Origin of the sequence: Streptomyces sp. DH12 (assembly GCF_020873895.1) — a bacterium.
Taxonomy (GTDB): domain Bacteria; phylum Actinomycetota; class Actinomycetes; order Streptomycetales; family Streptomycetaceae; genus Streptomyces.
Genome location: NZ_JAHWGT010000023.1, coordinates 1 through 57,671, shown reverse-complemented (window position 1 = coordinate 57,671; position 57,671 = coordinate 1). Strand labels below are relative to the sequence as shown.

The following is a 57,671-nucleotide window of genomic DNA, read 5'->3' as shown; positions in this document are numbered from 1 at the left end:
GCGTGCCGGGACGCCGAGGCGGCCGCCATCGGTACGCCGTCGTCGCGCAGGGCGCGCAGCAGCCGCACCGTACCGGGGTAGGCGTCGACGGGGCGCCCGCGCAGGCGCGCGGTGAACCGGCGCTCCTTGTCGGCGGCGACGCGCTCCACGAGGGTCGGCCCGGCGGGCAGGCCGCGCGAGGCGAGGAAGGCGGCGGCGCCGTCGCGTCGCGAGCGGCCGTCCACGTACCGCGGGTAGTCGTCCGCGGTGCCGAACGGCCGCCGCGCCGCCGGGTCGGCGGCGTCCGGCGGCAGGGCGGCCAGGAACGCGTCGAAGGTCTCCTTCCACGCCGCGGCGTGGACGCGCGCCGAGTCGGTGAGGACCCCGTCCGTGTCGAACACGACGGCCCGCACGGCCCGCAGCGCGGGGACCACCGTGCCGCGGGCCGTGGGCGGGCTCATGGGCGGGTCTCCTTGCGTCGTCGGCCGCCCGGGCCCCCGCGGTGAGCCCCGGGGACCCGGCGCGGCGCGAGGAACGGGCTCCCGACCATCATGGCCCGCGCGGGGCGACCGGGCCGGGCCGGCGGAGCCGGGCGGGGTACCCGCCCGGGGAGCGGCGCCGCGCGGGGCCCGGCCGCGGTGACGCGACCGGGCAGGCGCGGGGATTGCGCCGGACGGGTGAGAGAAGACATCCCGCACCGGAAGACACCCGCACCGGAAGGCGGCCCGCACCGGAAGGCGGCCCGCACCGGAAGACACCCGCACCGGAAGACACCCGCACCGGAAGACACCCGCACCGGAAGACACCCGCACCGGAAGGCGGCCCGCACCGGAAGACACCCGCACCTGAAGGCGGCCCGCAGCGACGGCGCCGGTACCGGACCGCACCCCGCGCCGCATGCCGCCGGAACCGAACCTCACCCCGAGCGGGACCCCACCCCGTACCGGGCCTCGTCCCGAGGGCGAGTCCTCTCAGCCGAGGGCTTCGGCCAGCAGTCGTGCCGCCTCCGCGACGAGAGCGTCGTCGGCCTGGGCGTCGGGCTCGAAGCGGGTCGTGAGCACGGACAGGAGGACCGGGGGCCGCCCGGGCGGCCAGGCCACGCCCACGTTGTTGTTCCCGCCGTACATCCCGCCGCCCGTCTTGTCGGCCAGGACCCAGTCCGCCGGGAGGCCCTTGCGGAAGCGCTCCCCGCTCGTGGCGTTGGCGAGCATCCACGCCGTCAGCTGCTCGCGGTCGCGGGGCGCGAGCGCCGAGCCGAGGACGAGCCGCCCGTAGGTCCGCCCGATGGCGCGGGGGGTGGTGGTGTCGGTGACGCGCCACGGCTCGGCCGAGTTCAGCTCGGGCTCCCAGCGGTCCAGCCGGGTCGTGTGGTCGCCGACGGACTCGCAGAAGCGGGTGATCGCGGTCGGACCGCCGAGCTCGCGCAGCAGCAGGTTGCCGGCGGTGTTGTCGCTCTGGCAGATCGTCGCGGCCGACAGCTCGGCGATGGTCATCCCGGTCGCGACCTTCTGGCTGGTGACGGGGGAGTAGCCGGACTGCTCCACGTACGCGGCGGTGAAGTGGACCCGTCGGGCGAGGACCTCCCCGTCCTGGTCCAGGTCGCGCAGGACGGCCGCGACGGCGAGGGTCTTGAAGAGCGACGCCATGGGGAAGCGCTCGTCCGCCCGGTACAGCACGGTCCTGCCGGTCCCCGTGTCGTGGGCGAACGCGCCGAGTCGTGCGCCGTGGCGGCGCTCCAGGGCCCGCAGCCGCCCGCGGACGCCGTCGGCCGGACTGCCCTCGGCGGCGTGGGCGGGCGCCGTCCCGGCCACGGCGGCGGCCAGGAACGCCCCCGCGCCGGTGGCGAGTACGGTACGGCGGCTGGGACGGTCTTCGATGGGCTGCACCGAGTGCCCCCTTCTCTCATCGGTCACAAAAACGAATACTTGTCACGACGACCCCACAGGTCCCAGTGGTTTCGCGAGGACCCCGCACTGTCCGAAAACCACCGGTCGCCCACCGCCCGAGACGCCCGACCCGGGACGCACCCGCCCGCGACAGCCCCGCCCCGGATGTGCCCCGGACGCGGAAGTGCCCGCGTACCGGACGGGTACGCGGGCACTCCGGGGGAAGGGTCACGCGGCGGTCAGCCGAGCGGGCCGCTCCAGCGGGCCGCCGGGGCGCCGAAGGCGGTACCGGTGCTCAGCCACGAGTACAGGCCGTCGACCTTGCGGCCGTCGGGGGTGTTGCCGAGGTCGTAGTGGACCGCGACGTCGCCCTTGCGGTCGCCGTTGTAGTCGCCCGCGGTGAACTGGCTGCCGCTCCAGCGGAACCCGCCGGTGCTCGCCCACTTCAGCGTCGGCGCGTTGAACGCCGTGCCGGTGCTGATGAAGGTGTACAGGTTCGAACCCCACTTGCCGTCCGACAGGCCGCGGTCGTAGAAGACCGACACGTCGGCCTTGCCGTCGCCGTCGAAGTCACCGGACGCGACCTTGGAGGCCGACCAGGTGAAGCCGCTGCCCGCGAGCCAGGTGCGCTGCACGGGGGCGAAGTTCGCCCCGGTGCTGTACCAGGTGTAGAGCGCCGAGAGGTTCTTGCCTTCGGCCGAGGTGCCGGCGTCGTAGAAGACCGACACGTCGGCCTTGCCGTCGCCGTTGTAGTCGCCGGCCGTCAGCTGGGACTGGGACCAGCGGAAGTTGCCGGTGCTCTCCCACTCCTTCGTCGGGTTGGCGAAGGCGGCCCCGGTGCTGGCGAAGGTGAACAGTGCGGAGCGGGTGACGCCGTCCGTGCCCCTGCCGCGGTCGTAGAAGACGCCGATGTCGTCCTTGCGGTCGCCGTTGAAGTCGCCCGAGGTGACCTTGGACGCGCTCCAGGTGAAGCCGCCGGGCGTCGTCCAGGTGCGCTTGGGGGCCTGGAAGCCGGTGCCGGTGCTGTACCAGGTGTAGATCGAGGAGACGTTGCCCTCGGCGGACGTGCCGGCGTCGTAGAAGACCGAGACGTCGTCCTTGCCGTCACCGTTGTAGTCACCGGTGGTCAGCTTCGACGCGGCCCAGGTGAAGCCGCCCGGCGTGCTCCACACCTGCTGCGGGGCGGCGAAGCCGGTGCCGTTGCTCAGCCAGGTGTGCAGCGAGGAGCGGTTCCTGTTCGCGGTGGAGGTGCCGTTGTCGTAGAAGCCGGCGATGTCGGCCTTGCCGTCGCCGTTGAAGTCGCCGGAGGCGACCAGCGACTCCTGCGGCAGCGCGCGGACCTGCCGGATCCAGTCGCGCAGGTCGTCGACCCGCGTCTCGACGGCGTCGGTACGGGTCTCGGCCGGGTCGGTGCCGTGGCAACCGCCCTGCCAGGAGGCGCTGTTGAGGGCGACCAGCTCGACCTTGCCGTCCGTGGTCCGCAGGGCCGGGCCGCCCGCGTCGCCGCGGCAGATGGTGCCGCCCGCGCTGGCGACCTTCACCGTGGGGCCGGTGGCGGTCTCCTGGACGGTGAAGGCGCCGCTGTGCAGCCGGTCCGGCACCCACGTCGTCTTGGTGCGGCCGTAGCCGAGCACGCGCAGCGTCTCGCCCTGGGTGGGCGCGGTGGCGGCCGGCACCACGGGGTCCACGCCGGTCACGGGCTTGGCCAGGCGCGCCATGACCACGTCGCGGTCCGCGCGCGGGACGACCTCGGTGACCTCGGTCTGGGTGCCGGCCGTGCCGGTGAGGTCCGCGCGGCCCACGACCACGGTGGTCTTCAGCGCGGGGGCGCCGGCCGGGGCGGGGAAGGGCTGCGCGGGGTTGTCCGAGAAGCAGCTGGCGGCCGTCAGGATCCACTGGGGGTCGACCAGGACGCCGGTGCAGGCGCGCTCGCCCCCGACGTTCACGTAGGCGGCGAAGGTGTCGGCGCCGTCGGCGACGGTGTCGCCGACGAGGGCCTGCGCCGGACTCGTCGCGGTGAGCGCGCCGGCTGCCGCCACTGCGGCCACGAGCGCGATGCCCCGCACGGTGCGAGGCTTTCGATCGGTCACGAAGGATCTCCCCTGGTTCTGCCGCTGACCTGCGTCGGCGTCGCGTCGGGGGTCGCGGCCGCGCCGCGCGGACGCCGCGCGGCGCGGTGGTACACCGATTCCCCCCGGAAGCGTGCAGGTCAGCACGTCTTGATGTGGATCAAAACTAGCCGATCATGGGGTGGTGTCAATGTGAAGGAATGTGGTCGGCTTCGGGTAGGGCACGGAACGTGACCGATCACCGTGGAGGTGTGCCTTCCGGGGCGGACCCGTCAGGACTCGCCGGGTCGGCGCATCAGTTCCTGGAACATCGTCATGCACGACAGGCAGTGCCGGTCCGTCTCGGCGCCCTGGTCGCCGAGGGGCTGTCCGCAGAGCGCGGCGGACTGGTGCTGGGCGACGACGTGCCACACCAGGTCGGAGTCGGTGGCGGCCGTGCCGATGTGCATTTCGTACATGGCGGCTCTCCGTGCGGTGGACGACAGGTGCCCCCAGCCCATCACGGCCGGGTGGCGGGCGCCGTCGGCGCCGGTCCGTCCGGGTGAACCGCCGCCCGGCGGCGGGGAGACGGGGCGAGCCGCCGGGACCGCCGCCCGGCCGCCGGGACCGCCGGTCGCCGGCTCGGTCGGCTGCCGGGACCGCCGGCCGCCGGGACCGCCGGTCGCCGGACGCCGGGGGCGGTCACGTCGCCGGCACGGCCGTTCACCAGGGCAGGAAGACGTGTATGTCCTTGCCCTGGGTCCCGGTCACCACGCTGACCTGCGTGGCGAGCGCGTGCACGAGGTGCCAGCCGACGCCCCCGCTGTTCTCCCGGGGCGACCACCGGCGGGGGACCGGCGGCTCCGGGTTGGTGTCGTGCACCTCGATGTGGACGCCGTCGAACGTACGCCGCAGCCGCACGGTGAAGGGGCCGGGCGCGTACTGGACGGCGTTGCTCGCCAGCTCCGTCACGACCAGCAGGACGTCGTCGCGCCGGTCGGGCTCGTCGGGCACGTCGGAGCGCTCCAGGGTGTCCAGGTAGCGGGCGGCCGCGAGCCGGGCCGTCGTCACGTCCCCGAGCGCCCCCTCGAAGCGGGCCTCCAGGTCGCGGACGGCCCGCTGGTCGGCGCCGTCGTTCGTGGGCGGGCCGGTCGCCACGGTGTCCTCCCGATGCTCGGCTCCGGTTGCGGATCCCTGACGGGTGCCCCGGCCTCCGTGGGCGATGCCTCGAGACGGCCCCGTCGATGAGTCCGTGTCCGCCCTGCCGGCGCGCCGCCCCGCCGGTACCGCGAGCGGGCGACCCGATGTGCGGCACCACCGGGCGGCCCCTACGGTGACGGGGACGGCGCCGGGACGGCGCGCGTAGGGACCGGTGGGGCGGCGCCGCCACCCGCCGGGCCGCGCGCCGAGCGGCGGGGCACCGCCCCGCGGGCGGCCGGCGGACCGTGCGGCAAGAGGAGACAGCGATGCGGCAGGACGAGTTCCTCGCCCGGGTGTGCGAGCGGGGCGAGTACCGCGGCCCGGAGGAGGCGGCGCAGATCACCGCGGCGGTCCTGGAGGTGCTCGGCCACCGCGTCGCCCCCGAGGATGCGGCGGCCCTCGCGGCGCTGCTGCCCGGGGACCTCGGCGAGCCGCTCACCACCGGCCCCGCCCGCACCGGTGGCTCGGGCGGTCCGGCCGAGGGCTTCGACGTCGCGGAGTTCCACCGGCGCGTCGACGAGCGGACCGGCGTCCGGCCGCGCACCGCCGAGTGGGACGCCGCCGCCGTCCTCGGGACCCTCGCCGAGGTCGTGCCGGGCGACCGGCTGGACCGGATCGCCGGCCGGCTCCCCCGCGAGTTCGGGGCACTCCTCCGCGGAGCCACCCCGCCCGACTGACCGCCGCCACCATCCGACCGGCCGCCCCCGTCGGTCTCCGTCGCGTGACCCCGTCCGCTCGGGCCCCGGCCGCCGCCCCGCCCCCCTGACCGCCCCACCGCGCCCGGCGACCCGCCACCCCCGCCCGGCCCGCCGCCTGGGCAGGCCCGTACCGGCGGCGCCCCGCGGCTCTTGACTGCTGTGCGACCCGGGCCGATCCTCGTCACAACACTGCACGGGACATGACAATCCGGCCGACCCGAAGGCATGAGTGACGCCCATGACCCGACACCCCCACGGCAGGCGCGGCATCCTCGCGGTCCTGGCGCTCCTCCTCACCGCGACGGCCCTGGCGCTCGGCCCCAGCGCGACCGGAGCCGTACCGGAACCCGCCTGGTGGGAGCCGTCCGCCCGACCCGCCCCCGACAGCGCGATCGGCGTCACCGGCGAGCCCTTCCGCGGCACGGACGCCCAGGGCCGGGTGCGGGGCTTCGTCGACGCCCACAACCACATCATGTCCAACGAGGCCTTCGGCGGCCGGCTGATCTGCGGCAAGCCCTTCTCCGAGCAGGGCGTCGCCGACGCGCTGAAGGACTGCCCCGAGCACTACCCCGACGGCTCCCTCGCCGTCTTCGACTTCATCACCAAGGGCGGCGACGGCCGGCACGACCCGCACGGCTGGCCCACCTTCGCCGACTGGCCCGCGCACGACTCCCTCACCCACCAGCAGAACTACTACGCCTGGATCGAGCGGGCCTGGCGCGGCGGGCAGCGGATCCTCGTCAACGACCTGGTCACCAACGGCGTCATCTGCTCCGTCTACTTCTTCAAGGACCGCGGCTGCGACGAGATGACCTCCATCCGCCTCCAGGCGCGCAAGACGTACGAGATGCAGGCGTACGTCGACCGCGTGTACGGCGGCCCCGGCCGCGGCTGGTTCCGGATCGTCACCGACAGCGCGCAGGCCCGCGAGGTGATCCGGCAGGGCAAGCTCGCCGTCGTCCTCGGGGTGGAGACCTCCGAACCGTTCGGCTGCAAGCAGATCCTGGACGTCGCCCAGTGCGACCGCGGGGACATCGACCGCGGCCTCGACGAACTCCACGCGCTCGGCGTGCGCAGCATGTTCCTCTGCCACAAGTTCGACAACGCGCTGTGCGGGGTCCGCTTCGACTCGGGCGCCCTCGGCACGGCCATCAACGTCGGCCAGTTCCTGTCGACCGGCACCTTCTGGCAGACCGGCAGGTGCACCGGGCCGCAGCAGGACAACCCCATCGGCCTCGCCGCCGCCCCCGGCGCCGAGGCGAAGCTGCCGCCCGGCGTCAGCGTCCCCGCCTACGCCGCCGACGCCCGCTGCAACACGCGGGGCCTGACCGAGCTGGGCGAGTACGCCCTGCGCGGCATGATGCGTCGCGGCATGATGCTGGAGATCGACCACATGAGCGTCAAGGCCGCGGGCCGCGCCCTCGACGTCCTCGACGCGGCGTCGTACCCGGGGGTCCTCTCGTCGCACAGCTGGATGGACCTCGACTGGACCGAGCGCGTCTACCGCCTCGGCGGCTTCATCGCCCAGTACATGCACGGCGCCGAGGCCTTCGGCGCGGAGGCGCGGCGCACGGACGCGCTGCGCGAGCGGTACGGCGTCGGTTACGGGTACGGCACCGACATGAACGGCGTCGGCGGCTGGCCCGGCCCCCGCGGCGCCGACACCCCGAACCCGGTGCGCTACCCGTTCCGCAGCGCCGACGGCGCTTCCGTCCTCGACCGCCAGACGACGGGGCAGCGCACCTGGGACGTCAACACCGACGGCGCCGCCCACCACGGCCTGGTCCCCGACTGGCTGGAGGACGTGCGGATCGTGGCCGGGCAGGACGTGGTGGACGACCTGTTCCGGGGCGCCGAGTCGTACCTGCGGACCTGGGGCGCCTCCGAACGCCACACGGCGGCGGAGAACCTCGCCACCGGCGCCGCCGCCACCGCGAGCTCCTCCGAGTGGTGGAACCCCTTCACCCGGTACGCGCCCGGCAACGCCGTCGACGGCGACCCCGGCACGCGCTGGGCGAGCGAGTGGAGCGACGACCAGTGGCTGCGGATCGACCTCGGCCGGGTCCGGTCCGTCGCCCGGGTCACGCTCGACTGGCAGGCCGCGCACGCGGCGGCGTACCGGGTCGAGCTGTCGACCGACGGCGCCGGGTGGCGGACCGCGTGGTCCACCACGGCCGGGGACGGCGGCCTCGACACGGCGCGCTTCGCCGCCACGGAGGCCCGGTACGTCCGCGTCGTCGGGGTACGGCGCGCCACCTCGTGGGGGTACTCCCTCCGGGAGGTCGGCGTCCACGAGCGGTGACGTTCACCGGGGGCGCGCGGTGGGCAGGCAGGGGAGGGAGACGACGGAGCGCGGCGACGGCCGGACGGCGGAGGAGGGCGTGTGAGAGCGGGCGAGGTCGGAGGAGCGGGGCGCGCGGACGGCACCGGAGGCACGGGCGTACCGGGGGAACCGGCCGCACCGGGCGTGTCCGGTGACCCGGGCGGGACGGGCGGCGGGCGGTCGGGCGTCCGGCGGGGCGGTCGGCGGCTGCCGGGTGTGCTGCCGTGCGCGGCGACCGCGATGACGGCCACCGTCGCCGTCCACATGGCGCTGGTGGCGTTCGGCAACATCACCGACTTCGGCACCAACCAGCAGTTCGTGCGGCACGTCCTGGCCATGGACACCACCTTCCGCGACCCGGACCTGATGTGGCGGGCGATCGAGTCGCCGGCCCTGCAGAACGCCGCCTACGTCGCCGTCATCGCCTGGGAGACGCTGACGGCCGCCGTCCTGCTGTACGCCACGGGCGTGTGGCTGCGGGCCCTGCGCCGCGGCGCGGCCGACCGCGCCCGCGCGGCGAGCACCGCCGGGCTGGTGATGGTGCTGCTGCTCTTCGGGCTCGGCTTCCTCGCCATCGGCGGCGAGTGGTTCGCGATGTGGCAGTCGTCGGACTGGAACGGCCTCGACGCGGCGGCCCGCAACGTGCTCCTCGCCGTCGCCGCGCTCGTGGTCGTCCACCTGCCGGCCGGCCCCCGCGCCCCCGACGGCAGCCGCACCGGCGGCTGACGCCCTGCCGGACCCCGGATCCCGGGTGCCCCCGGCTCCCCGGATGCCCCGGCGCCGCCGGGAGCCCGGTGCCCGGGGCCCGGGGCACCGGGTCAGCCGGAGGCTTCCGTACGCGCGGTGAGGAGGCCGTTGTCGGTGACCGCGGCGAGCGACAGCGTCCGGTAGCCCATCGCGTCGAAGAGGACCGTGATCCGATCGCCCTCCTCGCTCATCACCGTGCCGTCGCCCCACTCGCCGTGCCGCACCGGCGTCCCCGCCGGGTACGCGGCGGCGGCCGGGTGGGCGGGAGGGTCGTCCGGCGCGTCCCCGGGCCCCACCCCGTCCGCCCCGGCGGTGACGCCCGCCGCCGGGCCGTCCGACGGGGCCGGCTCGCAGATGTCGCAGGCGCCGCACGGCGGCTCGTAGGGTTCGCCGAAGTAGCCCAGCAGGAAGCGGCGCCGGCAGCCCGTCGTCTCCGCGTAGGCGAGCGTCATCTCCAGCCGCGACCGCTCCAGCCTGCGGCGCGCCTCGGCCGCCTCCGCCGCGTCCGCGGCGGCGTCGCCGGGCGCCACGCCGGGCACGGCCCGTACCTCACCCGCCCCGTCCGTCCGGACGGCGCCTGCCTCCTCCAGCAGGTTGGCGGCGGCCGTCACCCGGCGGCGGGTGAGCCCGGCCCGCTCGCCGACCTCGTCCAGCCCTACGGGGCCGTCCGCGTCCCGGATGTGCGCGGCGACCTCCCCGATGGTCTCCTCGTCGGGCGCCCGGGCGGCGAAGAGGTGTTGGAGGCCGCTGTCCTCAGGCCGGTAGTGGAGGACCGCGACCGCGGGCCGCCCGTCGCGGCCCGCCCGGCCGATCTCCTGGTAGTACGCGTCGAGGGAGCCCGGCACGGAGGCGTGCAGGACGAACCGCACGTCCTCCTTGTCGATGCCCATGCCGAACGCGGACGTCGCGACGACCACGTCCGCCTCCCCGGCGAGGAACGCGTCGTGCACCCGGGACCGCTCGCCGACGCGCAGCCCGGCGTGGTAGGCGGCGGCCGACAGGCCGAGACCGGCCAGCTCCGCCGCGTACTCCTCGGCGTCCCGGCGCGTCGCCGTGTACACGATGCCGGGCTTGGGCTCGGCGGCGGCGCGCTCCACGACCGCACGGCGTTTGGCCGCGTCGTCCGGGAAGCGCCGCACCTCCAGCGTGATGTTCGGCCGGTCGAAGCCGGCGACGACGAGCGCGGGGTCCTCCATGCCGAGCCGCCGGACGATCTCCTCGCGGACCGGGGGAGCGGCAGTGGCCGTCAGGGCCAGGACCGGGGGCCTGCCGACCCGCTCGATCGCCCCGCCGAGGCGAAGGTAGTCGGGGCGGAAGTCATGGCCCCAGGCGGCGACGCACTGGGCCTCGTCGACGACGAACAGCGAGGGCGCCGCGCGGGCGACCCGCTCCACGACGTCGTCCTTCGTCAGCTGCTCGGGGGAGAGGAACAGGTACTCGGCGTCCCCGTGCCGCACCGCGTCCCAGGCGGCCGCGGTCTCCCCGGCGGGCTGGGCGGAGTTCACGGCGACGGCGTCCGGCCCGCCGCGCTCCAGGAGCCCGGCGATCTGGTCCCGCTGGAGGGCGATCAGCGGCGAGACGACGACCGTGGGGCCGGGCAGGCAGACCGCGGCCACCTGGTACACCGCGGACTTGCCCGCGCCCGTGGGCATGACCGCCAGGGTGTCGCGGCCCGCGACGACCGCCTCCATGGCGGTCAGCTGCCCCGGCCGCAGCTCCCGCCAACCGAACACCTCGGCGGCGGCCCGCTCCAGGCGGCCCGCCACGGAGCCGGACCCGCGCCCTCGCCCCTCCGGCGCCTTCGCCTCCTTCGAGCCCTCCCCGTCCTGTGAGCCCCGCACCCCCTTCGGGTCCTTCAGGCCCTCCGAGTCCTTCACGTCCTTCACGTCCTGCGGCTCCTCCGGCATGGCGCCTCCCGCCTCTCCTCGGTGGGGCGGCCGGGACCACCGAACCGCGCACGCGACCCGACTACCCCCTTTCGGGCAGTCCTCCCCGCGCACGCCCCGCACGGCGGCGCCCCGGCCGGGGCGCCGGCTCACAGGAACCGGCGGATCGGGGTGACGGCCAGCTCCCGCAGCCGCTGGACCACGGCGCGACGCCGCCAGCGGGTGAGGTCGACGGCCTCGCTGCGCGCGACGTCCTCGTCGTAGTGCCGGTCCAGGGTGGCGGTGAACTCCTCGTCGAGGACGGCGAGCATGACCTCCTCGTCGTGGTCCATGGACCGCCGGTTGAAGTTGGTGGAGCCGATGAGCGACGCCACCCGGTCCACCGTGATGATCTTCGCGTGCATCATGGTCGGCTGGAACTGGCGGATCACGACGCCCGCCGCCAGCAGCTCCGTGTAGTGGGACTGCCCCGCGATCCGGCAGGCCCGCTGGTCGGTGTGGGGACCGGGCAGCAGGATCTCCACCGTCACGCCGCGCCGGGCGGTGCGGCACAGCAGATCGACGAAGTAGGGGTCCGGGGCGAAGTAGGCCGTGGCGAGGCGGAAGCGCTCCTCAGCCGAGGTCAGCATCACCCGCACCAGGGTCTGCATGTCCTGCCAGCCGATGCTCGCCGAGCCCCGTACGACCTGCACGACCGACGTGCCGGGCTGCGGCTGCTCGGCGAAGCGGTCGCGGTGGTCGAACAGCTCGTCGTGGCACTCCGCCCAGTTCTGCGCGAACGCCGCGGCGATGCCGTCCACGGCCGGGCCCTCGATCCGCACGTGGGTGTCGCGCCACTCCCCGGGGCCGCGCGCGTCGCCGCACCACTCCTCGGCGATCCCGACGCCCCCGGTGAACGCGGTGCGCTCGTCCACCACCAGCGCCTTGCGGTGGCAGCGGTGGTTCTGCTTGAACGGCGACAGCCAGACCGGTTTGCGGAACCAGGCGATCTGCACGCCGGCGTCCTCCATGTCGTCCAGGAGGCTCCGCTCGATGAGCCGGGCGCCGAACCCGTCGAGGAGCAACCGCACGCGCACCCCGGCGCGGGCCCGGTCGGCCAGCGCGGCCGCGAAGTCGCGGGCTATCGCCCCCCGCCAGTAGACGAAGGTCATCATGTCGATGGTGTGCTCGGCCGACCGGATCGCGCCGAGCATCGCGGGGAAGATCTCGTCGCCGTTGCGCAGCGGCAGCAGCGAGTTCCCCTCGGTCGCGGCGATGCCGATCAGCCGTTCCAGTCGTCTTCGCAGCCGCTGCTCGCGCTCCTCCGTGACACTCTCCGTGGTGGGACCGTCACAGGTCTCGGAGCGGGTCACGTCGGCCTCCTGAAGCGGTACGGGGTACTGGCATCCCACCGTTTTCCCAGAGCCGCCGCCCCGAACCACCGCCGCCGCACCCCGGTGCGGGAGGTCCCGGCGGCGATTCGGCGACGGGCGGAAAAAAGATGAGCATGCTTCGTGTGGAACCGGGTATGCGCGGCCCACAGGCCCTCACAGACCGACGAGGGCGACCACCCAGGGAGGGATGCAGGCATGACCGCGGTTCTGGCCGGTACCAAGACGGAGCACATTGCCGAGCTGCGGAAGCCGGCTGACCCCAAGAACGTGGCGCCGAAGGACGCCCGGGCGATGACCCGGCTCTTCCTGGACCGGCTGGCCTCCCTGGAGGAGGGCACCCACGAGTACCAGGACGTCCGCAACACCCTCATCGAGATGAACATGTCCCTCGTCCGGTACGCGGCGGGCCGCTTCCGCAGCCGTGGCGCGGACGAGATGGAGGACATCGTCCAGGTCGGCATGATCGGCCTGATCAAGGCCATCGACCGGTTCGAGATCTCCCGCGAGGTGGAGTTCACCACCTTCGCCGTCCCGTACATCATGGGTGAGATCAAGCGGTTCTTCCGTGACACGTCGTGGGCCGTCCACGTACCGCGCCGCCTCCAGGAGGCGCGCGTCGAGCTGGCCCGCGCGACCGAGGAGCTGCGCAGCCGGCTCGGCCGCACCCCGACGGTCAAGGAGCTCGCGGAGCTCATGAGCCTCACGGAGGACGAGGTCGTCGAGGCGCGGCTCGCCTCCAACGCCTACAACTCCAGCTCCCTGGACGCGGCCGTCACCGGTGACGGCGAGGACGGCGAGGCGGCCCTGGCCGACTTCATCGGCGTCGAGGACCACGCGATGGAGCTGGTCGAGGACTTCCACAGCCTCGCCCCCCTGGTCGCCGACCTCGACGACCGCGAGCGGCGCATCCTGCACCTGCGCTTCGTCGAGGAGCTCACCCAGTCGCAGATCGGCGAGCAGCTGGGCTGCTCCCAGATGCACGTCTCGCGGCTGCTGTCGCGGACCCTGAAGAAGCTGCGCAAGGGCATGCTGACGACTGACTGAGCCGCCGGCCGGCACCGCCGACGCGTCCGACACGCGCGGCGCGCCGCGACGCCGACCGCTTGTGACCGCACGCACCGACGTGACCGCCCGATCCGCCCCCGCCCCCGGGCGGGGCGGTCGCCGGACGTCCGCCCGGCGCCCACCAGGGTGCCGGGCCCGGTCCGGGTCCGGTCACCAGGGTCGCGAAGGGCACCGGGCTCACCAGGGGAGGAAGACGTGCACCGTCTTCCCCTCCCGGCCGGGCACGGTGACGGTCTGCTCGGCGAGCGCACCGATCAGGTGCCAGCCGATGCCGCCGCGCCCCTCCAGGTCGAACGGCCGGGGCCGCGGCGCGGCCGGGTTGGTGTCGGTGACCGCCACGTGCACGCTGTCGGCGACGGCGCGCAGCTGGAGCGTGAACGGCCCGGGTGCGAAGGTGAAGGCGTTCAGGGCGAGTTCGGTGACCACCAGCAGTACGTCGTCCAGAGCGTCCGGGGCCCGCGGTGCCTGGATGCGTTCCAGGCCGTGGAGGAAGGCGGCCGCCCCTTGACGGGCCTCCGCCACGTCGCCGAGCGCCCCGTCGAAGTGCCAGGTCTGCTCGACGCTCAGGGTGTTCAGCATGCCGGCTTCCTCATCCGCGCCGTCGCGTTCGGCGGGCATTCCCCTCTCCCCTCTCTCCTGCGTGCGGAACTGAAGGTCCGTATCGACTTCCCCTTCCGTGCGCACGCATGTCCGCTGTGCGGGCGCGGATGGCGGAAGGCGGCCCCCGGAGCGCCGCGCACGGCGGTGGCCCCCGCCCTCCGGCCGTCGTTCGGCCCGCCGTGCCGCCCCCTCGGCGCGGCGGACGCCTCGAACGGTCCGGCGCCCGGACATCCCGCACACGTCGCCGTCTGAGCATCCCCCTCCGGTACCCGCCCGACTCCACGTCGGGACGTGCCCGACTCCGGTGGCCGTCCGCACGCCGGTGTGTCACCGGCGCGAGCCGGGGCATGCGGAGCAGGTCATCGCCGACTCGCTGCCCGGAAAGGACGTCGTGTGCGGGGCCGTGCCGTGCGTCGGATCACACCGCGTCAGGCCGACTACGCACGCGCCTTCCGCGCCGACCGGTCGCCCCTGGTGCTCCTCGACCCCGGGTTGACCGTCCTGGACGCCAACCCGGCGTACCTGCGGGCGGCCGGCCGCGAACGCGGCGAGGTGGTGGGCCGAGGCCTCCTCGACACCCTGCCCGGCGCCCCGACCGGCCCCGAGGCGGACCGCGCCCGTCACGGCGGCGAGGACTCCGACAGCGACCGGGAGCGACACCGCGACGGAGACCGCGACCGAGACCCAGACCGCGACGGAGACCCCGGCCCCGGCCCCGGCCCCGGCCGTTCCGGTGGCCGGTGGGGGAGCGGCGTACCGGCCGTGCTCGGCGCCTCCTTGCGACGCGTCCTGCGCCTGCGCCGCCCGGACGTGACGCCGCCCCAGCGGGTCCGCGTACCGTCCCCCGGCGATCCCGCCGGCGGCACCGAGCGGAGCTGGGCGTTCCACAGCACCCCCCTGCTCGACGCCGACGGGGCCGTGACCGGTCTGCTCGTCCGGGTCGAGGACGCCACCGGCTCCCCGGCCCACCGCGCGCAGGATGGCCCGGCCGCGAACGACGGGACGATCGCGGCGCTGGAGACGGAGAACGCGCAGCTGAGGACGGCACTGCGGTCCCGCGCCACGATCGACCGGGCGGTCGGCATCGTGATGGCCGAGCGGCGCGTCGGCCCGGACGCGGCCTTCCGGGTCCTGGTGTCCCTGTCGCAGAACACGAACGTCAAGCTCCGCGACGTGGCCGCCGCCCTGGTCCACCGCACGGCGGGCCGGGACGGCCCTCACATGGCGGACGGCGGGCCCGACGGGACGCCCGGGCCGGGTGCCAGGACGAGGAGGCGGCCACCCGCCGTATGACGCCGGACCGGACACCGACCCGCCTCGCCCACCATCACCGCGCCCCCGCCTCCCGACCGTCATCCCCCGCCCGGTCGCCCGCCTCCGCGCGACGGCACGCCCCCGTCCAGCAGTTCGCCGTCGTGCATCAGGTGCCGGCCGGGGAGCTCGTGCTCTCCCCGCCACGCCTGCACCGCGTGCGGCAGCACCCGGAGGTAGGCGAAGGCGCGCGGCTCCCGCCTCGGGTCCCACCCGTGCCGTGCGGCGTACGCGTCCGCCGCCGCGGCCGGCACCTCCCCGGCGGCGAAGACCTCCACCGTGCCGTCGAGGAGGACGACGTCGTACGTGTCGCCGAACGCCAACCGCGCACGGCCACCGTCGCGCAGGTTGCGGGTGGTCGGATTGGTGGCGCGCGTGGCCAGCCACACCGCCTCCCCGTCCCACAGGAACCACAGAGGTACCAGGTACGGGGCGCCGGGCCCGCCGGCGGACGCGACCCACACGTCCCTCTCCGTCCGCAGCCTCGCCAGTACGTCGCGCCGGCGCGCATCGAGGCCGCGCGGCGGTCGGGTCGTCTCCATGGCCGGGACGCTACCGATCATGCCGGGAGCCCGCATCGGACGTGCGGCGTAAGCCCCGGGACGCGGTCCCCCGCCACCGGGACCGGCCGGCGGCTCCGGCGGGTCAGGCGGGCCGCCTGGGACCGGCTCGCCGACGACCGCCCCGACCCCTTCCCCACCGGCTGCCGCACGCGCCGTTGAAGTGCCCGATCTCCGGTGTCGTGCCGCTCGATCGTCCGGCGTCTTTGCGAGGGTGGGAGGGGGCACCCGGAAGACGCCCGCTCCCGCTCACCGTCGACTGCCCGGACGGGACCCGTATGGCCATGACGACCGAACCCACCAGCACCCAGCCCACGCCCTCCCGGCGGCCGAACGGAAGTGGCCGGTGGAAGGCCGCCGCACCCGGCAAGGGGATGTCCACCACGCGCCGCGAGGGGGAGCGGCGGTGGCACGGATGACGACCCGGACGCCCCGGACGACCGGCGGCGAGGTGGCGGCGGGCCTCAACGCCGTCGAGGGCTACCTGCTCGCCCAGGCGGAGCTGCGCGAGGCCCGCGAGGCGGGCGAGGCGTTCGCGCGCCGCATGCCGTGGCTGACCACCGCGCAGCACGCGGAGGTCGCCCGCCTCCACGCCGAGGACCACATCGAGCGGTCCATGGACGCCCTGCGGTCGGTCGCCGCCCACAGCGTCGCCCTGCGGGCGGAGTACACGGCCCGCCACGCCCGGCTCCGCCAACGCCTCCTGTGCCTCGCCGTCGCCTCACTCGCCACGTCGGCGGCCCTGTGCACGAGCGCCTGGCTCCTCACCCGGTGACCCGGCACCCCGCGCCCGCTCGGGACGTCCGGTGGCAACGCGCCCGCGCGGCCACCGCCCCGGCCCGGTGCCCGACAGCGCCTCTCCGGACGCCTCCGGCCGGAGCCGGACGCCTCCGGCCGGAGGGGGGCCTTCCCGGACGGCGTACCTAGAGCCAGCCGTTGCGGCGGAAGGCCCGGTACAGGGCTCCGGACGCCAGGGCCATGAGGGCGAGGGCGAGAGGGTAGCCGTAGCTCCAGCCGAGTTCGGGCATGTGCTCGAAGTTCATGCCGTAGACGCCGGCGACCATCGTGGGGACGGCGAAGATCGCCGCCCAGGCCGAGATGCGGCGCATGTCGTCGTTCTGCCAGGTCCCCACCCGCGCCTGCTGGGCGTCGAGGACCGAGTTGAGCAGTTCGTCGAGGGAGCGGACCTCCGTGTCGGTGCGGTTGAGGTGGTCCGCGACGTCACGGAAGTACGGCAGCGCCTTCGACAGGTGGACCCGCCGGTCCGGCCCGCCCCGGCCCTCCTCCCTCGTGCCCTGCCCGACCGGACCCCCGTCCGGGCCCCGCCCGTCCGCGTCAGGGTCGTTCAGGAGCCCCTGGAGGACCGGGACGAGGGGCTGGACCGCGTCGCGGAACTCGCGCACCTCGCGCTTGAGGGAGTAGATGGACTCCGTGTGGTCCACGCGGGTCGTGGAGAAGACGCTGTCCTCCAGCGCGGTCAGCGCGGTGCGCACCTTTTCGGCGGAGTCGCCGTAGGCGTCCACGACCACGTCGAGGACGGCGTGCAGGACGGAGAGCGGGCCGAAGCGGAGCATGCCCGGGTTGGCCTCGAGCCGCCGGGCGGCCTCGGTGGCCGGGTCGACCGGGCCGTGCCGCACGGTCAGGACGTAGCGGGGGCCGACGAAGAGCATCATCTCCCCGGTCTCGACCGCCCTCTCGTCCTCCAGGTACCAGAGCGTCTTGAGCGCGACGGCCAGCACGTCGCCGAACCGCTCCCGCTTCGGGCGCTGCTGCGCCTGTACGGCGTCCTCGACCGCGAGGGGGTGCAGGCCCAGCTCCTCCGCGAGCCGGACCAGCTCCGCCTCCGCCGGGTCGACGAGGCGCACCCAGCCGAACTCGCCCTCGCCCAGGTCGCGCAGCCGCTTCAGGACCCGGTGGCAGGCGTCCTCGCCGAGCCCGCACTCCACCGTCTCCGAACGGCCCGACCGCTCCTCGTACATCACGCATTCCATTCCACGCGCATGCTTCGCCGCACCGATTTCATGCGCGGTGGGCCCATGCGGGGGCGCGGACGTCACTATCCGGTCAGCTTTGGTGGACGTTCGGTGAACCGGGAGCGGCCGACAGCAGGTCAGCGCCTTGACCTGCCACTGTCACACACGGGTGCAGCCCCGTCCCGCTGTGTGAGCGCGGCACCCGTACACCCGTCTGAGCTGCCAGAACGACCGTTCGGTCACCGGTAATCGAACGAGATGTCTGTAAATCGGTGATGGATGTGCATCCGACCTTCACTTCAGACAGAGTCGGCGGCACGCGGTCGACACAACGTAGACGACTGCTGCCCCTGACCTTCACATCGAAAGAGAGTTTCGTCGTGCGTCTTCGCCTCGCCGCCGTCTCCGCCGCCTCCCTCCTGGCCCTCACGGCCGCCACCGGAGTCGCGGCGGCCCAGCCCGCCACCGGGTCGGCCGCCCCCTCCGCGGTGGTCCTCTCCGTCACGCAGGGCGAGTACGGCGCCACCGTCACGAAGGCCGCCACCCTCAGCTGCGCGCCGGTCGTCCGGGGGACGCACCCCGACCCGAAGGCCGCCTGCGCCGCGCTCGCCGCCACCACCGGCGACTTCGACGCGCTCGTGGCCACGCCGGACCCGAACCGGTTCTGCCCGATGCACTACGACCCCGTCACCGCCGCCGTCGACGGCGTCTGGCAGGGCGAGCGCGTCGCCTGGAAGCGCACCTTCTCCAACGCGTGCGTCATGGCGGCGACCCTGAACGGGAGCCCCGTGTTCGCGTTCTGAGCACCCCGCAGAAGCGTCCCACTCCGCGGCGCTGTCGACGCACCGCGCTCGCCCGTACCAGGGGAACGGGGGCAGGGGCCGGTGCTCAGCCGTGCAGGGCCTGTCGGAGGGTGGGGTGGCAGGGGATGACGGTGTCCAGGCCCACCAGCCGCATCAGGCGCAGCACCGACTCCTGGGGCTCGGCCAGGCGCAGCCAGCCGTCGGCGCCGACGGCGCTGTGGTGGGCGACGATGAGGACGTTGACGCCGCTGGAGTCCATGAAGGACACGCCGCCCAGGTCGATCACCGTCCGCGGCGGTCCGTCGCCCGGGTCCGGGGCCAAGGCCCGGAGGAGGGCTTCGCGGCAGGTGTGGTCGATCTCGCCGCGGACGGTGACGATCCGGACGCCGTCGACGCAGTCCGTGCGGATCGACAGCGGGCCGGGCCGCACTGCCTCTTCGGTGTCCTTCACGGGTACCTCTGCTGCTCTCGCCGGACCGGGTCGGATGATCATGCGCACGGGTAGCCTCTCACAGGGGGCCACCCTGCACCATGTGGTCGACGCCTCGGCGAAGCGCAGGTGCATGAGAGCTGTCATCGCGGGTATGCGCGCAGGCGTGAACGGGGGAATGGCAGTGGAGCCAGTGGAATCCGCACCGGGCGGCGAGGGCGTCAGGCCCGCCGCCCTCCAGGACATCGTCGCGCTCGACGGCGACGGCTCGTGCATCGCCGAGGCCCGCCACCGCGCGGCGGACTTCCTCGCGCGGGTCCAGGGCGAGTACGGGCTGCCGGTGTCGGCCCGCGCGATGGACCTGACCCAGCTGGTCGTCAGCGAGCTCGTCACCAACGCCCGCAAGTACGCGCCCGGGCCGGTACTGATGGAGCTGCGCCTCGTCGGCGACTCGGTGGAGGTCGTCGTGTGGGACAGCGATCCGGTCCTGCCGGTCGCGCGGGCGGCCGACCCGGGCCGGGTCGGCCAGCACGGCCTGGAGATCGTGATGGCCGTGGCCCAGGGGTTCGAGGTGCAGCGGGAGCCGGTCGGCAAGCGCGTCACGGCCCGCATCGCGCTGCCCGACGACCCCGGCGACGCCCACACCGGCCGCCGCCCGCAGTGACCCCCTCGCACGCCCCGCTCCCGGAACGTCACGGGAGCGGGAGGCGGGGTGCGCGGCAGCGGGGACGGGGCGGGGGCGCGGCGGGCGGCGGCGCGCCGTCAGCGGCTCTCAGTGACCCGCCGTGAGCTCGCCGGTCAGCTTCCCGTGCAGACGGGCGCTGGGGTCGTTCAGGCCGGTGATCTCGACGCTCTTGCCGCGCTGCGCGTACTTCGTCTCGATGGCGTCCAGCGCGGCGACGGATGAGGCGTCCCAGACGTGGGCCGCGCTCAGGTCGATGACGACCCTCTCCGGGTCGCCCGCGTAGTCGAACCGGCCGACGAGGTCGTTGGACGAGGCGAAGAACAGCTCGCCCGTGACCCGGTAGACGACCGTGGTCCCGTCGGGGTCGACGACGGCGGTGACGTCGGCGAAGTGGGCGACGCGCTTGGCGAAGACGACCATGGCGGTGACGGAGCCGACGACGACGCCGACGGCGAGGTTGTGGGTCGCCACCACACAGGCGACGGTGATCACCATCACGGCGATCTCGCCGGCGGGCATCCGCTTCAGCGTCCTCGGCGCGACGGAGTGCCAGTCGAAGGTGGCGAACGACACCATGACCATGACGGCGACCAGGGCGGCCATCGGGATGTCGGAGACGACCGGGCCGAACACGACGCACAGCACCATCAGGAACGCGCCCGCCAGGAAGGTCGAGAGGCGGGTACGGGCCCCGGACACCTTCACGTTGATCATCGTCTGCCCGATCACGGCGCAGCCGCCCATGCCGCCGAAGAAGCCGGTGACGATGTTGGCGACGCCCTGGCCGACCGACTCGCGGGTCTTGTCGGAGCGGGTGTCGGTGATGTCGTCGACGAGCTTGGCGGTCATCAGCGACTCCATGAGGCCGACCAGCGCCATGGCGAACGCGTAGGGGGCGATCGTCGTCAGGGTGTCGAGGGTGAACGGCACGTCGGGCAGGCCCGGTACGGGCAGCGACGACGGCAGGGCGCCCCTGTCGCCGACGGTGGGCACCGCGATGGCCGCCCCGACGGTGATCGCGGTCAGGATGACGATGGACACCAGCGGTGCCGGGACCACGGTGGTCACCCGCGGGAAGAACACCATCAGCGCGAGCCCGCCGACGACGAGCGGGTACACGGCCCACGGGACGTCGCGCAGCTCGGGGATCTGCGCCATGAAGACGAGGATCGCCAGGGAGTTGACGAAACCGACCATCACGGAGCGGGGGATGAAGCGCATGAGTCTCGCCACCCCGAGGGCGCCCAGGACGACCTGGAAGACGCCGGCCAGGATGACGGCGGCGATCAGGTGACCGAGGCCGTGCTCGCGGTTGAGCGGTGCGATGACGAGGGCGACGGCTCCGGTCGCGGCGGAGATCATGGCGCGGCGCCCGCCGACGACCGAGATGACGACGGCCATGGTGAAGGAGGCGAACAGCCCGATCGTCGGGTCGACGCCCGCGATGATCGAGAAGGAGATCGCCTCGGGGATCAGCGCGAGCGCCACGACGAGACCGGCGAGGACCTCGGTGCGCCAGACCTTCGGGTCGGAGAGCCAGTCGGGCTTCAGGCCGCGCAGGCGCGCGGCCGGGGACACGGCGGTGGTGAAGGACAAGGGATCGGGAACCTGTCGTGCTCGGGCACTCCTCCCGTGGCGGGCCGGGGGAGTGGGGGAGGGCGCGGAGGAGCCGGGCGGCACCCCGCGGACGGCGCGTCGGTACGGCGCCGGAAGACCGGGGGACGGAGCGGGCGGGCGCGAGGGCGCCGCGGCTCACGTCGGGGAGTGAGGTGTCAGGGGGAGGCGTCAGGGGGCGAGGCGTCACGGCGGGCAGGCGGCGGCGCCGGGCGCCTTGGGCTCGCGCACGCGTCTCTCCTGCAAGAATCGGAACTTCGCCGGGGGCGGCATCGACCCCGACACGGCGACGGCGAAGCAGCCGTACAGCGCTTCACCACCAGCAACTCTACCCTGACGTTAGAGTAGACATCGGCGGGTCCGCACGGGGCGGTACCGCCACGACGGGAAGGCCAGGGCCGGGGACGTGGACGGCAAGCACATGCAGATCGGTGAGGTCGCCGCGCGCACCGAGCTGTCCCTGCGGACCATCCGCCACTACGAGGAGACCGGCCTCGTCGTCCCCTCCGCCCGCTCCCAGGGCGGCTTCCGCCTCTACACCGAGGGCGACGTCGCCCGTCTCATGGTCATCCGCCGGATGAAGCCGCTCGGCTTCACCCTGGACCAGATGCGCGACCTGCTGGACGCCACCGACCGCCTGGACGCCGGGCAGGCCCTGGACGCGGACGAGCGGGAGGCGCTCACGGAGCGCGTACGCGCGTACGAGCAGACCGCGGCGGACCAGGTGGAGAAGCTGCGCGTGCAGCTGGCCCGCGCCGAGGAGTTCGCCGCGACCCTCCGCGCCCGCCTCCCCGAGACCGCGCCCGCCCGCCCCTGACCCGGGGCCGCGCCCGATGAGGGGCGCGTCCGTGCGGGGCGCGCTCAGGGCCGCAGGAGGAACGGGGCGGCGTGGACCAGCGCGCCCAGCGGGAGCGCCCACCGGGCGAAGCCCGCGCGTGCCGCGCGGCGCGGCACCCGGCCGGTGGGGCGCAGGTGCGGGTGGAGGGACATCGCGGTCAGCAGGTCGGCGGCCCGCTGCCCCGGGCAGTCCCGCCGGGCGAGGCGCGCCAGCCAGGGCGGCGCGAAGGTCCCGAACAGGGTGGAACCCCTCGGGCCGAAGCACTCCAGCACTCCGTCGTGCCGCAGGTCGACCCGGCCGACCACGGGCCAGGCCAGGAGACGGGTGGACCACATCCGCCGTACGTGGATCCCGTCCCGGTCCGCGGTGACGCGCCACAGGGCGAGCCGGCAGACGGCCCACGCCAGTACCAGTGACGTCCACAGCGCGAAGAGGAACGCGCCGGGTTCGGGGCGGGCCAGACCCGCCCCCTCCGGTCGGTGCACCGACGCGACGTACACCGCGAACACGACCGCACCGCACACCCTGCCGCCCCACCCCGCGCCCCACCGCACCGGCTCGGGCGGGGCGGTCGCCGACGCGGCGAGCAGCGCGACCCGGGCCCGCTTCGCCCGCCGTGCCTCCGCCCGGGAGTCCTCGCCGCCCGGCTCGCCCACCGGGGCGTCCGCGGCGCCGGTGGCGGCGGCCGGGCCCGAGCCGTCCCAAGCGGGCCGGCGGGGTGCCGGTACCGGCTCCGCGGGCGACCGGTCGGTCGACGCAACCGGCGACGGATCGGGCGACGGGCCGGGTGTGGGGGACGTGTGCACGTGGCGGCTCCGGGGGACGGCGGTGCGAACGCCGACCAGACTTCCCGGCTCACCGGCGTCGATCATAGAGGCCGCGCTTGCCCGCCCCGCCGGCGGTGTGCCGGGCGACTGCGAGGGCCCCGCCTGCGTCTGCCGGTCCCCGCCGAGGTTTGCGCGCCTCCGCCGGTGTCACCCGTCCGCCTGCCGTCCGCGGCTCCCCGAGCGGTGGAGAGCCGTCGCCGCGGTGCGGCCGGAGAAGGAAGAGGGCACGAGGATGACGACGGTCAAGGACATGCTGAACACGTACCCGGCGGACCTCGGCGGAGTGGACGAGGAGGCCATGGCCCGGTGCATCGAGGCGTGCGTCGACTGCGCGCAGGCCTGTACGGCCTGCGCCGACGCCTGCCTGTCGGAGGGGATGGTGGGCGAGCTGACCAAGTGCATCCGCACGGACATGGACTGCGCGGACATCTGCAACGCCACCGCCTCGGTGCTCTCCCGCCACACCGGCTACGACGCCGACATCACGAGGGCGATCCTCCAGGCGTGCGCCACGGTGTGCAAGGCGTGCGCGGACGAGTGCGAGGGGCACGCGGACATGCACGAGCACTGCCGCGTCTGCGCCGAGGCGTGCCGACGCTGCGAGCAGGCGTGCAACGACCTGCTCGCGACCCTCGGCTGAGCACCGGACACCAGCCCGCCCAGCCACCCGCCCGCGCCCCACGGGTACTTCCCACCCCGGGCCCGCCCACTCCCGGCTCCCGGCTCCCGGCTCGGCCGGTACCGCCCACCGCCGGCCGACCCGCCGCCGCCCGGCTGGCCCGCCGCCCGCCCGACCGGCCGCCCAGTGCGCCCACCCGTACGAGAGGCCGGGGCGGGGCCCGCATCTTCGTGCCTTCCGCCAGTACGGTGCCGCGTCCGACCGCCGGGAGACTGCTCGCGAGAGGCCGCGGCGGGCCCCGGGACGACGGGGGCGGCGCCGAGGCCGTGACCCACCACAGGGGAGGCGGCACGGTGAGCGTGCAGCAGTACGACAAGATCGGTGAGGCGTTCGAGGGCTTCAAGGCCCTGCCGCTGGCGCGGTACGCGGAGGTACCCGGCTTCCTGGCCATGGTCGGTGACGTGCGGGGCAAGTCGGTGCTCGACCTCGCCTCCGGTACCGGCTTCTACAGCCGGGAGTTCAAGCGGCGCGGCGCGGGCGAGGTGCTCGGCGTCGACATCTCCACGGAGATGGTCGCCGTGGCGCGCGCCGCGGAGGAGCGCGACCCGCTGGGCGTGCGCTACGAGGTGGGCGACGTTGCCGAACTCCCCCCACTGGACCGGCGCTTCGACGTCGCCACGGCGGTCCAGCTGTTCGGCTACGCGCAGGACGTCGCCGCCATGGAGCGGATGTGCCGCGCCGTGCACCGGAACCTGGTGCCCGGTGCGGAGTTCCACGCCTTCGTCATGGCGCCCGACTACCGCTTCGACGGCCCGCCGCTGGACAAGTACGGCTTCCGCTGCGAGCCGACCGGCGTGGAGACCGAAGTCGGGCCGCAGGTGCGGGTCACGGCGCTGCTCGACCCGCCGATCCGACTCGTCGCCGCCTGCCCGCGCCGCGAGGTGTTCGAGGAGTGCCTGCGGGCGGCCGGCTTCGGCGAGCCCACCTGGGTCCCGTTGGAGGTGTCGGACGCGGGTCTGCGCGCGTTCGGCGCCGACTTCTGGGAGGACTTCGCGGCCAACCCGCCCCTCACGATGTTCCGCTGCCGCGCCTGACGGCCGGCGGCCCGACGGCCTCCACCGGCAGGGGTGAGGGAGCGCGGCGGGGCTGCCCATAGGGTGCTGGCATGCCTGCTTCGTTGAGTTCCACGAAAACCGCCGCCGCGTTGCGCACCTCGGCACGCGTCTCCGGCCAACTGCTGCTGGTGGTCGTGGCGGCCACGGCGGCTCTGTGGCTCCTGGGGCGGATGTGGTCGGTGGTCTGGCCGCTGATCGTGGGCCTGTTCCTCACCACCCTCACCTGGCCGCTCGCCCGCTTCCTGCGCCGGCACGGCTGGGCCCCGGCCCTGGCCGCGTCGGTGGTCACGGTGGTGTTCCTGCTCGTCGCCACCGGCATCGTCGCGCTGATCGTGGTGCCGGTGGGGGCGCAGTCCGCGGAGCTGACCGACGGCGTGGTGGAAGGCATCCAACGGGTGCGCGAGTGGGCCGCCGGGCCGCCGCTGAACGTCGGGGACGACCAGATCACCGGAGCCTTCGACGCGGCCGTCGCCCGGATCCAGGACAGCATCGGCAGCATGGTCACCGCCGTGGTCACCGGCGTGAGCACCGTCGTGAACGGGGTGGTGACCGCGGTACTGGCCCTCTTCCTCATGTTCTTCTTCCTGAAGGACGGCCCCCGGTTCCTGCCCTGGCTGACCCGCCAGCTCCCCGGTCGGCTGGCCACGGACGTCCCGACCGTGGCCGCGCGCAGCTGGGAGACCCTCGGCGCGTTCGTGCGCTCCCAGGCGTTCGTCGGGTTGATCGACGCCGTCCTCATCGGCATCGGCCTGTGGATCCTCGACGTCCCGCTGGTGCTTCCGCTGGCGGTACTGACCTTCGTGTCCGCGTTCGTACCGATCGTCGGCGCCCTCTTCGCCGGACTGGTCGCGGTGCTCATCGCCCTGGTCTCGAACGGTCTGACGGACGCGCTGCTCGTGCTGGCGATCATCGTGGTGGTGCAGCAGCTGGAGGGCAACGTCTTCCAGCCCATGATCCAGAGCCGCGGCCTCGGCCTCCACGCGGCGGTCATCCTCCTCGCCGTCACGCTGGGCGGCAGCCTGGCCGGCATCGTGGGCAGCCTCCTCGCGGTACCGGCGGCGGCACTGATCGCGGTGATCTGGAACTACCTGCGCGAACAGCTCGGAGACCCCCGACAGGAACCCCAGACCGACACCCCCGACCCCGCCCCGACCACCCCGTCGTGACACCCACCCGCCCCGACCACCCCGTCGTGACACCCACCCGGCGCGGGCGCCCCGGCGCCCCCGCCCGGCGGCCCGGACCCCGACGCCGTCCCGCGCACGAGCGGCCGTAGGGAGGAGCGTGGGCGCCACGGCGGGTCACGTGACCCTGCCGCTCGGCTACGAGCTTGACGACCACCTGCTCGCTGCCAACGAAGTCGGCTGCCTCGCCGACGCGCGTCCAGGCGTTCTTCGCGATGCGGCGAGGGACTTCTCCTCGTCGTCCACGGTCGTGGTCACCGCGGTCGTGCAGTCGTTTCCGTCGACGCCCCGGGCCGCATGCCACGACACCGAAGAAACGAAAGAAAAGATGCTGGACACAACCTCGCCGCTCTGGTGGCTCCTCGCGGCCTTCAGCGTCGTCCCGTACCTCGCGGCCATGCTCCCGGGCATGATCACCACGCGTCAGAAGATATTCGTCTCCTGCGGCCCCGCGGTGGTTTTCGCCGGGGCCCTCGCCTACGCCACCGTGAACCAGAGGCCGCTCACCGAGATGCTTCCGGTCTACTGCGGAATCAACCTCGCCATCGCCACGGGAATGATCGGCCACCGGAAGGCGATGCGCGCCTACATGGCGGAGCGCGCAGACAACCCGGACCTGCCCGAGGACGGGACGGCCACCCCCTGGATCCTGCAGATGGCCTTCACCCTTCCGGTCTTCCTCGGCGCCGCGTTCTGGTACATGGGCGCCTACTGAATCGTCGGCCTCAAGCCCCTCCGCGCCGGCTCGACCCGGGCGTCCGCCTCCCGCCTCCCCGGCTTCCGGCACCCTTCGCCGCTGCCCGCACCTCGGGTCGCCCCACCGTCACCGCCGACGGCCTCGCCCACCTCGAGTAGCACCCACTCCAGGGCACGAGCCGCAGGGCCGCTGGAGGCGGGAGCCGTACCCACACACCGGGTGCGCGTGGAGGCGCGGGCCTGCCGTGCGGCAGGCGCAGCCCCGGCGGGGCGAGCGGTGGCCCCCGGAGCGGCCGGGTCCACCCGGGGAATGTCGCGGGACGACCGCTCGCACGGGCCCGGCAGCGTCGGTATGAGGAGTGCCGCGGCCCATGTCGTAGGCTGGCCGTTTGTTGTTGCCCGGCAATGATTCCGGTGCGGATTCTGCGGCGGCGGTCGTGCGACGGAGCGGAGTGAAGTCAGTGGCACGTAACGAACTGGGTGCCGCGCTTTCCGCGGCCCAGGAGATCGCCGCGGAGGTCCTCGCGCCCCGGGCGGCCGCTGTCGACGAGGAGCAGCGGTGGCCGGAGCAGGGTGTGGGGGCGCTGCGGAGACGTCTGGGCGGGCTCGTGGTGCCCGAGGACTCGGGCGGCATGGGGCACGGACTTCTGGCGGTCGCGCAGGTCGGTGAGGTGACCGGGAGGGCGTGCGCGTCCACCTCGATCTGCTTCGGCATGCACCTGGTGGGCTCCGCGGTGCTCGCCGCGAAAGCCAGTGATCGTCAGCGCAAGGAGTACCTGGAGCCGATCGCGGCCGGGGAGCACCTGACCACGCTGGCGCTGTCCGAACCGGGCACGGGCGGCGAGTTCTGGCTGCCGCAGACGCGGATGGAGCGGGCGGGGGCGGGTCGGCTGCGTCTGACCGGTGCGAAGAGCTTCGTCACCAACGCCGCTCACGCCGATTCCTACGTGCTGTCCGCGGTGGCGAGCGGACCGGACACGCCACCGGGACAGTTCTCCTGCACCGTGGTGGACGCCGGCACGCCGGGACTGGTGTGGGGCGAGCCCTGGCAGGGCTTCGGCATGCGCGGAAACGCCTCACGCGGGCTGGGACTGCCCGGTGTGGAGATCCCGGACCGGTGTCTGCTGGGGGAGCCCGGCGACGAGATCTGGTACGTCTTCAACGTCGTCGCCCCCTACTTCCTCATGGCCATGGCCGGCACCTATCTCGGTGTCGCCGCGGCCGCCCTGGAAGAGGCCCGCACCCACCTGCTCCAGCGCAAGCGGACGCGTTCGAACCGGCACCCCTCCGGCCACCAGGTCGTCCAGCACCGGCTGGGCACGATGTGGGCCCGGGTGGAGCGCACCCGGCGGCTGATCCACCACGCGGCCGTCGAAGCGGACATCGGCGGGCCGGAGGCGCTGCTGGGCCTGGCCTCGGCCAAGGCGGAGGTGGCGGAGGCGGCCGAGGCCACCGTCAACGACGCCCTCACCCTCGTCGGCGGGGTCGGCTACGGCGAACGCTCCCCCCTGCACCGCATGCTGCGCGACGCCCGCGCGGCCCATGTGATGTCCCCCGGCACCGACCTGCTGCGGGTGTGGGCGGGCCGGGCCCTGCTGGACGAACCACTGCTGGAGGGCTGAGATGGACCCGGCCGCCCTGCCCCTGGTCCTGCTGGTCGACGTCGACGAACCGACGGTACGGGTCCTGCGCGGCGAGCTGACGGACAGCGCCGAGTTCGCCGAGACCACGGCCGGTGACGCGCCGGCCTTCACCGCCGGGGCGCCCGGCGAGCGCCGGCCCACCGTGGTGGTGCTCGCCGAGGACGTGCCCGCCCCGGCGGGCCTGGTCCATTCGCTGCGCCCGCACCCGGCCGACCTGGCCGTGGCGGTGGTGGCGACTCCCGCCACCGAGGCCGAACTCGCCGTCCTCCCCCTGCTGTTCCCGGGCGACGTCGTCACCCGGGTGCGCGAGCGGACACGACCGCTGCCCACCGCCGTCTCCCGCCTCCTGCGCGCCCTGCTGGACCGCCGGGCCCACGCCGCGGCCCAGGCGTCGGCCCAGCAGCAGCTTGCCGCGGGCGGCACGACGCTCGGCCGGCAGCTGGGAGAGCGGCTGCTGGGCCAGTTCCTCACCCAGGCTCCCATCGGAGCCCTCATGCTCGACGGCAAGGAGGTCATCGCCTGGAACCGGCGCGCCGCCGAGACCCTGGAGCTCACCGAAGCCGGGATCCTGCACCGGCCGCTCACCGACCTGTTCCCCGCCGAGGACCGCGAACCACTGGAGCGGCACCTGTCCGCGGCCGCGCCCCCGCACACCTCCGAAGCCGACGCCGTCTTCGAACGCTCCCGCGCCGACGGCACCTCCCAAGCCCTGCGCGTCTCCGCCCAGCAGGTCCTCGACGCCGAGGGCCGCACCCGCACGCTGGTCCTGGCCGACGACGTCACCGACCGCCTGCACGCCCAGCGAAGACTCGCCGAACGAACCGGTCAGGCCCTGCTCACCGCCGAGGTGGCCGCCGCCATGACCGATGCGGGACCGCTGCCGCGGCGTCTGTACCGATGCGTACGCGCCACGGCCGAGCGCCTGGGCGCCGACCGGGTGTGCATCTGGATCGTGGACGAGCAGGGCCAGCCCACCCACACCTCCTGCGCCGAGGACCTCGACGGTGACGGCGCGGCGGGCCCGGCCTCCTGCGGGGAGACCGAGCGCCACCTGGTCGAGCAGGTCCTCTCCGCCCGCGGACGCCACCCGGACACCGCCCGCCTCCCCACCTCCCCGTACGCCACCGGTCACGACTCCGACAGCGGCTCGTCCGTGGGCCTGCCCCTGATCACCGGCGGCCAGCTGATCGGCGTCCTGACCCTCGCCACCCGCCTGGCCCTGCCCGGCTCCACCCTGACCACCCTGGAGAACCTCGCCGACCAGATAGCTGTCGGCATCCAGCAGGACCGGCTCCTGCACCGCCTGCGCGCCACCACCCAGGCCCTGGAGCGCCCCCTGCTCCCTCCGCGCCTGATCAACGTGCCCGGCTTCGACCTCGCCGCCCGCTACGTGCCCTTCGGGGAGGGCCTGCACATCGGTGGCGACTTCTACGACGCGTTCACCGCCCCCGACGGCCACCACGTCCTGGTCCTCGGCGACGTCTGCGGCAAGGGGCCCGCCGCCGCGGCTATCACCGGCCTGGTGCGCCACACACTGTGGACGGCCACCCAGCACACCAGCGACCCCTCCTACGTCCTCCCGCTGGTCAACAAGGCCCTGAAGCGCCAGGACACCCCCTTCTGCACGCTCGTCTACGCCGTCCTGGACCCCACCCGCACCCCGGCGCGTCTGCGCATCACCTCCGCCGGACACCCCGCGCCGCTGCTGCGCCGCGCGGACGGCCGCACCGCCCCCCTCGCCCTGCGAGGGCCCTTGCTCGGCGTCCTGGACACCCCGCAGTACCCGGTGCACGAGCTGGACCTCGGCCCGGGCGAGTCGCTGGTGCTCTACACCGACGGCTTCACGGAGGGCGCCGGCGCCCGCGACCAACGGGAACCCGAGGACCTCGCCGCCCTCGTCGCCGCCACCGCGGTGCACGGCGGCACGGTCTCCAACGACCTCGTCGCGGCGATGCTGGCCGACGCCCGTGACTGGTGGGGCACCCGGCTGCGCGACGACCTCGCCGTCCTGGCCCTCACCGCCGTACCCTCCCCGCCCGGGGGCGGCCAGGAGCGGTGACAGCGGGGCGTGCGGACGTACGTCGTCGACGCCGGCCCGTCCGACCCGTCGTCCCTGAGGGGGCGGCGCCCGGGGAGGGGAGGCGGCCCGGGTCCGGGGGAGGCGGGCGGGTCGACCGGCAGGAGGGGCGGGGCGGCCGGGAGGTGGCCGGTGCCTGGCCGCGGACGCGCTGCCGACCGACCCCGGGCTGCGGGACACGGCCTGGGCCGGGTCGAGGAGGCGGCGCAGGCGGAAGCCGTCCCCGGCGGGCCCCGGCGAGGGATCTTCACGGGAGAATCGGGGGGGGGTTCCGAGGGGCTGGGGAGCGCGTGCGGACCGGTTCCTCGGAGGCGCTGCCCGGGACACGCTCAGTGGCCGCCGTGCGCGGGCGGAGCGAAGCCCGGCGTCGAGAGGATGAGCACGGGGGCCACTGACCAGCGAGAGCGCCGGCGGCCGAAGGGCGAGGCCCGTCGCGGCAGGCCGGTCTCGCGGGCGGGGCGGGCGCGGCGGGCGCGTGCGGGCGGACGCGCAGACGGCGTCCGCCCGCCGCGGGCGGTCACTGACTCGCGGGCACCGTGTCCTCGAAGGTGGTGCCCGCCGCCCGGTAGGCGGCGACCTTCGCGGCGACCTGGGCCGGGGTCAGAACCCGGTCCTTGACGTGGAGCACGTAGTCGACCTTCTGGTCGTAGGCGCGCGGAGTGGTGCCGGTCTGGCCCGCCAGGTCGATGAGCCACTGGTTGAAGTTGATGGACATCGGCCGTTCGGGCAGGTAGCGGGCGTCATGGCGGCCGAACTCCCGGCCGTCGACGTAGTAGGTGATGTCGCTGTCGTCGATGGTGACGACGAGGTCGTGCCAGCCGGCGTGGCTGGTGCGGGACTCCGAGTGCTGGTTGACGGCCTCCCAGGGGTCGGGCCGGTAGGTCTCCCACGAGGTGACGTAGAGGATGTTGGCGGGCTCGCCCCAGCCGCCGTTGGGCAGGTACTCGAAGTCGTACTCGGCGTAGTCGTCCGCCATCGGCGCCTTGAGGTCGTTGATGGTGAAGAACGTCTGCACGACGCGGTCGCCGTCAGGCCCCGACCTCGGCGCGTCGGAGAACCGCACCCGCGCCGCGTAGGTGCCGTTCTTGAACTTCATGGCCTTGGTGAGGACTTCGGTGTGCTTCGTCGACTGGGGCGTGCCGGCTGTCGAGGTCTCCAGGTTCATGACCGAGTTGGTCCCCTCCTTGGCGAACGTGACGTTCTGCGCCGCCCAGGTCGCGCCGGGCACCCCCGGCCCGCCCGCGTCGGACCGCACGCTCCAGCCGTGGGCGCCGATCGCCGGGTCGGTGTGGGAGGTGTAGTCGAAGTCGTCGAAGAGCGTGGCGCCCCCGGCCGGCGGATCGGTCGGGTCCGGGCCGGGCCCCGGGCCGTCGCCCTCGGGGGCCGTCCCCCACACCGGCGTACCGCCGACACTGGCGGTGACCTTGGACCAGTTGCCGTACGACGTCTGGGCGGGGCCGAAGGAGTAGTCGTCGTGCTGGTTCAGCGGCTGCCAGTTGGAGCGGTGGAAGCGCAGCTGCATGTCGCCGGTGTCCGCGCCGGGCGCGAGGGTGCCGGCGCCGGCCGTGAAACCGATCTCCAGGTAGCGGTCGGCGGTGGCGGTCGGCCGGGCGAGGGAGCCGAAGGTGCCCGTGATGTTCCCGCAGCCCTTGACCGCCCAGGAGCAGGCGAAGGTGTACGAGGCGCCGGCGTCGGCCTTGAAGTAGTACCGGATCCTGACCTGGCTGAGGGAGACCGGGGCGGTGCCGGTGTTGACGGCCTTGAGCCAGGGTTCGGCCTGGTCGCTGCCGGTGGCGCTCTGCCGGTACTGCACGGTCAGCGATTCGCCGGCGGCGGCGGCGGGTGCCGCCGGCAGGGTGGCGCAGCCGAGGCCGGCCAGCAGGGCGGCCGCCAGGGCCGCGCGGATCCGCGTGGTGCGCGTTTTCTTGCTCGTGCTGATGGTGGTCACTTGATGGTCCTCTCAGGTCGAAGGATCGCGGAGGGACGGCCCGGCACTCCGAGAGCGTCGAGCCGGGTTCTGTGGTGGTGCAGCCGTGCCTGGAATCCGGGCCAGTCGCGGCCGCCGGACCAGGCGGTGTCGGCCAGGGCGCACAGCCGGGGGAAGGCGAGGTACTCGGCGTGCGCCGCGGTGGCGACGTACTCGGTCCACAGCTGCGCCTGGGTGCCGAGCACCCGTGCGGCGGTCGCCGCCTCCCAGTGGGCGGGTGCGGGTTCGGTGGCGTACACGGCTCGCAGGTCGACCGCGTCGCCGGACTGGCCGGGCGGTTCGTCGGGGTGGGCGGACTGCGGGTAGTCGAGGTACGTGGAGCGGTGCGGCGCCATGATCACGGGCTGGCCGCGGCAGGCCGCCGCCAGTCCGTGCTCCTCGTCGCGCCAGGCCAGGACGGTGAAGGAATCGGGCAGGTCGCGACCGGTCTCCGTCCAGCCCAGAGGCCGCCTCCCGTGCCCGGTCAGGAAGTCCCCGACGCGCTCCATGAACCACCCGTGGAGCGCGTCGGGGCCGTCCAGCCCCTCCTCGGTCACGCGCCGCAGGGCGGTGGGGGAGCGGTGCCACTCGGTGGTGGGGCACTCGTCGCCACCGACGTGGACGTAGGGCGAGGGGAAGGTGTCCATGACCTCGCCCAGTACGGTGCGGCAGAAGTCGAGGACCTCGTCGCTGACACCGAGGACGGTGTCGCACACCCCCCAGCTCTTCCACACGTCCAGTCGGCGCTCGGGGAAGTTGCCGAGGTGCGGGTAGGCCGCCAGCGCGGCCCGCGCGTGGCCCGGCATCTCGATCTCCGGTACGACGGTGACACCCCGCTCGGCGGCGTACGCCACCAGACCGCGCAACTCCTCGCGGCTGTACGCGCCGCCGTGCGGCACGCCCGCGACCTCGGTGAGCCCGGGGTAGGCCGCGACGGGCATCCGCCACCCCTGGTCGTCCGTCAGGTGCAGGTGCAGCACGTCGAGCTTGTGCATGGCCAGCAGGTCGGTGAAGCGCCGCAGGAAGGAGACGGGCTGGAAGTGGCGCGCCACGTCCAGCATCGCGCCGCGCCAGGCGTACCGGGGCACGTCCGTGATCTCGACGCCGGGGATCGTCCACCGCACCCCGCGGACCGGCTTCGCCCCGAGGGCGGCGGCGGGCAGGAGCTGCCGGATGGTCTGGACACCGTGGCGCAGCCCGGCGGCGCCCGCGGCGCGCAGCAGCACCGCTTCGTCGCTGACGGTCAGCCCGTAGCCTTCCGCGCCGAGGCCGGCCAGGCCGGGGTCGAGGACGATGACGATCCGGCCGTCCGGGGCGAGCGGCAGCGGCAGACCGGTCGCGGGGGCCAGCAGCGTACGCAGCAGGGCGGCGGCGGGCGCGGCCCCCGGGGCGGTGCGGATCGCCGTCGTCTCGTCGAGGGCGAAGGCCCCGGCGGACCTGCTGAGTTTCGAAGGCGTCGGGACGAGCCCGAGGTCCGCGGTCGGTCGGGTCACGGTGCCCCTAACCCTTGACCGCGCCGCCGGCCAAGCCGGTGGCGACCCGGCGCTGAAGCACCAGGAAGAGGATGAGGACGGGCAGCGCGAAGAGTGTGGAGGCGGCCATGGTCGCGCCCCAGTCGGTGCCGAAGACGTTCGAGAACGAGGAGAGCCAGACCGGGAGGGTGCGATCGTCCTGGTTCTTGATGATCAGCATGTTGGCGAAGGCGAACTCGTTCCAGGCGGTGATGAACCCGAAGAGCGAAGTGGCGAGCAGACCGGGCGCGAGGAGCGGGAAGGTGACCCGGCGGAACGCGGCCGCGGGGGTGCAGCCGTCGACCTGGGCGGCTTCCTCCAGTTCCTTGGGTATCGCGGTGAGGAAGCTTCGCAGGGTGACGATGGTGAACGGCAGGGTGATCATGAAGTAGACGAGGGTGAGGGTGGCGAGCCGGTCGAGCATGTCGGTGTCGCGCGCGATGACGTACATCGGGATGAGGAGCGCCTCCCAGGGCGCGACCTGCGCGATGAACACCATCAGGACGAAGCCGCGACGGCCCTTCCAGCGCAGCCGCGCCACCGCGAAGGCCGAGCCGAGGGCGACCGCGAGGGCCAGCAGCACACAGCCGGCCGTGACGATGAGGCTGTTGCGCCAGAAGGACCAGAATCCGTCGGCGTCCACCGCTGCGGAGAAGTGCTCCAGCGTCAGCGAGGTGGGCAGGAAGACGGGTGTCTCGGCCTGTATGTCGGGGGTGGGCTTGAAGGCGGTGAGGACCATCCAGTACACGGGAAAGACGCAGAGCACGAAGACGACCAGCGCGCCCGCGTTCAGGGGCAGCCGCCGCAGCGTGCCGGACGTGGACGCGGGGACGGGGCTCACAGCTCGGCCTCCTGCCGGAACATCTGACGGAAGTGGAGGATCAACACGGCGATCAGGATCAGTACGGTGAGGGTCGCCGCGGCGGCTCCGAGGTCGTAGCGGTGCAGCGACCGGGCCACCTGGTAGGCGTAGACGGGCAGGGTCGTGGTCGCTCCGCCGGGCCCGCCGCCGGTGACGGCCCAGATCTGGGCGAAGCACCGGAAGACCCAGATGACTTCGAGGCTCAGCAGGAGTCCGAAGATCGGCCTGAGGAGCGGCAGGGTGATCGAGCGGAAGACGCGCCAGCCGCCGGCGCCGTCGATCCGGGCCGATTCGAAGAGCTCGGTGGGGACCGTGGTCAGGGCGGAGTGCAGGGTGATGGCGACGAACGGCACGGACTGCCAGACGACGAGCAGCACCAGGACGGTGAAGGCGGCCGGCCCGTGCGCCAGCCAGGAGTAGTCCTGGAAGGAGTCGAATCCCAGCCGCACCAGCAGCCAGTTGACCACTCCCAGGCGGGAGGAGAAGAGCCACTGGAAGACGGTGGTCGTGGCGATGACGGGGCTGGCCCAGGCGAGCACCAGTCCGCTGAGGACCAGCGTCCGCATCCGCTTGCCGAGCCGCTGGAGCATCAGCGCGACGACCGTGCCGATCACCATGATGAGGACGACGTTGATCCCGGTCCACCACAGGGTGCGCCGGGTGACCTGCCAGAACTCGCCGTCGCGCAGGATCTCCCGGTAGTTCTCCAGGCCGGCGAAGTCCGCGCCTCCCCGGATCAGTTCGGCCATCCCGTAGTGCTGGAGGGAGATCAGCAGATTGCGGGCGAGGGGATAGGCGAGGAGGAAGACCATGCCGGCGACCGTGGGCGCGATGAGCAGATAGGGCCACAGGGAGCCGGGAACGGCGCGTCGCCGCCCGGTCGACGCGGGTGCGGGTGCGGGTGCGGATGCGCTTGCCGGTGCCGCGGCGGGTACGGAGGCGGGAGGCGTCGCTGCCGCGACCGGGTCGGCCGCCGTACCGGGGCGGGGGGCCAGGGGCGTCATGCTCTCTTCCCCGACCGGACGCCGCTCATGATCGGAGCGTCTTGCTGATGGCGTCGGAGGCGTCCTTCGCTGCCCTCCGCGGGTCGCTTCCGGTCAGTACCGCGGTCATGTACTCCTTGATCGGGTTGGTGGCCTCCACGGCGGCCCACTGCGGGGAGTTGGGGGTCGCGCGCCCGCGTGCGGCCGCCGCGGCCATGGCGGCGGTGCCCTCGTCGTCCTGCAAGGCGTCGGCCAGCGCTGTCCGGTTGGGCACGTAGCTCATGGTTTCGGCCAGATCCCGCTGCCACTTCTCCCCGGTGAGCGACTTGACCACTTGGTAGGCCGCGTCGGGGTGGGCGGAGGCGGCGGGAATGATCAGATCCGAACCGCCGGTGAAGGTGGCGCCCGGTCTGCCCGCCGTGCGGCCGGGGATCGGGAAGAAGCCGAGCTTGCCCGCGAGGGCCGGGTTGGCCTGTTCCACGATCTCGGCGCCGCCGGGAACGGCGATGATCTGGGCGACGTCCCCCTTGGCGAACACGTCCGCCTGCGGCGGCTTGGCCTCGTCGGAGTCCTTGGGGCCCTTGCCCAGGGCCTGGAGCCGCTGGTAGAAGTCCATGCCCCGGAGCGCTTCCGGGCTGTCGAGAGAGCCCTTCCAGCGGTCACCGTGCTTCTCGGCGAGTTCTCCGCCCTCCTCCCAGACGAAGCCGGCGAGGGTGTACCAGTTCTGACCGGGCAGATAGATGCCCTGCGTCTTGCCCCGGTTCAGCTTCCCGGTGATCCGCAGCCACTCGTCACGGGTCCTGGGCGGGGCGGTGATCCCGGCCTTGGCGAAGAGGTCCTTGTTGTAGATCACGACGCGGTTGGCCGCGTACCAGGGGACGCCGTACTGCCTGCCGTCGATCCTTCCCGGCTCGGCGAGGCCGGGGAGCCAGTCACCGCCCCGCAGTTCCCCGACCTTGTCACTCAGGTCGAGGACGCCGCCGCTCTGCGCGTACTGCGCGACCTGGGTGTTTCCCACCTCGATCACGTCGGGGGCGTCCTTGCTCGCGAGCGCGGCGGTGATCTTCTCGCCGATGCCGTCCCACTCCTGTATCTGGACGTCCAGGACGGTGCCCTCGTGCTGCCGCTCGAAGTCCTTCCGGAACCGCTGGAGGTACGCGTCGGTGACGCTGTCCTTCATGATCCATACGGTCAGTCTCTCGGGGCCGGCCGCCCGGTCGGAGCCGGATGGGGAGGTGGTGCAGGCGGTGAGCGCACAAGCGGCCGCGAGTGCCGCGGCAGTGGGGATGAAGCGGATCTTCACTGGATTCACCTCAAGGGACAGTTGACCAGTTGGTCAACTGGACAACGATGTGGCTCGAAGGTGGCATGGACCAATGGGGGCGTCAACCCCCGGGGAAACAAGGGTTTTTCGGTAGGCTGGGTGGCGGTGAACGCCCTAAACTGCCGTTTACCACCGGACCAGTTGCGGGCGGCGAGGCAGAGAGGTCGGAGTCATGGAGAGCAACTCCTCAGGTGCCGTACTCAAGCGGGAGCGGGTCCGGGAGTTCCTCCTCGGCCTGATCGAGGCGCGCAGGCCCGGCGACGCCATCCCCTCGGAACGCACGCTCAGCGCCGAACTGGGCGTCTCCCGACCCACCCTTCGCGCCGCGGTCGACGAACTCGTCGCCACCGGGCAGCTCGTACGCGAGCACGGCCGCGGCATGTTCGTCGCCCCCGCCAAGATCACCCAGGAACTGGTCTCCGACGACGCCGCCTTCGCCGTGCCCAGGGCCGGGGGCACCTGGTCCAGCAGGCTGCTGCGACTGGACACCATCCGTGCGGGCGCCCGCATCGGCCGCAAGCTGCGTGTCTCACCGGCCGCCGAAGTCGTCTACATCGCCCGGCTACGGCTGGTCGACGGGACACCGATCGCCATAGAGCACCTCCACATCCCCGCCGGCCTGGTTCCCTCCCTCACTCCGCAGGAGCTGGAGGCGGGAGATTTGTACGACCACCTGCGCGAGCACCACCGGGTCCACGTCGACCAGGCGGTGCAGTCCATCGAACCGACCGTCGTCAACGAGGCCGAAGCGGGCGTGCTCGACGTCCCGGTCCTCTCACCCGCCCTGCTGATCGAGCGCCTGACCACCGACACCGCCGGCCAGCCGGTGGAGTACGTCCACTCGGTCTACCGCGGCGACCGCTACCGCATCGTCTCCCGGCTCGCCCTGGGCGTCACCGCCCCGCACTCGCGCTCCGAGAGCCACCACCCGGGCATTCCACCGGGCGACTTCGCGCACGGGGACATCATCACGTCCTCGACGACAGGAGACGCGCGCTGACGGGCGGAGTCACCGGCCGAGCCCACCGCGGGACGCCGGCCACCGGAGCTCCCGCGCGCGGTGGCCGGTTCGCCGATCCCGGCCACGTGGTCCGCGGAGCCGGGGCCGTACCGGCTCGTGGTAGGGAGGCCGGCCGGGGACCCGCGGTGGGAGGGGGCGGTGACGGTCGAGCGCCGGGCGGTCACCGGCCGGGGCTCCTCACCGCGCCGCCCGTTCCCGCATGGTCGTCTGCCAGGCGGGGCTCTGCTCCCGCGGATCCGCCTCGGCCCGGCGGCCGCCGCGGGCGAAGAAGTCGGCGAGCGGCAGGATCGCGGCTCCGACCGTGACGGCGTCCGGCCCCAGGGCGCCGAGATCGATCTCCACGCGCGCGGCCGGGTACTTCAGCGCGGACGACATGGCGTACGTCCGTACGGAGTCGAGGAAGCGCCGGCCGAGCTGGAGGCCCGCCCAGCCGCCGACGAGGATGCGTTCCGGCTGGAAGAGGTTGATCAGGTCGGAGAAACCGGCACCGAGGTACTCGGCCGTCTCCTCCAGCACGGCGAGGGCGGCCTCGTCGGGCGGCGGTGCCGTTCCGTCGGCGGCCGGGGCGGGGTGGGCGGCGTCGAGCATCGCGGTCAGCGCGGTCTCCTCGTCCGCGCCGACGGGCGGCCGGCCGCCCGCCTCGCACCAGCGTTCCAGGAGGGCCTCCGCTCCCGCGTACGCCTCCAGGCAGCCCCGGGCGCCGCAGCGGCAGCGGCGGCCGCTTACCCGTACGGTCAGGTGCCCCCACTCCACGGCCCGGCCGGAGCGCATGTCGTCGGTGACGAGGCAGGCGCCCACTCCGGAGCCGAAGAGGGTCACCACGGCGCTCTGCGCGCCACGCCCGGCGCCGAACCACATCTCCGCCTGGCCGAGCGTCTTGGCGCCGTTGTCGATGTGGTACGGCACGCTCTCGGGCAGGAGTCGCGACTCGCGCAGGAGCCGTTCCAACGGGACCGCGTCCCAGCCGATGGTCTGGCCGTGCACCACCGCGCCGTCCTCGGGCGTCCTGGCGACGATGCCCGGCACTCCGATGCCGGCGCCCAGCAGCCGCTCCGCCGGGATGCCCGCCCGGCGCAGCACCTCGGGGATGCCCTCGCGCAGATGGCCGACGACGAGGCCGACATCGTACCGGTCGACCCGGCGCGGCCCCTCGGTCTCCAGCGGCCTCTCCACCCGGGCCAGTTCGGTGAGGGCCAGGTCGAAGAGCTCGATCCGCACGCGCGTCTCACCGACGTCCACGCCGATCAGGTGGCCGCTGTCCGCGCGGATGCGCAGGAGCGTACGGGGGCGGCCCCCGGCCGAGTCGACGCTGCCGGCCTCCTCCACCAAGCCGTCGGCGACGAGCTCGGACACGACGTTGCTGACCGAGCCGGAACTCAGGCCGGTGACCGGGCCGAGCGAGAAGCGGCTCAGAGGCCCGTCGAAATACAACCGCTGGAGTACCGCGGTGCGGTTCTCCCGCCGCAGGTCACGCACAGTACGGCCGCTGCGCACCTTCACCCTGCCCCCTCGTGTCCGTCTCCCTCCGGGCAACCTACAGGTGACCGAGCCCGATGCGACCTTCCCCTGAGGTTCGCCTCACGGTCCGAATCAAGCGGCTGGAGGCTTCAGGATCCGAACGCGGGACGTTGCTCGCGTCGTACCCCTCCCGCGGGCGGAGTCCCTCCGCTGCCGCGCGGCTCCGGTGACACCGCCCTACTCCCACCTGATCGAAGGCGGCCCGAGGAGTGTCGTGTCCGAGGCGGCCACCGTAGTCCGAGTCCCCCTGACGTCCGACCGAGGCGGTTGACAGCGAACGCAGCCGTTCAGGTTTCCCACGGCGGCGAACCGAGCCGCCCACTTGGCGTGGGCTTGCCAATTGATGCCCGGCATGAGTGTCCGTACGCTGAGCACGGATCGCCCAACTGTAAGTCAGGAGCGGCGGGTTGGCGGGGGCAGCGGGAGCAGGGCGAGTCGTCGGTGGGCGCTATCGGCTTGTCGAGGGGCTGGCGTCCGGTGGGTTCGGGCGTGTGTGGGCCGCGTACGACGAGACGTTGGGCGTGGACGTGGCCGTCAAGGAGATCTGGCTGCCGCCGGCCGGCTCGGACGAGGAACACCGCGAGCGGGTGGCCCGTGCCACGCGCGAGGCGCGCAACGCGGCGAAGTTGCGGGACCATCCGCACATCGTCGCCGTCCACGATGTGGTGGTCGAGAACGGCGTGCCGTGGACGGTGATGCGGCTGGTCGACGGGTGTTCCCTGGAGGAGCGCCTGCGCGCCGGGGGACCATTGCCCGCACCCCGCGTGGCCGAGGTGGCCGGCGCCTTGCTCAAGGCGTTGGGCGCGGCCCACATGATGGGGATCGTGCATCGGGATGTGAAGCCGGCCAATGTGATGCTCGCCCGCGACGGACAGGTGTTGCTGACCGACTTCGGTATCTCCGTGCATCGGACGGACACCGCGCTCACCTCCACCGGTGGGGTCATCGGCTCCGCCGAATACATGGCACCGGAGCGGTTGAACGGCGTCGATGAGACGGCCGGTGATCTGTTCTCGCTGGGAGCGACGCTGTACCAGGCAGTGGAAGGCGTCTCACCGTTTCGACGGGAGACCCCGACGGCGACCCTGGCGGCGGTGGCATTGGCCCAGGCCCCGCCCCCGGAGCGGGCCGGTGCCCTCACCCCTCTGATCACCCGCCTGCTGGCCAAGGAACCCGGGGACCGCCCGACCGTCACGGCGGCCCTGGACATGCTGCGCGGCGGTGGGTCCACGGCGACGATCACGGAAAAGGTGGCGCGCGCCCCATTCGAGGCGCCGCCCCCGCGAGCGGAGGAGCGGGGAGCGCCGGCGGTCACCCATCGGAGTGCGGTGCGGCGCAAGGTCGCCAAGGCGGCCCGGGCCGCACTGCGCGGCGGCGGGCCTACCACTCCGGCGCCCTCCCCGATGGAGGAGCGGGGAGCGCTGATGGTCACCAATCGGAGCCGGGTACCGCTCAAGGTCGTCGTCGACGGCGACTGGTGCGTCAACGTCCGGAGCGGCGCCAGCAGTACCGTTTGGGTCGAGCCCGGAGTGCACGTTGTGCGCTGCGAGCGGGCCCGAGCCACGCTGCCCGGTCGCGGCGAGCCGATCACGGCCCGGGTCGACCGCGGCTCCACCGTGCGACTGTTCGCCCTCACGCAGGGCAGGCACGTGCTCCTGAGCGCGGACCTGTCGCGCACCAAGCCGAGGATGGCCGGGGGGACGGGGCTCGCGGTGGGGCTCATCGGGCTCGGGATCAGCCTCGTGGTCCTGATCGGGGCCGTTCTCACCCACCGCGACTCCCTCGCCGGAGACGGCCGGTTCGTCGCGAACGACGGGGAGGCTCTTTGGATCGCGGTGACGAGCATGGGCTTGGGCTGTGCGGTGGGTGGCTTTCTGCTGCAGATCGGCTTCCGCGCAGCACGCGACAGACCGGAGTCCTTCCGTTCTGCCGCCAGAGCCTCACTGCTCCTCACCGGCGTCTGTGTGGCCGTGATGCTGGGGCTCTGGATACCTCTCGCTTGAGAAGACGCCTCATGTGGCTCGGTGGGGTGCGGGCCGTGGCAAGGGTCGTTGAGCGGCTGGTGCCGAAAGAGCCGCGGGAGCTGTCCCATCGGGCGGTGCCTGAGGCCCCCTTCGCGTGGCGGCGTCGGCACGGTGACCGTGCGGTACCGGCTGCGATCGTGTTCGTGGCGACCTCCGGCCGCACGTGGCAGCAACTGCCGGCTGCGTCGCTCGGACCATCCGGGGCCACGGCACGCCGCCGGTTCACCGAGTGGCCGAGGGCCGGGGCCTGGGCCAAGCTGCACCGCCTGGTCCTCGACGAGCTCGGCTCCCGGGGCGAGCCGGACCGGTCGCGCGGCGCTGCGCGATCGACTCGGTGAACACGCGGGCGACGAAAAGGGGGAGCCGACGGGTCCGAACCCTGCCGACCGGGGTGAGTACGGGGCGAACGCAACCCGAGGTCCGCTCGCTACAGCCAGTCGCGTCGCTTGAAGATGACGTACAGGCTCGTACACACCACCGCCATCAGCAGAACCGCGAAGGGGTAGCCGTACACCCAGTGCAGCTCCGGCATGTGGTCGAAGTTCATGCCGTAGATGGTCCCCACCAGCGTGGGGGCGAAGAGGATGGCGGCCCACGAGGAGATCTTCTTGATCTCCTCGTTCTGTTCGAAGCCCGCCTCCGCCAGGGCGCGCATCTCGGCGTTCTGCTGTTGGGTGACCAGGGTGGCGTTGACCGTGAGGATCTCCGTCAGGGCCTGGCGGAAGCCGTCCACGCGTTCGCTGGTGTGGGTGACGTGGTCGGCGACGTCGCGCAGGTAGCGCTGGAGTTCCTCGTGCGTGCCGTACTTGGCGAAGCCCGCCATCAGGCCGTGCAGCATGCCGACCAGGGGGCGGGTGGCGCGCTGGAACTCGACCGTCTCGCGGGAGAGTTCGTAGATGCGGCGGGACACCGCGGGGTCCCCGCGGAAGACCTCCGTCTCGATCTCGTCGATGTCGTTCTGCACGCCCGCCACCACCGGCGCGTACCCGTCGACGACCGTGTCCAGGATGGCGTACAGGACCGCCTCGGGGCCGAGGGCCAGGAGTTGCGGGGTGTCCTCCACGCGGCGGCGCACCGCCGACAGGTCGGGGGCGGCGCCGTGCCGGACGGTGATCAGGAAGTCGGGGCCGACGAAGACGTGCAGTTCCGCGAAGTCGACCTCCTCCTGGGCGTCGAGGTAGCGGGCGGCGCGCAGCACCACGAAGAGCGTGTCGCCGTACCGTTCCAGCTTCGGCCGCTGGTGGGCCTCCATCGCGTCCTCGACCGCCAGTTCGTGCAGGTCGAACTCGGCCGCCAGGGACAGCAGCTCCTCCTCCGACGGGCGTTGCAGGCCGATCCACGCCATGCCGTCCGGCTCCTCGCGCAGCTGCCGGAACGTCTCGGAGAGGGAGGCCGGGGACGACACCTTGCGGCCGTCCCGGTACAGCGACGCCTCGACGACGCTGCCGCCGCGCGCCCCGCCCGCGGGGGCGGCGGCCGGGTCCGTCGGGGCCGGGGGCGCCGCCGGTCCCGGTTCGTCGGGGCGCCGGCGGCGGTGCCTCCTTGAGGGCAGGGTCATCGCGGTCCTCACCTCCTGGGGGACGTCCGGGGCAGGATAGGCGGAATAGGCAGGATATACGTCCCTGTTTGCCCCGGCATGGCCGTCCGCTGTCCGTCGTGCGGACGGTGGGTGTCCGCGATGCTCGGTAGCGTGCCGCCATGCCATCGACGACCCCGCCCGTGCTCTGTCTCCGGGCGCTCAACCGCGCCACGCTGGCACGCCAGCTCCTCCTGCGGCGTACCCCCATGGCGGCGAAGGACGCCGTGCACCACCTCGTCGGGCTCCAGGCGCAGAACACCAAGCCGCCCTACCACGCCCTCGCCGCCCGGCTCGACGGCTTCCGCCCCGAGGAGCTGTCCGGGCTGATGGAGCGGCGCGAGGTCGCCCGGGCCGTCACCATGCGGTCCACCCTGCACACCCACACCGCCGACGACGTCCTCGCCCTCGGCCCGTTCACGAAGCCGGTCGGCGACCGCGGGGTGCGGCAGTTCCGCAAGCGGCTCGCGGGGGTGGACGTCGAGGTCCTGGCGGAGCTCGTCCGGGAGCTCGTCGAGGAGCGGCCCCGCACCCCGAAGGAGATCCGTACGGTCCTGCTGGAGCGCTGGCCCGACGCCGACCCCCTCGCCCTGACGGTCACCGCCCGCTGCGCGCTGCCGCTTGTGCAGGTCACCCCGCGCGGCCTGTGGGGGAGGAGCGGCCAGGTCGAGCTGACCACGACGGAGGTCTGGTTCGGGCCCGAGCGCGTACGGCAGGCGTCGCCGGCGTGCGCGGAGGACGTCGTGGTGCGGTACCTCGGCGCCTTCGGGCCCGCCTCCGTCAAGGACATGCAGACGTGGTCCGGCCTGACCCGGCTGCGGTACGCGTTCGAGCGGCTGCGGCCCCGGCTGGTCACCTTCCGCGACCCGCGGGGCACCGAGCTGTTCGACCTGCCCGACGCGCCCCGGCCCGACCCGGACACGCCGGCACCGCCCCGCTTCCTGCCGGAGTTCGACAACCTCCTGCTGTCCCACGCGGACCGCTCGCGGGTCGTGCCGCCGGAGTACCGGGACCGGACGTGGCAGGGCAACCAGGCGCACCGGACGTTCCTCGTCGACGGTCTCGTCGCCGGGACCTGGACGCCGGACGAGGACCGCGCCGGCGCCGTCACGGTGACCGTCCGGCCCTTCGCCCCGCTCACCCGCGCCGAGCGGGAGGCGCTGACGGACGAGGCCGCGCACATCCTCACCACCGAGGGCGGCGACGGGCCCGCGGACGTACGGATCGTGTCCGCCGCCGGCGGCGCCTAGCCGGTACGCGGCCCAGCCGGTACGCGGCCGGTGGGGGCGGTCGACGGGCGCCGGCCGGGGGCGCTCGGGGCGCATCCCGGCCCTCCGGGGGGTAGTGACACCGGGGGCGGCGCGTACACCATGGCGCCGACACCCCCCGCGACGAGGAGGACGACCATGGCGGAGAGCGGCGCGACCGAGCAGTTCCGGGCGGCCCGGGACTTCCTGCTGCGGCACCGGGAGGACTACGAGGCGGCCCGCGCCGGCTTCTCCTGGCCCCGGCCCGCCCGGTTCAACTGGGCCCTGGACTGGTTCGACGTCATCGCGGCCGGCAACGACGCGACGGCGCTGCACATCGTCGAGGAGGACGGCACCGAGACGCGGCGCACCTTCGCCGAGATGTCCGCCCGGTCCGCCCGCGTCGCCAACTGGCTGCGCGACGCGCACGGAGTACGGGCCGGCGACCGGATCGTCGTCATGCTCGGCAACCAGGTCGAGCTGTGGGAGACGGCGCTCGCCGCGATGAAGCTGCGCGCCGTGGTCATCCCCGCCACCCCGCTGCTCGGCCCGGCCGACCTGCGGGACCGCATCGAGCGCGGCGGTGCCCGGCACGTGGTCGTGCGGGCGGTGGACACCGCCAAGTTCGACGACGTGCCCGGCGAGTACACCCGCGTCGCCGTCGGCCGCGACGGGGGCGCCGGCGGGGCGTGGGCCGCGTTCGAGGACGCCTGTGCCGCGGACGACACCTTCGTCCCCGACGGCCCCACCGACGCCTCCGACACGCTGATGCTGTACTTCACCTCCGGTACCACCGCCCGCCCCAAGCTCGTCGAGCACACCCACACGTCCTACCCCATCGGCCACCTGGCCACGATGTACTGGATCGGACTGCGACCCGGCGACGTGCACCTCAACATCTCCTCGCCCGGCTGGGCCAAGCACGCCTGGTCCAACCTCTTCGCCCCCTGGAACGCCGAGGCGACCGTCTTCGTCCACCACTACACGCGCTTCGACCCGGCCCGCCTCATGGCGGAGATGGACCGCCACGGCGTCACCACCTTCTGCGCCCCGCCCACGGTCTGGCGGATGCTCATCCAGGCCGACCTGTCCGCCCTGCGCACCCCGCCCCGCGAGGTCGTCGCGGCCGGCGAGCCGCTGAACCCGGAGGTCATCGCCGCCGTACGGCGCGCCTGGGGGGTCAGCGTCCGCGACGGGTTCGGGCAGACCGAGACGGCCGTCCAGATCTCCAACAGCCCCGGCCAGCCGCTGAAGCCCGGCTCCATGGGCCGGCCCGCCCCCGGGTTCCACGTCGAACTCCTCGACCCGGTGACGGGCGAACCGGGCGCCGGCGAGGGCGAGATCGCCCTGGACCTGTCCACCCGTCCCGCCGGGCTCATGACGGGCTACCACGGCGACCCCGAACGCACCGCGGAGGCCATGAGCGGCGGCTTCTACCGAACGGGCGACATCGCCGCCCGCGACGCCGACGGCTACCTGACCTACGTGGGGCGGGCCGACGACGTGTTCAAGGCCAGCGACTACAAGATCAGCCCGTTCGAGCTGGAGAGCGCCCTGCTGGAGCACGAGGCGGTCGCGGAGGCGGCCGTGGTGCCCGCTCCGGACCCGGTACGGCTCGCCGTGCCCAAGGCGTACGTGGTGCTCGCCGACGGCTGGGAGCCCGGCCCGGAGACGGCCAAGGCGCTGTTCGCGCACGCGCGGGCCGTCCTCGCCCCGTACCAGCGCATCCGCCGGATCGAGTTCGCCGACCTGCCGAAGACCGTGTCCGGGAAGATCCGCCGCATCGAGCTGCGCGAGCGCACCGCGGCGGGTTCGACCGCCGAGTACCGCGAGGAGGACCACCGGTAGGCGGGTAGGCGGGTAGGCGGGAGGGACCAGGCGGGCGCGCGGTGGGAGGGGCGCGGCCACGCGGGCAGGGGCGGGCCGGCGGGGTGGCTTCGACAGCTTGGCCAGGGGTTGGGTGCCGTGCTTCTGCTCCGGGCGCCCGGTCCGGCGCAATGGAGGGGTACGACGACACGACACAGGAGACCCCATGCGCGACCCCCTCGCCCCCCTCTTCCCCGACATCGGCCTCTGGCAGGGCCGCCACGTCGTCCTGTGCAACTGGCGGGACGGCCGCCACCCCGCCGCCGGCGGCGCGGAGCTGTACTGCGAACAGGTCGCTCGCCGGCTCAGCCTGGCGGGCGTCCGCGTCACCTACCTCACCGCCCGCCCCAGGGGCGCCCCCCGCAGCGAGACCACCGGCCACGGGCGGGTGGTGCGCGGCGGCGGCCGGTACACCGTGTACCTCTTCGTGCTGCTGTGGCTGGCCCTGCACCGCCGCGGCATCGACGCGGTCGTCGACTCGCAGAACGGCCTGCCGTTCTTCGCCCCGCTCGCCGTGTCGCGGCGCACGCCCGTGGTACTGCTCGTCCACCACGTCCACCAGCAGCAGTTCGGGCTGCTCCTCCCACCGCCGCTGGCCGCGCTGGGGCGGTGGCTGGAGGCGGCCGGCAGCCGGCTCGTCTACGGCGGGCGGACGGTCTGCACGGTCTCCCCGTCCTCCCGTGCCCAGATCCGCGGTGACCTCGGGCTGCGCGGCCCCGTCCACCTGGCGCCGCCTGGGCTCACGCCCGTCGCCCCCGCCCCCCGGGCCGACCGGCCGCGCATCGTCTGCGTCAGCCGGATGAGCCGGCAGAAGCGCCTCGACCACCTGCTGGAGGCCCTCGCCGAGCTGCGGGACGAGGTCCCGGACGCCGAGCTGCACCTGGTCGGCGACGGCGAGGAACGCCACCGGCTCGTACGGGTCGCCGACCGGCTGGGCCTGGGCGACGCCGTCGTCTTCCACGGCAGGCTCCCGGCGGCGCGCCGTGACGCGCTGGTCGCCTCCGCCTGGATCACCGCGCTGCCGTCGGCCCGCGAAGGGTGGGGGCTGTCGGTGATGGAGGCCGCGTCCGCCGGCGTGCCGGCCGTGGCCTACGACGTACCCGGTCTGCGCGACGCCATCCGGCACGGCGAGACGGGGTGGCTGGTGCCCGAGGACCGCGGGCACCTGGCACCGGTGCTCGCCCACGCCCTGCGGGTCGTGGCCGACCCGGTCCGGGCGGCGCTGCTCGCCGCCCGCTGCCGGGCCTGGGTCGGCCGCTTCACATGGAACGCGACGGCCGGGCACCTGCTCGCCGCGCTCACCGCCGAGCGGGCCCGACCGCGTTCCCCCCGCGCGGGCACCGCCGTCACCGACACGTGCGCAGTCGTCGGCCTGCCGCGCGCGGCCCTGCGCCGCGCCCGGACGGAGGCCCTGCGCGTGACCGACCTCGTCGACGCGCCACCCGACGCCGACCGGGCCGGACTGCTGTTGGCCGGCGTGGACGAGTCCGCTGCTCGCGACGTGCTGGAGCGCGCCGGCGTCGACACGAGCGACCCGCGGGTCACGGTCCGCCTCGCCCGCCACGGCGACCTGCTCGGCTGGCAGTGCCACCCGCGCGTCCACACCGCCTCCCCCTGGGCCGCGCGCTGACGGACCACCGGAAACCGGCGGCCCCGCCGCGCGGGCGTGGCGCTCCGCTTCCCGCGCCGGTCGGCCGGCACCGCGGCACGGATGCCGGCGCGAGGCGCCGCCCCCTCCCCGGGGCGGCGCCTCCGTGGTGCGGGGCGAGGCGTACCGCGCCGTTCCGGTGGACGGAGCGGCGAGCCGTTCGACGGGGTGGCCAGTGAACCCCGCGGAACGTGGTCCGCGCCTCACCGGCCTCCGCATCCTGCTTGCGGCGCCGTGCGAGTGGACGCGGCGCCGTCGACCCGAACGAAGGGGACTGGCATGGCATTCCGATGGGCGAGGAGCGCGGCGGTACTGGCGACCGTGGTCTCGGTGGGCACGCTGGCGGGGACGGTCGCCACCGACACGGCGGCCCACGCCGCCGACTCCGGCTACAACTGCCCGGCGCGGGCCTGCTTCGAGGTGGCCAAGGGCTTCGGCAAGCCGTGGGGCGTGGCCGCCGACCGCACGACCGGCAAGGTGTACGTCGCGGACGCCAACGACGACATGCTCTACGAGGTCGACCCGGCGACCGGGCAGAAGAGGAACGTCCTCGCGGAGAAGCTGGACGTGCGGTACGTGGCCCTGGCCGGCCCCGGAACCGCCTACGTCACCTCGATCAGCGACGACAAGGTCTACGAGGTGAACCTGGCGAACGGCCGGACCACCGTCGTCACCTCCAGCATCGACGACCCGTACGGGCTGGACGTCACCGGTGACGGCAGCACCGCCTACGTGGCCTCCCGGTCCAGCGACAAGCTGTACGAGGTGGACCTGCGGACCGGCGCGGTGACCACCGTCGCCAGCAACCTCGACGCGATGGGCGTCGCGCTGGACGACGCGGGCAACGCCTACGTCACCACGCTCGACGACGACAAGCTGTACCGGGTCGACGTCAGGACGGGGAGGACGGAGGTCGTCGCCGGCGACCTGTCCGACCCCTACGAGGCCGTCGTCGACGGGGCGGGCACGGTCTTCGTCACCTCGGACGGCCACGACAAGGTCTTCGCCGTCGACCCGAAGACCGGGGCGAAGAAGGAGGTCGCCTCGCGTCTGGCCGACGCCGGGGGCATCACCCTGGACGGCAACGGCCGCCTCTACGTGACCACGGACTACGACGACAGGCTGTGGGGCGTGGACTACGTCGCCGTGCCGCCGGTGAAGCACTCGGCGACCGTCGACTCGGAGGGCGCCGGCGAGGCGAAGCCCGGCGGCTTCGCACACCCCGGGGTGAAGGTCACCAACACCGGCAAGCGGCGGATCGGCAGCGAGCGGGTCGTGGTGACGGCCGGGCCGGGCTCGCTGATCGCCGGGACCAAGCTGTCGTGGTGGGTCAACGGCGGCCAGACGAGCCACGAGTGCGTCCGCTCCGCCGACAAGACGAAGCTGACCTGCGACGAGGTGCCGCTGAACATCGACCCGCGGGTCAAGGCGAAGCTGTGGGTCACCACCAAGGTCGACGACGGGGCCACCCACGGCACCGACCTCACGGCGACCTACGAGCTGGGGTCGCCGGTCTTCGCCCGCGGCGACAGCGAGTACCGGGTCGTCAACCGCTGACGCCCCCTCCTCCCCTCGGCCCCTCCACCGCCCCGGCGACGGAGGGGCCGAGGCGCGTCCCGGGGCCTCGGGGAAGGAGGCCCGGGAAGTGGGGCGGAACGCGGAACGCGGAAGGCGGGGGCCGAGAGGTCACGGGCGCGGCTGCCGCACGTGCCGTGCGGGGCACCCCCGGGCCGCTGTGGTGGGAGAGAGGCGAGTGCCGGTGTCCGTACTGTCGCTCGCCGCAGGTACGGGGCCGGGCGGGTACGTACGGGCCGGGCAGGCGTCGGGCAGGTGCGGGCCGGGCAGGTGCGGCGGCGGGCCGGCGTCGGGATCACGCCCGGTGGCCGGCGCGCGCCTGACGGGCCGACACCCCCGGCCGCCCGGCGGGTCGCCGCCCCGTCCCCGCCCCGCACACGGCCACACGGCGAAGGCCCCGCGCCGGGGGACCGGTGCGGGGCCTTCGAGGGGCCGGTCAGCGCGCGTGGCGCGCCAGGAGCGGCTCGGCGTCGTACACGAGGAGCGTGCCGGTGGTCCGGCCCGGGGTGGCACGCAGCAGCCGGGCGTGCCGGTCCAGCGCGGCGTGCAGGGCGGGGGTGAGGCGGGCGTAGCCGTCGCGGGCCAGGTTCTCCGCGACCACCACGTAGCGGACGCCGTGCCGTTCGAGGGAGTCGACGCCCTTCCACGACTTCAGCCGGGCGCCGGGCAGGACGAGCGCGGTCGTCTCGTCGGTCGCCGCCACGGTGCTGCCGGCGGGCAGGTGGGCCCGCGCCCAGACGGCGGTACGGCGGTACGCGTCGTCCGCTCCGGTGTGCACCCGCGCCCAGCTGCCGAGGTCCACGAGGACCGCCGCCGCCAGGGACACGGCGAGCGCCGCGCCGACCCGCGCCCGGCGGCCGGGCAGGTGGACCCCGGGGCCCGGCGGGCGGGCCCGCCGGCGAGCGGCCGCGAGGTCGGCGGCCAGGTCGACGGCGAGGGCCAGCGCCGCCGTACCGGACACCAGGAGCGGGTAGAACATCTGCTCCTCGAGGGTGCCCCAGCCCGCCGCGTACAGCAGGGCGGCCGTGGCGCAGCACGACCAGACCGTGACGAGGGACCGCCCCGGGACGCCGCCGAACAGCCCCGGGCAGCGCAGCCTGCGCCACACCAGCCACGCCGTGGCCCACGCGCCGAGGGCGATGAGCGCGTAACTGGTGGCGTAGGTCTCCAGGTTGGCGCCCAGGCGGTAGGGGAGCCCGGGGCTGCCGGGGCTGTTGAACCCGGAGATCTGGGTCAGGCCGAGCGCCCGCGACAGGCCCTCCTGCTTCGCCCGGTACCAGCCGGGGAGGCCGCCGGTGGCGGTCAGGACGAGCAGGTACAGGGCGTACCCGCCCGCCGCCACCGCCGCGGTGGTGAGCCTGGTCCGCCGTGCGGGCGGGGCCGCCCGGAGGGCGAGCAGGAGCACGGGGAGGACCGTGACCAGCGCGTAGCTCTCCTTGGTGGTCACCGACAGGGCGAACAGGGCGCCGGCGGTCCACGCCACGGCCGCGCGCCCGCGGGGCGTGGCGGCCGGGCGGGCCAGCACGAGCAGGCCGGCGACGGCGGCCGCGGTGGCCTGGGTCTCCATCATGACCCGGCTGTCGAACCGGTTGAGGAACGGGTCGAACGCCAGCAGCGCCCCCGCGGCGAGCGCGATCGAGGGACGTACCGTCCGGCGCAGCAGCGCGGTGACGGCGACGACGAGCAGCGCGCCCGTCGCGCACACCACCCAGCGCAGGCCGAGGGTCGCCTCCAGCAGGCCGGGGTACGGGCCCGCGCCCAGCTTGAGCGCGCCGGCCAGCGCGGCGAACAGGGCCGGCGGGTGCAGCGCGAACTGCCGGCCCTGGAAGGTCACGCCCTCGCCCTCCGCCAGGTTGACCGCGATGCCGGTGTAGTACAGCTCGTCCTGGAAGACGTCGTACGACCGCTCGACGGCGTACAGGCGCAGGGCGAGCGCCAGGCAGAACAGGCCGGTGAGGAGCGCCGGCCACGCCCGGAGCGCCGTGGGGGCCGCCGGACGGCGGGGTGGCGGGGCGGCGGGCGGGTGCCGCTGCCAGCCGAGTGCGTCCTCGTGGCGGGCCGGGCGCAGGGTGACCCGGTCGTCGTCGGGGTCGACGCCCGCGCGGCGCAGCACGGCGGCGGCCTCCCGCTCGTCGGTTCCGGTCAGCAGCAGGGCGGCCCGGGGGCCGGCGGTGTCGAGGAGGTCGGTCGGGCGCAGGGCGCCCAGGTCGGCGGCGTCCAGCGCCGGGTGGGGGAGGGCGACGACGGTGGCGGAGTCGGCGGCGGGCGCCGGCCGGCGGGGCGGCGGCCCGTCGAGGCGGTGGCTCTCGGCGGTCAGCGCGGCGAGGACGTGCGCGGCGGTGGCGGTCCAGGTGAACCGGCGTGCCCAGGCGCGGCAGGCCGCGTCGTGGCGCGCGGCGTCCTCGTCGGCGAGCACCGCGCGCAGGGCGCTGCCGAGCGCGTCGGCCAGGTCGCCGCCGGGGGTGTACAGCCATCCCGTCCGGCCGTGGCGGACGACGTCACGGGCCCCCGGCACGTCGGGGGCGACGGCGGGGACGCCCGCCCCGGCGGCTTCCACGACCGCTTCCACGACCGTCGGCGCGGCGGCCTCCGCGTCCGTTCCCCCGCCCGCTGCCGCGGCGGTCGCGGACCAGCCGCCGTCCGGGCGCGCGGTGGCGGTCAGCCAGGCCGTGGCGAGCAGGGCGGCCCGCCGGTGGCGGGGCAGCCGCCCGTGGAAGACGACGGCGCCGGCCAGGCCCGACCGGGCGGTGAGGCGCTCCAGTTCGGCACGGGCGGGGCCGTCGCCGACGAGGTGCAGCTCGACGGGCAGGTCGCGGCGGAGCGTGTGCAGGGCGAGCAGGAGGAGGTCGGCGCGGGCCCCGTGGTCCAGGGCCCCGGCGTACACGATGCGCGGCGTCCGCGACCGCGGCCGGGGCAGGGGCCGTTCGCCGGGGACGGGCGGCCCGCCGGTCGCCGTGCCGCCGCGCGGGCGGGGCAGCGGCGGAGGGAGGGGGTCCGCCCCTGGTGGTGCCAGGTGCACGGGGCCCGCGGGCCGGAGCAGCGCGCGCAGCGCGGCCCGCGCCGCGGGGGAGGGCGCGCAGATCGCGCGGCGCCCGTGGACGAGGCGGCACGCCGCCGCCGTCACCGCGCCGGCCGTGTGGGGGAAGCGGGCGGGAAGGCGCGCGAGCCGCGCGGTCCACGGCCGGTCGGGCGCCGTCCGGTGCGGGGAGGGCGGGGCGAGGAGCAGGACCGGTGTCCGCCGGGGGAGCGCCGGCCTGGTGGGGAGCGGTACGCCGTCCCACGGCTCGATCACGGCGTCCACGTCGCGCCGGTGCCGCCACAGCCACAGGAGGGCGGAGAGACGGGCGGTGAACGGCCCGCGACCGCCGCGCCGCACCGTCCCGTGCGCGGTGGCGCGGTGGCGCGGAGCGCCCGGGGGCCGGGCGGTGAGCCAGGTGACCCGCACACCGGCGGCCCGGAGCCGCCGGGCGGTCTGCGCGCAGTACCGGTCGGCGGGCGTGTGCGGCGGGGCGGCCCGGTCCGCGGGGGCGGTGGCGTCACCGGGGGCCAGGACGACGACGTGCCGCCCCCGCCAGGCGGCGGCACCGGGGAACACGGCGGACAGCTCGTCCGAGCGGGCCCCGGGCACGTGCGGCGCCGTGCCGTTCCGGTCGAGGCGGTCCCCGGTCACGTGGGCTCCCCCTCGGCCAGGTCCCGCAGTCGGTGCAGTCGCCACAGGTCCACCGCGACCCGGCGGCCGTCGGTCACCGGCCGGAAGCTGGAGCCGCGTCGGTTCTCCCACTCGACCGGAAGCTCGATCATGCGCAGTCCGCGGGCCCGGCAGCGGGCCACGACCTCCACGTCGAAGGCGAACCCGGTGGTCGTCAGCCGGGCGAAGACGGGCCGGACGGCCGCCGTCTCGAAGAACTTGAAGCCGCACTGTGTGTCGGTGACCGGGCCGCGCAGCCGCCGGGTGAGCAGGCGGAAGCCCGCGCCGCCGAGCCTGCGGGCGGGAGGTTGCGGGGCGTACAGCGTGGCGCCCGCGCAGAGGCGCGAACCGAGCACCACCTGCCAGCCGTTGCGCAGCAGGCACAGGGCGTCGTCGAGGGCGGTGACGGAGGTGGCCAGGTCGGCGTCGCAGAAGCCGGTCCAGCGCGCTCGTGACGTCAGCACCCCGCGCGCCACGGCCGCGCCCTTGCCCCTCAGGGAGCAGCCGGTCAGCGTGACGGGCGTCCCCGACGCGGCGACGCGGTCTACGCAGTCGGCCGTGCGGTCGCTGCTGCCGTTGTCGACCACGCGCAGCGCGGTGCTGACGGGCAGGCCGCGCAGATGGCCGGCGAGGGTCCGCAGGGTCGCCTCCAGTCGGTGCTCCTCGTTGAACGCCGGTACCAGGACCTCCAGTTCGGCGGTCTGGGGCAGGGCGGAGAAGGCCGCCGCGCGGGGGGTGAGCCAGTCGGGCGAGGGTGGTGGGGGCGACTGTAGTGACAAGTTCATGACATGCTCTTCCTGTTGCCGGGCTACGGGGCGCGCGCCCGCCCGGCGTGCGCGAAGACCGGGGGGGCGCGCCACGGGATGGGGCTACTGCTCCGTCCCGCCCTCCGTCCCGCCCCCGTCGCCCGTGCCGGGCGCGTCCTGCGGCGGGGTGTCCGCGAGGATCCGCACCCGCAGCGGGGCCGTCTCCAGCGCGATCTTCAGCGAGCCCTGGTGGTCACCGGTCGGCGCGTCCGACGGCGCCTGGATGTCGACCGAGTAGAAGCCGTTCTGCTGCGGCGTGCCGTCGTTGAGGTGCACCCGGTGCTTGAAGAGCAGCAGCCCCTTCTGCGCGTTCCACCCGACGAGTTCCGGCCGCGACTCCGGTTCGTCACCGGTGGAGGTGAAGTACCGTACGCGCCCGCCCTTCGGGAATCTCGTGCCCTTCGGGAAGGTCACCGCGAACGTCTCCTCGCGGCCCTCCACGGGAGGACTGAGCGGCGTGAGGCCGGCCCGCATGTTGAACGTCGAGGTCTGGCCCCGGTGGAGCACCAGCGGATCGGGCTTTCCCTGCTTGATGGTGTACGTCATGGCGGAATTCCCCTTGGGTCCGGTGACGGGTCTGTCGGTCTGTCGGCGCGAATCGCGCCTCTGCCGCCCGTGTCCACGGGCGAACTGCGGTGGTTCATCGCAGTTGCCCCAGCTTGGCCCGGGCGGGAATTCCGCCACAACCGACAACGTGTACAAAGCCGTTCGCGCGGTCGCCTTCCCGCGTCATCCCGGCGATTGACGCCGACATCGCGCGGCGCTCGGAAAAACACCGCACGGAAGGAATTCGTGCATTAGGCGTCAGACGCCGGCCGAGGTGGCCACCGATTCCGCCGTGCCGCCCGCCGGCCGGGGGCGCCGGACGAGGATGCACACCGGGTCGCGCACCACGGAACACGCCACCGGCCGACCGCGTGCCCGCCCCTCCGCATCCGCTTCGGCCCCATCGGGCCCCCGGCCCCGGAGACCCCATGCCCCACCCCGCAGCCCCCGCCCACCACACCGCCCCGGCCGACCCGCCGAACCCGCCGAACCCGCCGGGCACACCGGACCCGCCGGATGCACGGAACCCGCCGAGCCCACCAGACGCAGCGAACCTGTTGGGCCCGCCGGACGCACCGGACGCACCGCACCCGACGGAGCGCGGGGACGTCCTGTCCGGCGTCGGCCGGGGCGCGGTGCTCCTCACCGCCGCGACGCTGGTCGTCGGCGCCGCCAACTACGCCCTCTCCCTCGCCCTCGTCCACCTCCTCGACGCCCCGGCCTTCGCCGCGTACGGGGTCGTCTCCTCCGTGCTGCTCACCGTCGGCACCCTCGCCGGCTCCACCGTGTCGTGGGTGGTGGCCCGCGAGGTCGCCGCCGGCCCGCCACCCCCGTCACCGGCCCGCCGGCGCCGTTCGGTGCGCAGGGCCCTGCTGCTGGGGCTCGCCCTGGCGGTGCCCTGCGCGGTCGGCGGGACCGCCGTGGCGGGCCGGGCCACGGGGCCGTACGGACCGGTCCTCCTCACCGCTGCCTGCGTCCTCGTCATGACGGCGGCCGCGGGCGCGGGTTACCTCCAGGGGAGGCAGCGCTTCCTCCGGCTGGCGCTGACGCGCGCCGTCGAGGCGGTCGTCCGCATCGCGGCGGCCGTCGCCGCCGCGTACGCGGGCTGGGGGGTGCGGGGGGTCCTCGGCGCGTTCGTGTGCGGCACGGCCGCGGCGGTGTGCGTGGCGGCCCCGGCCGTCCACCGCGGCGTACGCGGACCCCGCCGGACCGGACCGCGGACCCCCGCCGCCCAGCCGGCGCCCGGCGCTGACGGCGCGTCGGGCGGCGGCCGCACACCCGACGCCGCAGGCGAGCGCGACCGCGCACCCGAGGCCGGTACCGGGACCGGTACAGCCGTCGTCACCGAGGCCGGTACCGGGACCGGTACAGACGTCGTCACCGAGGCCGGTACGGACGCCCCGCTCCGCTGGTGCCTGCGGGCCGCCACCACCGGTGGCCTCCAGACGCTGGTCTGCCTCCTGTTCACCCTCGACGTCCTCGTCGCCTCCCTGCTGGCGGCGCCGCCCGGCGCGCTCGCCGCCTACCAGGCCGTCCTGGTACCGGCCCGGGTGCCGTTCTTCCTCGCCACCGCGCTGGCCACGGCGGCCCTGCCCCGGCTCGCCGGCGACCGCCCGCCGCAGGGGGGACGGGTGCCCCCGGGCGAGCCCGCGCGGCTGTGGGCTGCCGTGCTGCGGCGGCACTGGACGCTCGTGCTGCCGGTGGCGGCCGTCATTGCCTCCTGCCCGCCGGCCGTCCTCGCCCTCGTCCTGCCCGCCCGCTACCTCCCCGCCGCCTCCCTCCTGGCGCCGCTGACGCTCGCCGCGACCGCCGCCGGCACGGTGCTGCTGCTCACCGCCCTCTTCCAGGCCTGGGGCCCCCGTCGGCCCGCGCTGCTCACGCTCGCCGCCCTGGGCCCGCTCGGCGTACTCGCCCTCGCGCCGTCAGGAGCCGCCCCCGGCGCACGCCTCGCGTGGACGGCCGCCGGGGTCCTCGGCGCCGCGGCCACCGCGCTGGCCGTCCTCGCCCGGCGGCGGGTCGGCGGCCCGGGACCGGCCGCCGGCGTCGCGGGGCCCGCCGCCGCGGCCGTCCTGGTGTGGGCCGTCCTCGACGCGGCCGCCCGGATCCCGGCCCTGTGGCTCGCCGCGGCCCTCCCGGTCTGCCTGGCCGCGGTACGCCCACCACGGCGCCGCCCGCGCCCCCCGGGGCCATACCGGGTGCTGCACCTGGGCTTCGAGGACCCCAGGCGGCCCGGCGCGGGAGGCGGCTCGGTCCGCACCCACGAGGTGAACCGCCGCCTCGCCGCCCGGGGCGTCGAGGTGACCGTGGTCTGCGCGCGCCGCCCCGGCGCCCTCCCGGAGGTCGTCGACGGCGTGCGCTACCTGCCCGTCGGACCGCCCCTCGGGCCGCTCGCGCGCCTCCGCTTCGCCCCGGAACTGGGCTACTTCGCCGTCCTGCTCTGCGGGCTGCGGCTGCTGGAGCGCCGCACCCGGCCGGATGTCGTCGTCGAGGACTTCGCGGCGCCGTTCTCCTCCGTCTGCGTCCCGTGGCTGACGCGGCGGCCGGTCGTCGGGGTCGTCCAGTGGCTCTTCGCCCGGGACAAGGCGTGCCAGTACCGGCTGCCGTTCCACTGGGTGGAGCGGGCCGGGGTCGCCGCCCACCGCACGCTGGTGGCGGTCAGCGACGACCTCGCGGACGAACTGCGCCGCCGCAACCCCGCCGCCGCCGTCACCTCCGTCCCCAACGGCGTGGACCGGGCCGCCTTCCGCGCCCGCCCGCCCGGCGCCCGCACGCCGTCCGGCTCCGGCGGCGGCCGCGACCACCTGCTGTACCTCGGCCGTCTCGACGCCGCGCAGAAGGGCCTGGACCTGCTCCTGCGCGCCTACGCCGAGGCCGCGCCCCACGTCACCACGGACCTGCGGATCGCCGGCGACGGGCCGGACGAGCCTGCCCTGCGCGCGCTCGCGGACCGCCTCGGCATCGCCCACCGGGTCCACTGGCTCGGCCGCGTCGAGGGCGCCGCCCGCTTCGACCTGCTGGCGGGCGCGCGGCTGGTGTGCATGCCGAGCCGCTACGAGACGTTCGGCATGGTCGCCGCGGAGGCGCTCGCCACCGGCACGCCCGTGCTCGCCTTCGACATCCCCTGCCTGCGCGCGCTCCTCGCCGACGACACGGCGGTGCGCGTGCCGGACGGCGACGTGGCGGCGTACGCGCGGGCCCTCACCGCGCTCGCCCGCGACCCGGCACGGTGCGCCGCCCTCGGCGCGGCCGGCCCCGCGAGCGTCCGCCACCTGGACTGGGACCACGTCGCACGTCGCCAACTCGCCGCCTACCACGAGGCCGCCCCGCCCC

General features: G+C 74.5%; 45 protein-coding genes and 1 pseudogene (1 of these 46 running past the window's edge). 23 read left to right on the top strand and 23 right to left on the bottom strand.

Annotated elements, in window-relative coordinates; genetic code table 11:
• The 5 genes from LPA54_RS21550 to LPA54_RS21530 all read right to left on the bottom strand — a co-directional run.
• A protein-coding gene (locus LPA54_RS21550) for an HAD family phosphatase (RefSeq protein WP_228980283.1) crosses the window boundary here: on the bottom strand, positions 1 to 440 show its 5' portion. It extends 334 nt beyond the left edge of the window; the window shows 440 of its 774 coding nt (coding positions 1–440); it begins with the start codon at positions 438 to 440; its stop codon lies beyond the left edge, outside the window.
• Positions 441 to 950: 510 nt separating this feature from the next.
• Positions 951 to 1,865 (bottom strand): class A beta-lactamase, encoded by a 915-nt coding sequence (gene bla / locus LPA54_RS21545; protein ID WP_228980281.1) that lies wholly within the window; start codon positions 1,863 to 1,865, stop codon positions 951 to 953.
• Positions 1,866 to 2,104: 239 nt separating this feature from the next.
• Complete coding sequence (locus LPA54_RS21540; protein WP_228980279.1) at positions 2,105 to 3,955, bottom strand: FG-GAP-like repeat-containing protein; 1,851 nt, start codon at positions 3,953 to 3,955, stop codon at positions 2,105 to 2,107.
• Between the two features lie 251 nt (positions 3,956 to 4,206).
• Positions 4,207 to 4,392: a hypothetical protein gene (locus LPA54_RS21535; RefSeq protein ID WP_228980277.1), complete on the bottom strand. Its 186-nt coding sequence runs from the start codon at positions 4,390 to 4,392 to the stop codon at positions 4,207 to 4,209.
• 244 nt (positions 4,393 to 4,636) lie between these two features.
• Positions 4,637 to 5,071, bottom strand: a complete 435-nt coding sequence (locus tag LPA54_RS21530) for an ATP-binding protein (RefSeq protein ID WP_228980275.1) — start codon at positions 5,069 to 5,071, stop codon at positions 4,637 to 4,639.
• A gap of 308 nt (positions 5,072 to 5,379) precedes the next feature.
• Here LPA54_RS21530 and LPA54_RS21525 point away from each other — a divergent pair, with 308 nt between their 5' ends.
• The 3 genes from LPA54_RS21525 to LPA54_RS21515 all read left to right on the top strand — a co-directional run bounded on the left by LPA54_RS21525 (position 5,380) and on the right by LPA54_RS21515 (position 8,860).
• On the top strand, positions 5,380 to 5,790 hold the full coding sequence (locus LPA54_RS21525) for a DUF2267 domain-containing protein (protein WP_228980273.1): 411 nt from the start codon (positions 5,380 to 5,382) through the stop codon (positions 5,788 to 5,790).
• Positions 5,791 to 6,049: 259 nt separating this feature from the next.
• Positions 6,050 to 8,113 carry a discoidin domain-containing protein gene (locus LPA54_RS21520; RefSeq protein ID WP_228980271.1) on the top strand — a complete coding sequence of 688 codons (2,064 nt, stop codon included), beginning with the start codon at positions 6,050 to 6,052 and terminating at the stop codon, positions 8,111 to 8,113.
• 261 nt (positions 8,114 to 8,374) lie between these two features.
• Positions 8,375 to 8,860 carry a DUF2165 domain-containing protein gene (locus LPA54_RS21515; RefSeq protein ID WP_228980367.1) on the top strand — a complete coding sequence of 162 codons (486 nt, stop codon included), beginning with the start codon at positions 8,375 to 8,377 and terminating at the stop codon, positions 8,858 to 8,860.
• A 92-nt stretch (positions 8,861 to 8,952) separates the two neighbouring features.
• Here the strand turns inward: LPA54_RS21515 and LPA54_RS21510 are convergent, their stop codons facing one another.
• Both LPA54_RS21510 and LPA54_RS21505 read right to left on the bottom strand, forming a co-directional pair.
• Entirely contained in the window at positions 8,953 to 10,788 is a 1,836-nt protein-coding gene (locus LPA54_RS21510; RefSeq protein ID WP_228980269.1) for an ATP-dependent DNA helicase RecQ, read from the bottom strand.
• A gap of 128 nt (positions 10,789 to 10,916) precedes the next feature.
• Positions 10,917 to 12,119: a phospholipase D-like domain-containing protein gene (locus tag LPA54_RS21505; RefSeq protein WP_228980267.1), complete on the bottom strand. Its 1,203-nt coding sequence runs from the start codon at positions 12,117 to 12,119 to the stop codon at positions 10,917 to 10,919.
• A gap of 216 nt (positions 12,120 to 12,335) precedes the next feature.
• On the opposite strand from LPA54_RS21505, the gene LPA54_RS21500 reads away from it, so the two are divergent.
• On the top strand, positions 12,336 to 13,184 hold the full coding sequence (locus LPA54_RS21500; RefSeq protein ID WP_228980265.1) for an RNA polymerase sigma factor SigF: 849 nt from the start codon (positions 12,336 to 12,338) through the stop codon (positions 13,182 to 13,184).
• A gap of 198 nt (positions 13,185 to 13,382) precedes the next feature.
• Here the strand turns inward: LPA54_RS21500 and LPA54_RS21495 are convergent, their stop codons facing one another.
• Complete coding sequence (locus LPA54_RS21495) at positions 13,383 to 13,784, bottom strand: ATP-binding protein (protein WP_228980264.1); 402 nt, start codon at positions 13,782 to 13,784, stop codon at positions 13,383 to 13,385.
• Between the two features lie 429 nt (positions 13,785 to 14,213).
• Between LPA54_RS21495 and LPA54_RS42685 the strand changes: the two genes are divergently transcribed.
• A complete protein-coding gene (locus LPA54_RS42685) occupies positions 14,214 to 15,098 on the top strand; it encodes an ANTAR domain-containing protein (protein ID WP_228980263.1) in 885 nt (294 codons plus the stop codon).
• 59 nt (positions 15,099 to 15,157) lie between these two features.
• Here LPA54_RS42685 and LPA54_RS21485 read toward each other — a convergent pair whose 3' ends face one another.
• Positions 15,158 to 15,658: a pyridoxamine 5'-phosphate oxidase family protein gene (locus LPA54_RS21485; protein WP_228980261.1), complete on the bottom strand. Its 501-nt coding sequence runs from the start codon at positions 15,656 to 15,658 to the stop codon at positions 15,158 to 15,160.
• 433 nt (positions 15,659 to 16,091) lie between these two features.
• Between LPA54_RS21485 and LPA54_RS21480 the strand changes: the two genes are divergently transcribed.
• Positions 16,092 to 16,451 (top strand): hypothetical protein, encoded by a 360-nt coding sequence (locus tag LPA54_RS21480; RefSeq protein WP_228980260.1) that lies wholly within the window; start codon positions 16,092 to 16,094, stop codon positions 16,449 to 16,451.
• Between the two features lie 148 nt (positions 16,452 to 16,599).
• Here LPA54_RS21480 and LPA54_RS21475 read toward each other — a convergent pair whose 3' ends face one another.
• A complete protein-coding gene (locus tag LPA54_RS21475; RefSeq protein ID WP_228980258.1) occupies positions 16,600 to 17,655 on the bottom strand; it encodes a magnesium and cobalt transport protein CorA in 1,056 nt (351 codons plus the stop codon).
• A gap of 374 nt (positions 17,656 to 18,029) precedes the next feature.
• Between LPA54_RS21475 and LPA54_RS21470 the strand changes: the two genes are divergently transcribed.
• Entirely contained in the window at positions 18,030 to 18,452 is a 423-nt protein-coding gene (locus LPA54_RS21470) for an SSI family serine proteinase inhibitor (protein ID WP_228980256.1), read from the top strand.
• Between the two features lie 85 nt (positions 18,453 to 18,537).
• Here the strand turns inward: LPA54_RS21470 and LPA54_RS21465 are convergent, their stop codons facing one another.
• The gene (locus LPA54_RS21465; RefSeq protein WP_228980254.1) at positions 18,538 to 18,903 is read right to left on the bottom strand and encodes an STAS domain-containing protein; all 366 of its coding nucleotides are present in this window, start codon (positions 18,901 to 18,903) and stop codon (positions 18,538 to 18,540) included.
• Between the two features lie 157 nt (positions 18,904 to 19,060).
• Here LPA54_RS21465 and LPA54_RS21460 point away from each other — a divergent pair, with 157 nt between their 5' ends.
• The gene (locus LPA54_RS21460) at positions 19,061 to 19,546 is read left to right on the top strand and encodes an ATP-binding protein (protein ID WP_228980251.1); all 486 of its coding nucleotides are present in this window, start codon (positions 19,061 to 19,063) and stop codon (positions 19,544 to 19,546) included.
• 108 nt (positions 19,547 to 19,654) lie between these two features.
• Here LPA54_RS21460 and LPA54_RS21455 read toward each other — a convergent pair whose 3' ends face one another.
• A complete protein-coding gene (locus LPA54_RS21455; protein ID WP_228980365.1) occupies positions 19,655 to 21,145 on the bottom strand; it encodes a SulP family inorganic anion transporter in 1,491 nt (496 codons plus the stop codon).
• Positions 21,146 to 21,587: 442 nt separating this feature from the next.
• On the opposite strand from LPA54_RS21455, the gene LPA54_RS21450 reads away from it, so the two are divergent.
• Positions 21,588 to 21,998 carry a MerR family transcriptional regulator gene (locus LPA54_RS21450; RefSeq protein WP_228980250.1) on the top strand — a complete coding sequence of 137 codons (411 nt, stop codon included), beginning with the start codon at positions 21,588 to 21,590 and terminating at the stop codon, positions 21,996 to 21,998.
• A 44-nt stretch (positions 21,999 to 22,042) separates the two neighbouring features.
• On the opposite strand, the gene LPA54_RS21445 is transcribed toward LPA54_RS21450, so the two are convergent.
• Positions 22,043 to 22,675, bottom strand: a complete 633-nt coding sequence (locus tag LPA54_RS21445; protein WP_228980248.1) for a PH domain-containing protein — start codon at positions 22,673 to 22,675, stop codon at positions 22,043 to 22,045.
• A 403-nt stretch (positions 22,676 to 23,078) separates the two neighbouring features.
• Between LPA54_RS21445 and LPA54_RS21440 the strand changes: the two genes are divergently transcribed.
• From LPA54_RS21440 to LPA54_RS21415, 6 genes are all read left to right on the top strand, one after another.
• Entirely contained in the window at positions 23,079 to 23,486 is a 408-nt protein-coding gene (locus LPA54_RS21440) for a four-helix bundle copper-binding protein (RefSeq protein ID WP_228980246.1), read from the top strand.
• Between the two features lie 332 nt (positions 23,487 to 23,818).
• Positions 23,819 to 24,559 (top strand): class I SAM-dependent methyltransferase, encoded by a 741-nt coding sequence (locus LPA54_RS21435; protein ID WP_228980241.1) that lies wholly within the window; start codon positions 23,819 to 23,821, stop codon positions 24,557 to 24,559.
• Between the two features lie 71 nt (positions 24,560 to 24,630).
• Positions 24,631 to 25,746: an AI-2E family transporter gene (locus LPA54_RS21430; protein ID WP_228980238.1), complete on the top strand. Its 1,116-nt coding sequence runs from the start codon at positions 24,631 to 24,633 to the stop codon at positions 25,744 to 25,746.
• Positions 25,747 to 25,885: 139 nt separating this feature from the next.
• Positions 25,886 to 26,479 carry a hypothetical protein gene (locus LPA54_RS21425; protein ID WP_228980236.1) on the top strand — a complete coding sequence of 198 codons (594 nt, stop codon included), beginning with the start codon at positions 25,886 to 25,888 and terminating at the stop codon, positions 26,477 to 26,479.
• A gap of 442 nt (positions 26,480 to 26,921) precedes the next feature.
• Positions 26,922 to 28,082: an acyl-CoA dehydrogenase family protein gene (locus tag LPA54_RS21420; RefSeq protein ID WP_228980235.1), complete on the top strand. Its 1,161-nt coding sequence runs from the start codon at positions 26,922 to 26,924 to the stop codon at positions 28,080 to 28,082.
• Position 28,083: 1 nt separating this feature from the next.
• Complete coding sequence (locus LPA54_RS21415) at positions 28,084 to 30,162, top strand: SpoIIE family protein phosphatase (protein WP_228980233.1); 2,079 nt, start codon at positions 28,084 to 28,086, stop codon at positions 30,160 to 30,162.
• Positions 30,163 to 30,697: 535 nt separating this feature from the next.
• Here LPA54_RS21415 and LPA54_RS21410 read toward each other — a convergent pair.
• From LPA54_RS21410 to LPA54_RS21390, 5 genes are all read right to left on the bottom strand, one after another.
• Positions 30,698 to 32,119: a cellulose binding domain-containing protein gene (locus LPA54_RS21410; RefSeq protein ID WP_228980363.1), complete on the bottom strand. Its 1,422-nt coding sequence runs from the start codon at positions 32,117 to 32,119 to the stop codon at positions 30,698 to 30,700.
• Positions 32,120 to 32,124: 5 nt separating this feature from the next.
• Positions 32,125 to 33,639 (bottom strand): beta-N-acetylhexosaminidase, encoded by a 1,515-nt coding sequence (locus tag LPA54_RS21405; protein ID WP_228980231.1) that lies wholly within the window; start codon positions 33,637 to 33,639, stop codon positions 32,125 to 32,127.
• A gap of 7 nt (positions 33,640 to 33,646) precedes the next feature.
• The gene (locus LPA54_RS21400; protein ID WP_228980362.1) at positions 33,647 to 34,396 is read right to left on the bottom strand and encodes a carbohydrate ABC transporter permease; all 750 of its coding nucleotides are present in this window, start codon (positions 34,394 to 34,396) and stop codon (positions 33,647 to 33,649) included.
• A 98-nt stretch (positions 34,397 to 34,494) separates the two neighbouring features.
• Positions 34,495 to 35,331, bottom strand: a complete 837-nt coding sequence (locus tag LPA54_RS21395) for a carbohydrate ABC transporter permease (protein ID WP_228980359.1) — start codon at positions 35,329 to 35,331, stop codon at positions 34,495 to 34,497.
• 217 nt (positions 35,332 to 35,548) lie between these two features.
• Positions 35,549 to 36,805: an extracellular solute-binding protein gene (locus LPA54_RS21390; RefSeq protein WP_228980229.1), complete on the bottom strand. Its 1,257-nt coding sequence runs from the start codon at positions 36,803 to 36,805 to the stop codon at positions 35,549 to 35,551.
• Positions 36,806 to 36,998: 193 nt separating this feature from the next.
• Between LPA54_RS21390 and LPA54_RS21385 the strand changes: the two genes are divergently transcribed.
• The gene (locus LPA54_RS21385; RefSeq protein WP_228980227.1) at positions 36,999 to 37,826 is read left to right on the top strand and encodes a GntR family transcriptional regulator; all 828 of its coding nucleotides are present in this window, start codon (positions 36,999 to 37,001) and stop codon (positions 37,824 to 37,826) included.
• Between the two features lie 198 nt (positions 37,827 to 38,024).
• Here LPA54_RS21385 and LPA54_RS21380 read toward each other — a convergent pair whose 3' ends face one another.
• Positions 38,025 to 39,347 (bottom strand): ROK family protein, encoded by a 1,323-nt coding sequence (locus LPA54_RS21380; RefSeq protein WP_228980225.1) that lies wholly within the window; start codon positions 39,345 to 39,347, stop codon positions 38,025 to 38,027.
• A gap of 425 nt (positions 39,348 to 39,772) precedes the next feature.
• On the opposite strand from LPA54_RS21380, the gene LPA54_RS21375 reads away from it, so the two are divergent.
• Complete coding sequence (locus LPA54_RS21375; protein WP_267487431.1) at positions 39,773 to 41,368, top strand: serine/threonine-protein kinase; 1,596 nt, start codon at positions 39,773 to 39,775, stop codon at positions 41,366 to 41,368.
• A 122-nt stretch (positions 41,369 to 41,490) separates the two neighbouring features.
• Positions 41,491 to 41,794 (top strand): annotated as a pseudogene (locus LPA54_RS21370) (transposase); the annotation flags it as partial.
• A 22-nt stretch (positions 41,795 to 41,816) separates the two neighbouring features.
• Here LPA54_RS21370 and LPA54_RS21365 read toward each other — a convergent pair.
• On the bottom strand, positions 41,817 to 42,947 hold the full coding sequence (locus tag LPA54_RS21365; RefSeq protein ID WP_228980220.1) for a magnesium and cobalt transport protein CorA: 1,131 nt from the start codon (positions 42,945 to 42,947) through the stop codon (positions 41,817 to 41,819).
• 140 nt (positions 42,948 to 43,087) lie between these two features.
• On the opposite strand from LPA54_RS21365, the gene LPA54_RS21360 reads away from it, so the two are divergent.
• The 4 genes from LPA54_RS21360 (at position 43,088) to LPA54_RS21345 (ending at position 49,283) form a co-directional block, all read left to right on the top strand.
• Positions 43,088 to 44,215, top strand: coding sequence for a winged helix DNA-binding domain-containing protein (locus LPA54_RS21360; RefSeq protein WP_228980218.1), 1,128 nt, complete (start codon positions 43,088 to 43,090; stop codon positions 44,213 to 44,215).
• A 156-nt stretch (positions 44,216 to 44,371) separates the two neighbouring features.
• Positions 44,372 to 46,060 (top strand): AMP-binding protein, encoded by a 1,689-nt coding sequence (locus LPA54_RS21355; RefSeq protein WP_228980215.1) that lies wholly within the window; start codon positions 44,372 to 44,374, stop codon positions 46,058 to 46,060.
• 184 nt (positions 46,061 to 46,244) lie between these two features.
• Positions 46,245 to 47,708, top strand: coding sequence for a glycosyltransferase family 4 protein (locus LPA54_RS21350; RefSeq protein WP_228980214.1), 1,464 nt, complete (start codon positions 46,245 to 46,247; stop codon positions 47,706 to 47,708).
• A gap of 297 nt (positions 47,709 to 48,005) precedes the next feature.
• On the top strand, positions 48,006 to 49,283 hold the full coding sequence (locus LPA54_RS21345; RefSeq protein WP_228980212.1) for a hypothetical protein: 1,278 nt from the start codon (positions 48,006 to 48,008) through the stop codon (positions 49,281 to 49,283).
• Between the two features lie 454 nt (positions 49,284 to 49,737).
• Here LPA54_RS21345 and LPA54_RS21340 read toward each other — a convergent pair whose 3' ends face one another.
• The 3 genes from LPA54_RS21340 to LPA54_RS21330 form a co-directional block, all read right to left on the bottom strand.
• Positions 49,738 to 52,971 carry a glycosyltransferase gene (locus tag LPA54_RS21340; protein ID WP_228980210.1) on the bottom strand — a complete coding sequence of 1,078 codons (3,234 nt, stop codon included), beginning with the start codon at positions 52,969 to 52,971 and terminating at the stop codon, positions 49,738 to 49,740.
• Complete coding sequence (locus tag LPA54_RS21335; RefSeq protein ID WP_228980208.1) at positions 52,968 to 53,774, bottom strand: glycosyltransferase; 807 nt, start codon at positions 53,772 to 53,774, stop codon at positions 52,968 to 52,970. The genes LPA54_RS21340 and LPA54_RS21335 overlap by 4 nt, the downstream gene beginning before the upstream one ends.
• 84 nt (positions 53,775 to 53,858) lie before the next feature.
• On the bottom strand, positions 53,859 to 54,341 hold the full coding sequence (locus LPA54_RS21330; protein ID WP_228980206.1) for a hypothetical protein: 483 nt from the start codon (positions 54,339 to 54,341) through the stop codon (positions 53,859 to 53,861).
• Between the two features lie 557 nt (positions 54,342 to 54,898).
• Between LPA54_RS21330 and LPA54_RS21325 the strand changes: the two genes are divergently transcribed.
• A partial coding sequence (locus tag LPA54_RS21325) for a glycosyltransferase family 4 protein (protein ID WP_228980357.1) occupies positions 54,899 to 57,671 on the top strand: 2,773 nt, incomplete at its 3' end.

Bases quoted from the DNA above. Each gene is read 5' to 3' on its own strand.
- LPA54_RS21460 (WP_228980251.1), top strand. From the start codon at position 19,061: ATGGCAGTGGAGCCAGTGGAATCCGCACCGGGCGGCGAGGGCGTCAGG.
- LPA54_RS21365 (WP_228980220.1), bottom strand. From the start codon at position 42,947: ATGACCCTGCCCTCAAGGAGGCACCGCCGCCGGCGCCCCGACGAACCG.
- LPA54_RS21335 (WP_228980208.1), bottom strand. From the start codon at position 53,774: ATGAACTTGTCACTACAGTCGCCCCCACCACCCTCGCCCGACTGGCTC.
- LPA54_RS21330 (WP_228980206.1), bottom strand. From the start codon at position 54,341: ATGACGTACACCATCAAGCAGGGAAAGCCCGATCCGCTGGTGCTCCAC.
- LPA54_RS21485 (WP_228980261.1), bottom strand. From the start codon at position 15,658: ATGGAGACGACCCGACCGCCGCGCGGCCTCGATGCGCGCCGGCGCGAC.
- LPA54_RS21525 (WP_228980273.1), top strand. From the start codon at position 5,380: ATGCGGCAGGACGAGTTCCTCGCCCGGGTGTGCGAGCGGGGCGAGTAC.
- LPA54_RS21415 (WP_228980233.1), top strand. From the start codon at position 28,084: ATGGACCCGGCCGCCCTGCCCCTGGTCCTGCTGGTCGACGTCGACGAA.
- LPA54_RS21395 (WP_228980359.1), bottom strand. From the start codon at position 35,331: ATGGTCTTCCTCCTCGCCTATCCCCTCGCCCGCAATCTGCTGATCTCC.
- LPA54_RS21430 (WP_228980238.1), top strand. From the start codon at position 24,631: ATGCCTGCTTCGTTGAGTTCCACGAAAACCGCCGCCGCGTTGCGCACC.
- LPA54_RS21400 (WP_228980362.1), bottom strand. From the start codon at position 34,396: ATGGTCCTCACCGCCTTCAAGCCCACCCCCGACATACAGGCCGAGACA.
- LPA54_RS21345 (WP_228980212.1), top strand. From the start codon at position 48,006: ATGGCATTCCGATGGGCGAGGAGCGCGGCGGTACTGGCGACCGTGGTC.
- LPA54_RS21500 (WP_228980265.1), top strand. From the start codon at position 12,336: ATGACCGCGGTTCTGGCCGGTACCAAGACGGAGCACATTGCCGAGCTG.
- LPA54_RS21480 (WP_228980260.1), top strand. From the start codon at position 16,092: ATGACGACCCGGACGCCCCGGACGACCGGCGGCGAGGTGGCGGCGGGC.
- LPA54_RS21495 (WP_228980264.1), bottom strand. From the start codon at position 13,784: ATGCTGAACACCCTGAGCGTCGAGCAGACCTGGCACTTCGACGGGGCG.
- LPA54_RS21350 (WP_228980214.1), top strand. From the start codon at position 46,245: ATGCGCGACCCCCTCGCCCCCCTCTTCCCCGACATCGGCCTCTGGCAG.
- LPA54_RS21440 (WP_228980246.1), top strand. From the start codon at position 23,079: ATGACGACGGTCAAGGACATGCTGAACACGTACCCGGCGGACCTCGGC.
- LPA54_RS21355 (WP_228980215.1), top strand. From the start codon at position 44,372: ATGGCGGAGAGCGGCGCGACCGAGCAGTTCCGGGCGGCCCGGGACTTC.
- LPA54_RS21475 (WP_228980258.1), bottom strand. From the start codon at position 17,655: ATGTACGAGGAGCGGTCGGGCCGTTCGGAGACGGTGGAGTGCGGGCTC.
- LPA54_RS21510 (WP_228980269.1), bottom strand. From the start codon at position 10,788: ATGCCGGAGGAGCCGCAGGACGTGAAGGACGTGAAGGACTCGGAGGGC.
- LPA54_RS21360 (WP_228980218.1), top strand. From the start codon at position 43,088: ATGCCATCGACGACCCCGCCCGTGCTCTGTCTCCGGGCGCTCAACCGC.
- LPA54_RS21535 (WP_228980277.1), bottom strand. From the start codon at position 4,392: ATGTACGAAATGCACATCGGCACGGCCGCCACCGACTCCGACCTGGTG.
- LPA54_RS21515 (WP_228980367.1), top strand. From the start codon at position 8,375: ATGACGGCCACCGTCGCCGTCCACATGGCGCTGGTGGCGTTCGGCAAC.
- LPA54_RS21520 (WP_228980271.1), top strand. From the start codon at position 6,050: ATGACCCGACACCCCCACGGCAGGCGCGGCATCCTCGCGGTCCTGGCG.
- LPA54_RS21385 (WP_228980227.1), top strand. From the start codon at position 36,999: ATGGAGAGCAACTCCTCAGGTGCCGTACTCAAGCGGGAGCGGGTCCGG.